The sequence below is a fragment of the Mycobacterium sp. DHQP2018-32-09 genome, from assembly GCF_058148405.1.
Genome location: NZ_JBYVYK010000002.1, coordinates 56,865 through 113,104 on the forward strand (window position 1 = coordinate 56,865; position 56,240 = coordinate 113,104).

General features: G+C 70.2%; 58 protein-coding genes (2 of these 58 cut by a window edge). 15 read left to right on the plus strand and 43 right to left on the minus strand.

Going from position 1 to position 56,240, the window contains the following annotated elements; genetic code table 11:
• On the minus strand, positions 1-219 hold the beginning of the coding sequence (gene recO / locus AC30CM_RS01770) for a DNA repair protein RecO (RefSeq protein WP_490115102.1). 645 nt of this gene lie to the left of the window's left edge; only the first 219 of its 864 coding nucleotides appear in the window; the start codon lies at positions 217-219; its stop codon lies beyond the left edge, outside the window.
• 78 nt (positions 220-297) lie between these two features.
• Between recO and AC30CM_RS01775 the strand changes: the two genes are divergently transcribed.
• The gene (locus tag AC30CM_RS01775; RefSeq protein WP_490115103.1) at positions 298-1,746 is read left to right on the plus strand and encodes an amidase; all 1,449 of its coding nucleotides are present in this window, start codon (positions 298-300) and stop codon (positions 1,744-1,746) included.
• Positions 1,747-1,753: 7 nt separating this feature from the next.
• Here AC30CM_RS01775 and era read toward each other — a convergent pair whose 3' ends face one another.
• The 8 genes from era to hrcA all read right to left on the minus strand — a co-directional run bounded on the left by era (position 1,754) and on the right by hrcA (position 8,921).
• Positions 1,754-2,668 (minus strand): GTPase Era, encoded by a 915-nt coding sequence (gene era, locus AC30CM_RS01780; protein ID WP_490115104.1) that lies wholly within the window; start codon positions 2,666-2,668, stop codon positions 1,754-1,756.
• Positions 2,665-2,982: a cytidine deaminase gene (locus AC30CM_RS01785; protein WP_490115105.1), complete on the minus strand. Its 318-nt coding sequence runs from the start codon at positions 2,980-2,982 to the stop codon at positions 2,665-2,667. The genes era and AC30CM_RS01785 overlap by 4 nt, the downstream gene beginning before the upstream one ends.
• Positions 2,979-4,268 (minus strand): hemolysin family protein, encoded by a 1,290-nt coding sequence (locus AC30CM_RS01790; protein ID WP_490115106.1) that lies wholly within the window; start codon positions 4,266-4,268, stop codon positions 2,979-2,981. Before AC30CM_RS01790 ends, AC30CM_RS01785 begins: the two co-directional genes overlap by 4 nt.
• Positions 4,265-4,801 (minus strand): rRNA maturation RNase YbeY, encoded by a 537-nt coding sequence (ybeY, locus tag AC30CM_RS01795; protein WP_490115107.1) that lies wholly within the window; start codon positions 4,799-4,801, stop codon positions 4,265-4,267. The genes AC30CM_RS01790 and ybeY overlap by 4 nt, the downstream gene beginning before the upstream one ends.
• Entirely contained in the window at positions 4,798-5,835 is a 1,038-nt protein-coding gene (locus tag AC30CM_RS01800) for a PhoH family protein (protein WP_490115108.1), read from the minus strand. Before AC30CM_RS01800 ends, ybeY begins: the two co-directional genes overlap by 4 nt.
• A gap of 68 nt (positions 5,836-5,903) precedes the next feature.
• Positions 5,904-6,686, minus strand: coding sequence for a 16S rRNA (uracil(1498)-N(3))-methyltransferase (locus AC30CM_RS01805; protein ID WP_490115109.1), 783 nt, complete (start codon positions 6,684-6,686; stop codon positions 5,904-5,906).
• A 9-nt stretch (positions 6,687-6,695) separates the two neighbouring features.
• A complete protein-coding gene (gene dnaJ, locus AC30CM_RS01810) occupies positions 6,696-7,841 on the minus strand; it encodes a molecular chaperone DnaJ (RefSeq protein WP_490115110.1) in 1,146 nt (381 codons plus the stop codon).
• A gap of 48 nt (positions 7,842-7,889) precedes the next feature.
• The gene (gene hrcA / locus AC30CM_RS01815; RefSeq protein ID WP_490115111.1) at positions 7,890-8,921 is read right to left on the minus strand and encodes a heat-inducible transcriptional repressor HrcA; all 1,032 of its coding nucleotides are present in this window, start codon (positions 8,919-8,921) and stop codon (positions 7,890-7,892) included.
• Between the two features lie 154 nt (positions 8,922-9,075).
• On the opposite strand from hrcA, the gene AC30CM_RS01820 reads away from it, so the two are divergent.
• Positions 9,076-9,405 (plus strand): type II toxin-antitoxin system VapB family antitoxin, encoded by a 330-nt coding sequence (locus AC30CM_RS01820; RefSeq protein ID WP_490115112.1) that lies wholly within the window; start codon positions 9,076-9,078, stop codon positions 9,403-9,405.
• Between the two features lie 9 nt (positions 9,406-9,414).
• On the opposite strand, the gene AC30CM_RS01825 is transcribed toward AC30CM_RS01820, so the two are convergent.
• Positions 9,415-9,975, minus strand: a complete 561-nt coding sequence (locus tag AC30CM_RS01825; protein ID WP_490115113.1) for a DUF998 domain-containing protein — start codon at positions 9,973-9,975, stop codon at positions 9,415-9,417.
• Between the two features lie 20 nt (positions 9,976-9,995).
• Positions 9,996-11,138: a radical SAM family heme chaperone HemW gene (gene hemW, locus AC30CM_RS01830; RefSeq protein ID WP_490115114.1), complete on the minus strand. Its 1,143-nt coding sequence runs from the start codon at positions 11,136-11,138 to the stop codon at positions 9,996-9,998.
• Positions 11,139-11,444: 306 nt separating this feature from the next.
• Here hemW and AC30CM_RS01835 point away from each other — a divergent pair, with 306 nt between their 5' ends.
• From AC30CM_RS01835 to AC30CM_RS01845, 3 genes are read left to right on the plus strand one after another with little or no spacing between them, the layout of a single operon-like run.
• Positions 11,445-13,136, plus strand: coding sequence for a nitrite/sulfite reductase (locus AC30CM_RS01835; protein WP_490115115.1), 1,692 nt, complete (start codon positions 11,445-11,447; stop codon positions 13,134-13,136).
• 29 nt (positions 13,137-13,165) lie between these two features.
• Positions 13,166-13,900 carry a phosphoadenylyl-sulfate reductase gene (locus tag AC30CM_RS01840; protein WP_490115116.1) on the plus strand — a complete coding sequence of 245 codons (735 nt, stop codon included), beginning with the start codon at positions 13,166-13,168 and terminating at the stop codon, positions 13,898-13,900.
• Positions 13,879-14,613 carry a sirohydrochlorin chelatase gene (locus AC30CM_RS01845; protein WP_490115117.1) on the plus strand — a complete coding sequence of 245 codons (735 nt, stop codon included), beginning with the start codon at positions 13,879-13,881 and terminating at the stop codon, positions 14,611-14,613. The genes AC30CM_RS01840 and AC30CM_RS01845 overlap by 22 nt, the downstream gene beginning before the upstream one ends.
• Positions 14,614-14,664: 51 nt before the next feature.
• On the opposite strand, the gene AC30CM_RS01850 is transcribed toward AC30CM_RS01845, so the two are convergent.
• The 6 genes from AC30CM_RS01850 to AC30CM_RS01875 form a co-directional block, all read right to left on the minus strand.
• Positions 14,665-15,720, minus strand: coding sequence for a sulfate/molybdate ABC transporter ATP-binding protein (locus AC30CM_RS01850; protein WP_490115118.1), 1,056 nt, complete (start codon positions 15,718-15,720; stop codon positions 14,665-14,667).
• A gap of 24 nt (positions 15,721-15,744) precedes the next feature.
• Positions 15,745-16,557, minus strand: coding sequence for a sulfate ABC transporter permease subunit CysW (gene cysW, locus AC30CM_RS01855; protein WP_490115119.1), 813 nt, complete (start codon positions 16,555-16,557; stop codon positions 15,745-15,747).
• Complete coding sequence (gene cysT / locus AC30CM_RS01860) at positions 16,554-17,393, minus strand: sulfate ABC transporter permease subunit CysT (RefSeq protein ID WP_490115120.1); 840 nt, start codon at positions 17,391-17,393, stop codon at positions 16,554-16,556. The genes cysW and cysT overlap by 4 nt, the downstream gene beginning before the upstream one ends.
• Entirely contained in the window at positions 17,390-18,424 is a 1,035-nt protein-coding gene (locus AC30CM_RS01865; RefSeq protein ID WP_490115121.1) for a sulfate ABC transporter substrate-binding protein, read from the minus strand. Before AC30CM_RS01865 ends, cysT begins: the two co-directional genes overlap by 4 nt.
• A 124-nt stretch (positions 18,425-18,548) precedes the next feature.
• The gene (locus AC30CM_RS01870; protein ID WP_490115122.1) at positions 18,549-18,641 is read right to left on the minus strand and encodes an Ms4533A family Cys-rich leader peptide; all 93 of its coding nucleotides are present in this window, start codon (positions 18,639-18,641) and stop codon (positions 18,549-18,551) included.
• A gap of 117 nt (positions 18,642-18,758) precedes the next feature.
• Complete coding sequence (locus AC30CM_RS01875) at positions 18,759-18,953, minus strand: hypothetical protein (protein WP_490115123.1); 195 nt, start codon at positions 18,951-18,953, stop codon at positions 18,759-18,761.
• A gap of 24 nt (positions 18,954-18,977) precedes the next feature.
• Here AC30CM_RS01875 and AC30CM_RS01880 point away from each other — a divergent pair, with 24 nt between their 5' ends.
• The 3 genes from AC30CM_RS01880 (at position 18,978) to AC30CM_RS01890 (ending at position 23,988) form a co-directional block, all read left to right on the plus strand.
• Complete coding sequence (locus AC30CM_RS01880) at positions 18,978-20,216, plus strand: FAD-dependent oxidoreductase (protein ID WP_490115124.1); 1,239 nt, start codon at positions 18,978-18,980, stop codon at positions 20,214-20,216.
• Positions 20,217-20,269: 53 nt separating this feature from the next.
• A complete protein-coding gene (locus tag AC30CM_RS01885; protein ID WP_490115125.1) occupies positions 20,270-22,291 on the plus strand; it encodes a glycoside hydrolase family 15 protein in 2,022 nt (673 codons plus the stop codon).
• A 158-nt stretch (positions 22,292-22,449) separates the two neighbouring features.
• On the plus strand, positions 22,450-23,988 hold the full coding sequence (locus AC30CM_RS01890; protein ID WP_490115126.1) for an HNH endonuclease signature motif containing protein: 1,539 nt from the start codon (positions 22,450-22,452) through the stop codon (positions 23,986-23,988).
• A gap of 125 nt (positions 23,989-24,113) precedes the next feature.
• Here AC30CM_RS01890 and AC30CM_RS01895 read toward each other — a convergent pair whose 3' ends face one another.
• Together AC30CM_RS01895 and lepA are read right to left on the minus strand one after the other, a co-directional pair.
• Positions 24,114-24,800, minus strand: a complete 687-nt coding sequence (locus AC30CM_RS01895; protein ID WP_490115127.1) for a sensor domain-containing protein — start codon at positions 24,798-24,800, stop codon at positions 24,114-24,116.
• Positions 24,797-26,665 (minus strand): translation elongation factor 4, encoded by a 1,869-nt coding sequence (lepA, locus tag AC30CM_RS01900; protein WP_490115128.1) that lies wholly within the window; start codon positions 26,663-26,665, stop codon positions 24,797-24,799. The genes AC30CM_RS01895 and lepA overlap by 4 nt, the downstream gene beginning before the upstream one ends.
• Positions 26,666-26,751: 86 nt before the next feature.
• Here lepA and AC30CM_RS01905 point away from each other — a divergent pair, with 86 nt between their 5' ends.
• Entirely contained in the window at positions 26,752-27,387 is a 636-nt protein-coding gene (locus tag AC30CM_RS01905) for a type II toxin-antitoxin system PemK/MazF family toxin (RefSeq protein ID WP_490115129.1), read from the plus strand.
• 91 nt (positions 27,388-27,478) lie between these two features.
• Here the strand turns inward: AC30CM_RS01905 and AC30CM_RS01910 are convergent, their stop codons facing one another.
• Positions 27,479-28,093, minus strand: a complete 615-nt coding sequence (locus AC30CM_RS01910; protein WP_490115130.1) for a GNAT family N-acetyltransferase — start codon at positions 28,091-28,093, stop codon at positions 27,479-27,481.
• A 22-nt stretch (positions 28,094-28,115) separates the two neighbouring features.
• On the minus strand, positions 28,116-28,544 hold the full coding sequence (locus tag AC30CM_RS01915; protein WP_490115131.1) for a CBS domain-containing protein: 429 nt from the start codon (positions 28,542-28,544) through the stop codon (positions 28,116-28,118).
• A gap of 123 nt (positions 28,545-28,667) precedes the next feature.
• Here AC30CM_RS01915 and AC30CM_RS01920 point away from each other — a divergent pair, with 123 nt between their 5' ends.
• Entirely contained in the window at positions 28,668-29,540 is an 873-nt protein-coding gene (locus AC30CM_RS01920; protein WP_490115132.1) for a ribonuclease Z, read from the plus strand.
• Here the strand turns inward: AC30CM_RS01920 and AC30CM_RS01925 are convergent.
• Genes AC30CM_RS01925 through AC30CM_RS01935 form a run of 3 tightly spaced genes read right to left on the minus strand, consistent with a single transcriptional unit; the run spans position 29,524 to position 32,894 of the window.
• A complete protein-coding gene (locus tag AC30CM_RS01925; RefSeq protein WP_490115133.1) occupies positions 29,524-30,363 on the minus strand; it encodes a transglutaminase family protein in 840 nt (279 codons plus the stop codon). The two genes, AC30CM_RS01920 and AC30CM_RS01925, sit on opposite strands and share 17 nt — an antisense overlap.
• Entirely contained in the window at positions 30,363-31,340 is a 978-nt protein-coding gene (locus AC30CM_RS01930) for an alpha-E domain-containing protein (RefSeq protein ID WP_490115134.1), read from the minus strand. Before AC30CM_RS01930 ends, AC30CM_RS01925 begins: the two co-directional genes overlap by 1 nt.
• Before the next feature lie 12 nt (positions 31,341-31,352).
• Positions 31,353-32,894 carry a circularly permuted type 2 ATP-grasp protein gene (locus tag AC30CM_RS01935; RefSeq protein ID WP_490115239.1) on the minus strand — a complete coding sequence of 514 codons (1,542 nt, stop codon included), beginning with the start codon at positions 32,892-32,894 and terminating at the stop codon, positions 31,353-31,355.
• A 308-nt stretch (positions 32,895-33,202) separates the two neighbouring features.
• Between AC30CM_RS01935 and rpsT the strand changes: the two genes are divergently transcribed.
• The gene (gene rpsT, locus AC30CM_RS01940; protein WP_490115135.1) at positions 33,203-33,463 is read left to right on the plus strand and encodes a 30S ribosomal protein S20; all 261 of its coding nucleotides are present in this window, start codon (positions 33,203-33,205) and stop codon (positions 33,461-33,463) included.
• 87 nt (positions 33,464-33,550) lie between these two features.
• Here the strand turns inward: rpsT and holA are convergent, their stop codons facing one another.
• From holA to AC30CM_RS01955, 3 genes are read right to left on the minus strand one after another with little or no spacing between them, the layout of a single operon-like run.
• Positions 33,551-34,504 (minus strand): DNA polymerase III subunit delta, encoded by a 954-nt coding sequence (gene holA, locus AC30CM_RS01945; RefSeq protein WP_490115136.1) that lies wholly within the window; start codon positions 34,502-34,504, stop codon positions 33,551-33,553.
• Between the two features lie 12 nt (positions 34,505-34,516).
• Positions 34,517-36,049, minus strand: a complete 1,533-nt coding sequence (locus AC30CM_RS01950) for a ComEC/Rec2 family competence protein (RefSeq protein ID WP_490115137.1) — start codon at positions 36,047-36,049, stop codon at positions 34,517-34,519.
• Positions 36,046-36,903 (minus strand): ComEA family DNA-binding protein, encoded by an 858-nt coding sequence (locus tag AC30CM_RS01955; protein ID WP_490115138.1) that lies wholly within the window; start codon positions 36,901-36,903, stop codon positions 36,046-36,048. The genes AC30CM_RS01950 and AC30CM_RS01955 overlap by 4 nt, the downstream gene beginning before the upstream one ends.
• A gap of 163 nt (positions 36,904-37,066) precedes the next feature.
• Here AC30CM_RS01955 and AC30CM_RS01960 point away from each other — a divergent pair, with 163 nt between their 5' ends.
• Entirely contained in the window at positions 37,067-38,131 is a 1,065-nt protein-coding gene (locus tag AC30CM_RS01960) for an NAD(P)H-dependent amine dehydrogenase family protein (RefSeq protein WP_490115139.1), read from the plus strand.
• Positions 38,132-38,134: 3 nt separating this feature from the next.
• On the opposite strand, the gene AC30CM_RS01965 is transcribed toward AC30CM_RS01960, so the two are convergent.
• The 8 genes from AC30CM_RS01965 to AC30CM_RS02000 are packed head-to-tail and all read right to left on the minus strand — an operon-like array spanning position 38,135 to position 45,064.
• Positions 38,135-38,974 (minus strand): DegV family protein, encoded by an 840-nt coding sequence (locus AC30CM_RS01965; RefSeq protein WP_490115140.1) that lies wholly within the window; start codon positions 38,972-38,974, stop codon positions 38,135-38,137.
• 3 nt (positions 38,975-38,977) lie between these two features.
• Positions 38,978-39,748, minus strand: a complete 771-nt coding sequence (gene octT / locus AC30CM_RS01970) for a diglucosylglycerate octanoyltransferase (protein ID WP_490115141.1) — start codon at positions 39,746-39,748, stop codon at positions 38,978-38,980.
• Entirely contained in the window at positions 39,738-40,406 is a 669-nt protein-coding gene (gene gpgP / locus AC30CM_RS01975) for a glucosyl-3-phosphoglycerate phosphatase (RefSeq protein ID WP_490115142.1), read from the minus strand. Before gpgP ends, octT begins: the two co-directional genes overlap by 11 nt.
• Positions 40,403-40,804 carry a ribosome silencing factor gene (rsfS, locus tag AC30CM_RS01980; RefSeq protein WP_490115143.1) on the minus strand — a complete coding sequence of 134 codons (402 nt, stop codon included), beginning with the start codon at positions 40,802-40,804 and terminating at the stop codon, positions 40,403-40,405. The genes gpgP and rsfS overlap by 4 nt, the downstream gene beginning before the upstream one ends.
• Before the next feature lie 2 nt (positions 40,805-40,806).
• Positions 40,807-41,424, minus strand: a complete 618-nt coding sequence (gene nadD, locus AC30CM_RS01985; protein ID WP_490115144.1) for a nicotinate-nucleotide adenylyltransferase — start codon at positions 41,422-41,424, stop codon at positions 40,807-40,809.
• Positions 41,425-41,478: 54 nt separating this feature from the next.
• Entirely contained in the window at positions 41,479-42,918 is a 1,440-nt protein-coding gene (locus tag AC30CM_RS01990) for a vWA domain-containing protein (protein ID WP_490115145.1), read from the minus strand.
• An 8-nt stretch (positions 42,919-42,926) separates the two neighbouring features.
• The gene (locus AC30CM_RS01995; protein ID WP_490115146.1) at positions 42,927-43,814 is read right to left on the minus strand and encodes an AAA family ATPase; all 888 of its coding nucleotides are present in this window, start codon (positions 43,812-43,814) and stop codon (positions 42,927-42,929) included.
• 8 nt (positions 43,815-43,822) lie between these two features.
• Positions 43,823-45,064 (minus strand): glutamate-5-semialdehyde dehydrogenase, encoded by a 1,242-nt coding sequence (locus tag AC30CM_RS02000; protein ID WP_490115147.1) that lies wholly within the window; start codon positions 45,062-45,064, stop codon positions 43,823-43,825.
• A 56-nt stretch (positions 45,065-45,120) separates the two neighbouring features.
• Between AC30CM_RS02000 and AC30CM_RS02005 the strand changes: the two genes are divergently transcribed.
• Positions 45,121-45,990: a PfkB family carbohydrate kinase gene (locus AC30CM_RS02005; RefSeq protein ID WP_490115148.1), complete on the plus strand. Its 870-nt coding sequence runs from the start codon at positions 45,121-45,123 to the stop codon at positions 45,988-45,990.
• Positions 45,991-45,997: 7 nt separating this feature from the next.
• Here the strand turns inward: AC30CM_RS02005 and AC30CM_RS02010 are convergent, their stop codons facing one another.
• Together AC30CM_RS02010 and AC30CM_RS02015 are read right to left on the minus strand one after the other, a co-directional pair.
• Complete coding sequence (locus AC30CM_RS02010; protein WP_490115149.1) at positions 45,998-46,801, minus strand: GntR family transcriptional regulator; 804 nt, start codon at positions 46,799-46,801, stop codon at positions 45,998-46,000.
• Positions 46,802-46,865: 64 nt separating this feature from the next.
• The gene (locus AC30CM_RS02015; protein ID WP_490115150.1) at positions 46,866-48,908 is read right to left on the minus strand and encodes an NAD(+) synthase; all 2,043 of its coding nucleotides are present in this window, start codon (positions 48,906-48,908) and stop codon (positions 46,866-46,868) included.
• Between the two features lie 57 nt (positions 48,909-48,965).
• Here AC30CM_RS02015 and AC30CM_RS02020 point away from each other — a divergent pair, with 57 nt between their 5' ends.
• Positions 48,966-49,796, plus strand: coding sequence for an NAD-dependent protein deacetylase (locus tag AC30CM_RS02020; protein WP_490115151.1), 831 nt, complete (start codon positions 48,966-48,968; stop codon positions 49,794-49,796).
• A 6-nt stretch (positions 49,797-49,802) separates the two neighbouring features.
• On the opposite strand, the gene AC30CM_RS02025 is transcribed toward AC30CM_RS02020, so the two are convergent.
• On the minus strand, positions 49,803-51,065 hold the full coding sequence (locus tag AC30CM_RS02025) for a cytochrome P450 (RefSeq protein WP_490115152.1): 1,263 nt from the start codon (positions 51,063-51,065) through the stop codon (positions 49,803-49,805).
• Between the two features lie 67 nt (positions 51,066-51,132).
• Here AC30CM_RS02025 and AC30CM_RS02030 point away from each other — a divergent pair, with 67 nt between their 5' ends.
• Entirely contained in the window at positions 51,133-51,756 is a 624-nt protein-coding gene (locus AC30CM_RS02030) for a TetR/AcrR family transcriptional regulator (protein WP_490115153.1), read from the plus strand.
• A gap of 35 nt (positions 51,757-51,791) precedes the next feature.
• Here AC30CM_RS02030 and proB read toward each other — a convergent pair whose 3' ends face one another.
• The 5 genes from proB to rne all read right to left on the minus strand — a co-directional run.
• A complete protein-coding gene (gene proB, locus AC30CM_RS02035) occupies positions 51,792-52,892 on the minus strand; it encodes a glutamate 5-kinase (RefSeq protein ID WP_490115154.1) in 1,101 nt (366 codons plus the stop codon).
• Positions 52,889-54,352, minus strand: coding sequence for a GTPase ObgE (gene obgE, locus AC30CM_RS02040; RefSeq protein ID WP_490115155.1), 1,464 nt, complete (start codon positions 54,350-54,352; stop codon positions 52,889-52,891). Before obgE ends, proB begins: the two co-directional genes overlap by 4 nt.
• An 89-nt stretch (positions 54,353-54,441) precedes the next feature.
• A complete protein-coding gene (gene rpmA / locus AC30CM_RS02045; protein WP_490115156.1) occupies positions 54,442-54,708 on the minus strand; it encodes a 50S ribosomal protein L27 in 267 nt (88 codons plus the stop codon).
• A gap of 17 nt (positions 54,709-54,725) precedes the next feature.
• Complete coding sequence (gene rplU, locus AC30CM_RS02050) at positions 54,726-55,037, minus strand: 50S ribosomal protein L21 (RefSeq protein ID WP_490115157.1); 312 nt, start codon at positions 55,035-55,037, stop codon at positions 54,726-54,728.
• A 201-nt stretch (positions 55,038-55,238) separates the two neighbouring features.
• Positions 55,239-56,240, minus strand: the final stretch of a protein-coding gene (gene rne, locus AC30CM_RS02055) for a ribonuclease E (protein ID WP_490115158.1). Its footprint extends 1,947 nt past the window's final position; only the last 1,002 of its 2,949 coding nucleotides appear in the window; the start codon falls outside the window, past its right edge; its stop codon occupies positions 55,239-55,241.

The window sequence follows — 56,240 nt, forward strand, 5'->3', positions numbered from 1 at the left end:
CACCTGGGTGACGATGTCGAGGTTGCGCCCGGAGTGCAACTGCACGTCGACGTGGGCGAACGGTTCCAGGCGGGCGCCGAACTTGCTGCGGGTGCGGCGCACGCCCTTGGCGACGGCGCGCACCAGACCGTGGTCGCGCGTCAGCAGCGTCACGATGCGATCGGCCTCACCGAGCTTGTGCTGACGCAGCACCACAGCTCGATCCCGATACAACCGCATCGCTCCAGTGTCCCACCACGGTCCGACGCCGTCGGTGAGGCCGGGCCGTGACGTCGGACCGATAGTCTTTCGACCAACATGGCTCAGACCTCACCTGCTTGCGACACGGCCGCACCCCGCTTCCCCACCCTCACCCAGGAACTGTTCCAGCTGGCGAGTGGGCAGACCACGTCCGAGGTGCTGGTCCGACGATCCCTGGACGCCATCGCCGCCAGTCAGCCCACCCTCAACGCGTTCCGCGTGGTGCTGGCCGAACGAGCCATCCGCGATGCGCGGGCCGCCGACCGAATGCGGGCCGAGGGCGGCTACCTGCCGCTGCTGGGCATCCCCGTAGCGGTCAAGGACGACGTCGACGTGGCGGGCGTCCCGACCCGCTTCGGCACGGTCGGCGAGCAGCCCCCGGCTGCCGCCGACAGCGAGGTGGTGCGACGGCTGCGGGCGGCGGGCGCGATCATCGTCGGCAAGACCAACACGTGCGAACTCGGGCAGTGGCCCTTCACCAGCGGACCCGGTTTCGGGCACACCGCCAACCCGTGGTCGGCTCGGCACTCCGCCGGCGGGTCGTCGGGCGGCAGCGCCGCCGCGGTTGCCGCCGGCCTGGTCGCCGCCGCGATCGGCTCCGACGGCGCGGGCAGCGTGCGCATCCCGGCGGCGTGGAACCACCTGGTGGGCATCAAACCGCAGCGTGGCCGCATCTCGACATGGCCCCTGCCCGAGGCGTTCAACGGCATCACCGTCAACGGTGTGCTGGCGCGCACGGTCACCGATGCCGCCGTCGTCCTGGACGCCGCGTCGGGAAACGTCGACGGTGACCTGCACCGGCCGCCGCCCATCCGGGCCTCCGAACACGTCTCGCAGGCCCCCGGGCCCCTCACCGTCGCGTTGTCCACGACGTTCCCGTTCACGTTCTTCAAGGCGACGCTGCACCCCGAGATCCGCGCCGCGTTGCACGTCGTCGCGGGACAACTGGAGGACCTGGGCCACACCGTGCGGGCCGCCGACCCCGACTACGGGATGGGCATGTCGTGGGACTTCCTGACACGGTCCACGTCGGGGCTGCTGGACTGGGCCGACCGGCTGGGGCCACTGGTGGAGTGGGATGCACGCACCCGGGCCAACATGCGGACCGGCAGGGTGCTCTCGGAGCAGGCCCTACGCAAGGCGCGGGCGCGCGAGGCCGCCGCCCGCCGCCGCGTCGGCTGGATCTTCAACATCGCCGACGTGGTGCTGGCCCCCACCACGGCACTGCCGCCGCCCGGGCTGCACGACTACGACGAGCGTGGCAGCCTGGCCACCGACCGCGCGATGATCCGCGCATGCCCGGTGACCTGGCCGTGGAACGTGCTGGGGTGGCCGTCGATCAACGTGCCCGCGGGGTTCACCTCCGACGGGCTGCCGATCGGCGTGCAGCTCATGGGGCCGGAGAACAGCGAACCGCTGCTGATCTCGCTGGCCGCGGCGCTCGAGGCCGTCGGCGGCTGGGCGTCCCGGCAGCCGGTGCCGTGGTGGCTCGACGACGCGTCGTAGCCCGCGGCTAGAAGCCCAGTTTGCCCAGCTGCTTCGGGTCGCGCTGCCAGTTCTTGGCGATCTTGACCCGCAGGTCCAGGTACACCTTGGTGCCCAGCAGCTTCTCGATCTGGGTGCGCGCGGCCGTACCGACCTCGCGCAGTCGCGCCCCGCCCTTGCCGATCACGATGCCCTTCTGGCTGTCGCGCTCGACGTAGAGGATGGCGTGGACGTCGATGAGTTCACCCTGCTCGGGCGTCCTGTCCTCGCGCTGGTTCACCTCGTCGATGACCACCGCCAGCGAGTGCGGCAGCTCGTCGCGGACACCCTCGAGCGCGGCCTCACGGATCAGCTCGGCCATCAGCACCTCTTCGGGCTCGTCGGTGAGTTCGCCGTCGGGATAGAACGCCGGGCCCTCCGGGAGGTGCGACACCAGCACGTCGATCAACACGTCGACCTGCTCGCCGGTGGTGGCCGACACCGGGACGATGTCGGCGGCCTTCTCCCCGAACGCCTCCTGCACGGCGACCAGCTGCGCGGCGACCTTGTCGCGGGGCACCTTGTCGGTCTTGGTGACGACGACCACCAGGGTGGTCCTCGGCGCCACGGCCTTGATCTGCTCGTAGATCCAGCGGTCGCCGGGCCCGATGCCCTCGTCGGCCGGGATGCACAGGCAGATCAGGTCGACCTCGGAATAGGTGTCCTTGACCAACTCGTTGAGCCGCTGCCCCAGCAGGGTGCGCGGCCGGTGCAGCCCCGGGGTGTCGACCAGGACGATCTGAAAGTTCTCGCGGTGCACGATGCCGCGGATGGTGTGCCGCGTGGTCTGCGGCCGGTTCGACGTGATGGCCACCTTCTGCCCCACCAGCGCATTGGTCAGGGTGGACTTGCCGGTGTTGGGCCGGCCCACGAAACAGACGAAACCGGAACGGAACTCGCTCACGTCGGCGTCCCGGAACGGTCGGTGACGATCACCGCGGCGTCGGCGGACATCTCCCGCACGGCGGCGACACCGGCATCCTCGCCCGAGCCACCCACGAGCACTGCGGCCTCCAGCCCCGTCGCCCCGCTGGACACCGCGGCGGCCACCGCCGACTGCAACGCGGTCAACGTCAGCGTCGTCAGGTCGACGGGGGCACCCGCGTAGGTGCGGCCGTCGCGATCGCGTACCGCGGCGCCGCTGCCCGCCTCGGCGCGCGCCATGGCGCCGCGAGCCAGCACCACCAACTTGGCGTCTTCGGGATCCAGATCGGTCACGGCGTCTCCTCCTCGGGTTCTTCGGCGCTCACCAGCACGGTGCCGACGCGCACGCGGCCCCGCTGATCGGGTCCGCCCTCGGCGCGCAACCGCAATCCGTCCCACGTGACCTCGGCACCGGGCAGCGGCACGCGCCCCAGTTCGAACGCCAGCAGGCCGCCGACGGTGTCGACGTCCAGGTCGTCGTCGATCTCGAGGCCGTCGAACAGTTCCGTGAGGTCTTCCAGGGGCAGGCGCGCGGATACCCGGAACTGCTTGTCACCCAGCGCTTCCCATGGAAGCACCTCGTCGGTGTCGTACTCGTCGGCGATCTCGCCGACGATCTCCTCGAGCACGTCCTCGATGGTCACCAGGCCGGCGATGGCACCGTACTCGTCCACCAGCAGTGCCATGTGATTGCGGTCGCGCTGCATCTCGCGCAACAGTTCGTCGAGCGGCTTGGAATCCGGGACGAACACCGCGGGCCGCATCACGTCGCAGACCGCCGTGTCCCGGCCACCGATGGTCGACGAGTACGTGCGCGCCACCAGGTCCTTGAGATACACGACGCCCACCACGTCGTCGACGTTCTCGCCGACGACCGGGATGCGGGAGTGCCCGCTGCGCACGGCCAGCGACGTCGCCTGCCCCGCGGTCTTGTCCGATTCGATCCACACCATCTCGGTGCGGGGCACCATGACCTCGCGGGCCGGGGTGTCCCCCAATTCGAACACCGACTGGATCATGCGGCGCTCGTCGTCGGCCACCACGCCGCTCTGCTGGGCGAGGTCGACCACTTCGCGCAGTTCGATCTCCGAGGCGAAGGGGCCGTTGCGGAATCCGCGGCCGGGGGTCAGCGCATTGCCCAGCAGCACCAGCAGCCGGCTGATCGGGGTGAGCAGCACCGAGATCGCTTGCAGCGGAAGCGCTGCCACCAGCGAGATGCTGTAGGCGTTCTGCCTGCCGACGGTACGGGGCCCCACCCCCACGGCGACGAAGCTCACCACCACCATGATCACGGCGGCCGCCACCAGACCCCAGCCCAGACCCAGGTCGTCGATGAGCCAGGCGGCCATGAGCACGGTGGCCACGGTCTCGCAGCTGATCCGCAACAGCACCACCAGGTTGATGTAGCGCGGCCGGTCGTGCATCAGCTGGGCCAGTCGGACCGCGCCGGGACGCTCGTCGCGCACCAGTTCCTCGACGCGCGCCATCGACACCGTGCTGATCGCCGCGTCCACTGCTGCGAACAGGCCGCCGCCGAGGATCAGCGCGATGGCCCCGATCAGGGGTGCGAGTCCGGTCACGGGCGGTCGTAGAACTGCGATTCGTCCAGCAGCTTGCGGTCGCGCTCGACCTGCCGGTCGCGGTGATATCCGTCCACCTGGTCGGCGACCCACTCCTCGAGCAGTTCCCGCTGCAGGGCGAACATCTCCTTCTCCTCGTCGGGCTCCGCATGGTCGTAACCCAGCAGGTGCAGCACTCCGTGCACCGTGAGCAGGGCCAGCTCCTGACCGAGCGAATGTCCAGCGGCCTCGGCCTGTTTCGCGGCGAACTCCGGGCACAGCACGATGTCACCGAGCATCGACGGCCCCGGCTCCGGCGCGTCGGGCCGCCCGCCCGGCTCCAGTTCGTCCATCGGGAAGCTCATCACGTCGGTGGGACCGGGCAGGTCCATCCACCGCATGTGCAGATCGGCCATGGCCGCGGTGTCGAGCAGCACCATGGACAGCTCGGCGGCGGGGTTGACGTCCATGCGCTCGATGACGAACCGCGCGACGCTGACGAGTTCGGTCTCCGACACCTCGATGCCGGACTCGTTGGACACCTCGATGCTCATCGACGCGGCCTGCCCGTGTTCGCGCGCCGCTGGGCGCGGTTGCCGACCTGATCCCCCGACGCCTCGGACCGGGCGTAGGCGTCGACGATCTCGGAGACCAGCCGATGCCGCACCACGTCGGCGCTGGTGAGTTCGGCGACGTGGATGTCGTCGATTCCGGTCAGGATGTCCACCGCCGCACGCAAACCCGATCGCGCCCCACCGGGCAGGTCGATCTGGGTGGCGTCGCCGGTGACCACGATCTGAGACCCGAAGCCCAGGCGCGTCAGGAACATCTTCATCTGCTCGGCCGTGGTGTTCTGCGCCTCGTCGAGGATGATGAACGCGTCGTTCAACGTGCGGCCACGCATGTACGCCAGGGGCGCCACCTCGATCACGCCCGTGCTCATCAACTTGGGGATGAGTTCGGGGTCCATCATGTCGTGCAGGGCGTCGTACAGCGGGCGCAGATACGGGTCGATCTTCTCGCTGAGCGTGCCCGGCAGGAAGCCAAGGCGCTCACCGGCTTCCACGGCCGGACGGGTCAGGATGATGCGCGACACCTGCTTGGCGTGCAGCGCACTGACCGCCTTCGCCATCGCCAGGTAGGTCTTACCGGTACCTGCGGGCCCGATGCCGAACACGATGGTGTGCTCGTCGATGGCGTCGACGTAGCGCTTCTGGTTCAGCGTCTTGGGCCGGATGGTCTTGCCGCGCCGCGACAGGATGTCCAGCGTCAACACGTCCGCGGGCGACTCGGTGCCGCTGCCCATCAGCATCGCCACGGTGTGGCGCACCGACTCCGGCGAGACGGGTTGGCCGCTGGAGGCGACGGCCATCAGCTCGGTGATCGCACGCTCGGCCAGCGCCACGTCGGCGGGCTCACCAGACAGCGTGAGCGCGTTGCCGCGCGCATGGATGTCGGCGGTGAGCAGGTCTTCGAGGGCGCGCAGATTCTCGTCGGCAGACCCGAGCAGGCCCACGACGAGGTCGGGCGGCACGTTGATGGTGCTTCGTACGGACGACGAGGCAGCGTTCGTCTCGCGGGGCGTCACGTGGGCTTCAGTGCCTGCTTCCTGTGTTCGTTCACTCGGACGGGTCGAGTTTACCGCTGGTCACCGACTCATCCCAACGGATGACCGGTGGTCGGTGCATCCCACCGCGCCGTCAGCACGCCCAGCGCACCCAGCGCCACGGCCGCCGCGGTCGACGTACGCAGCACCGACGGGCCCAGCCGCACCGCCTCCGCACCCACCCCGGTGAGCTGGGAGATCTCGTCGTCGCCGATGCCGCCCTCGGGGCCCACCAGCAACCAGATCGCCGTCCCGGCCGCCAGCCGCGGCGCCAGCGCACTCAGCGATGCGGTGGCCGACTCGTGCAGCGCGAGCACCGTCGCCCCGCCGGCCACCTCGAGCGCGACGGTGGCCACCAGCTCGGCGGTACCGACGACGCCGGCCACCTCGGGCACGTGCGGACGACGCGACTGACGCGCGGCCGATCGGGCGACGGCCTGCCACCGGCGCAGTCCCTTGTCGACCTTCGCGGCACCGTCCCAGCGGGCGACGCAGCGCCGCGCCTGCCAGGCCAGGAACCGGTCGGCGCCGGCCTCCGTGGCGACCTCGACGGCGAGTTCGGCCCGATCCGACTTGGGCAGTGCCTGCACCACCGTCACCGCGGGAGTGGCCGGGGCGACGACCGTGCGGTCCTCGACGGTGGCCGCCAGCCGGCCCTTGCCGACCTCGGTGACCACGCAGTGCGCGAGCGCACCGGCGCCGTCGGAGACGTCGAGCCGCTCACCGACCCGGATGCGCCGCACGTTGGCGGCGTGGAAGCCCTCGTCACCGTCGACGACGACGGTCTGCCCGACCTCGCCGACCGCGTCGACGTAGAACAGCGCGTTGGTCACCGTCGCGGGTCAGCGTCCGGAGAACGTCTCACGCAGTCGACTGAACAGCCCGCCGCCTGCGCCGGCCGCCGACTGCGTCGACTTCACCTCGGCGACGTCGCGCGAGCGGTGCTCCTTGAGCTTGCGCAGCAGCTCGGTGTCCTGGTGATCCAACCGCGCGGGCACCACCACCTCCACGTGGGCGTGCAGGTCGCCGCGCACACCCGACCGCAGGTGCGGCATGCCGTGTCCCCGCAACGTGATTCGACTACCGGGCTGGGTGCCCGGGGCGATCTCGAGGTCGGTGGGGCCGTCGAGGATCGCGTCGACGGACACCGTGGCGCCCAGGGCGGCGTCGACCATCGGAACCGACACCGTGCAGTGCAGGTCGTCGCCGTCGCGGACGAACACGTCGTGCGGCTGCTCGTGCACCTCGACGTACAGGTCGCCCGCGGGGCCGCCGCCGGGACCCACCTCGCCCTGCGCGGCCAGCCGCACCCGCATGCCCTCGCCGACGCCCGCCGGGATCTTGACGCTCACCTCACGCCGAGCGCGCACCCGGCCGTCACCGCCGCAGCGGTGACACGGGTCGGGGATGACCTCGCCGACGCCCTGACACACGGGGCAGGGGCGCGAGGTCATCACCTGACCGAGCAGCGAGCGCTGCACGGTCTGCACCTCGCCCTGGCCGTGGCAGGTGTCACACGTGACGGGCTTCGTGTCGGCGTGCGTGCCCTTGCCGTGACAGACGTCGCACAGGATCGCGGTGTCGACGGTCACCTGCTTGGTGACACCCGTCGCGCACTCGGTGAGGTCCATGCGCATGCGCAGCAGCGAGTCCGAACCCGGTCGCACGCGCCCGATGGGCCCCCGCCCGCCGCCGCCACCACCGCCGAAGAAGGCCTCGAACACGTCGCCGAGCCCGCCGAAGCCGCTGAACCCGTTGGCGCCCATGCCGCCGCCGGTCTCCATCGGATCGGCGCCCATGTCGACCATCCGGCGCTTGTCGGGATCGGTGAGCACCTCGTAGGCGAGCTTCACCTCGGCGAACTGCTCACCGGCGTCGGGGTTGACGTCCGGGTGCAGCTGACGCGCCAGCTTGCGGTAGGCGGCCTTGATCTCGGAATCACTCGCGCCCTTGCTCACGCCGAGCAGACCGTAGTAGTCGCGTGCCACGCCACACCCCTTCGAAGAGTTCAAGCCATTCAAGCCGTTGTCCGGGCACTACCGGGTACCCAGGACCTCACCTATGTACAGAGCAACCGCCGCAACGTTGGCGATGGTTCCCGGATAGTCCATGCGAGTGGGACCGACCACACCCATGCCGCCGTAGATCTTGCCCAGCGATCCGTACGTGGTGGTCACCACGGACGTCCCTGCCATCTGCTCGGCCTCGGTCTCGTGCCCGATCCGCACGGTGACCTTACCGGCCTCCTGCTGCGCGGCCAGCAGCCGCAGCACCACCACCTGCTCCTCGAGCGCTTCGAGCACCGACCGCAGCCCGTTGCCGAAGTCGGCGGTGTTGTGGGTGAGGTTGGCGGTGCCGCCCAGCAGCAGCCGCTCCTCACTGTGCTCGACGAGCGTCTCCACCAGCACGGTGGCGGCGCGGCCCACGGCGTCGCCCAGCCCACCGTGGCCGTCGAGCTGGGCGGCCAGGTCGGCCACCGCGACGGACGCGGTGGCCAGCGGCTTGCCCTCCAACGCCTGGGCGAGCCGCTCGCGCAGCTGCCCGAGCGCGACGTCGTCGATGGCATCACCCAGTTCGACGATGCGCTGATCGACGCGGCCGCTGTCGGTGATGACGACCAGCAGCAGGCGCGCCGGCGTGAGCGCCACCACCTCGAGGTGGCGGACGCTCGACGTCGACAGCGTCGGGTACTGGATGATGGCCACCTGCCGGGTCAGCTGAGCCAGCAGCTTCACCGCGCGCCGCAGCACGTCGTCGAGGTCCACCCCGGACTCCAGGAACGACAGGATGGCGCGGCGCTCGGCCGACGACATCGGCTTGACGTCGTCGAGCCGGTCCACGAACTCGCGGTACCCCTTCTCGGTGGGCACGCGTCCGGAGCTGGTGTGCGGCTGCGCGATGTAGCCCTCGGCCTCCAGTACCGCCATGTCGTTGCGCACCGTCGCGCTCGAGACGCCGAGATTGTGGCGTTCGACGAGCGCCTTGGAGCCGATGGGCTCCTTGGTGGTCACGAAGTCGGCCACGATGGCACGCAGCACCTCGAATCGCCGATCGTCGGCACTACCCATGCGTTCACCTACCTTGGACGAGTCGAACCGGGTACGGCTCCCTCCCGGGGAAGCCAAACCCCCATTTTACGGTGACCTGCGACGTCGGCACGCGCCACCAGGCCCGGTGCGATTAACCTCGAGCCATGCCGACGGACTCAACGGCGGGTCGCCCGTGATCTTCAAGGGGGTCCGCGACGGCAAGCCATACCCCGATCACGGGTTGTCACACCGGCAGTGGGCCCAGATCCCGCCTCGCCAGATCCGTCTCGACGAACTGGTCACCACGACGACGGTGCTCGCGCTGGACCGCCTGCTCTCGGAGGACTCGACGTTCTACGGCGACCTGTTCCCGCACGCCGTGCGGTGGCAGAACGTGGTCTACCTGGAGGACGGACTGCACCGCGCGGTGCGCGCGGCGCTGCGCAACCGGACCGTGCTGCACGCCCGCGTCTACGACATGGCGGTCCCGCTCGACCAGCAGACCGGCCCCACGCAGCTGTAGCGCGCGGCCTCATCGAGATCGCAGCACCAGCACCGCGGTCAGGGTCTGCCACGCGTAGATCGCGTACACGCTGCCGCGTTCCCACACCCCGACGGGCTCGACCAGCAGCACCACCGGGATCAGGCACAGCAATCCCAACCCGCCGAGCACCGTCGCCGTCGTCGCGTACCCGGGCCACGCCACGGGCGGCCGCAGGGCACGGGCTCCGGCCAGCGCCGCGGCGTTGCCTCCGACCAGTGCCAGCGCAGCACCCACCCCGTGCCAGACCGTACCCGCGCCGCTGTGCATGGTCGCGATCAGTACGTTGCCGATCACGATGGCCACCAAGCAGATTCGGAACGGCAGCGGCGGTGCGCCGCGCGTCAAGAGCCAGCCGCCCACCGGCAACAGGACGCCCTGCACGACGAACGCGGCGTTGATGACCCAGGCGAGCGGGGACGCCCCCGGCTCGCCGAGGGCACTGACGTACATGGTGGCGTAGTCGTAGCCGGCGAACGCCGACGCGCTGACGGCCTCGGCGACGAAGTAGCACACCGTGGACGCGAGCCACAGCCACGCTCCGATCCGCACGCCGGGACACTACCCGGGCGTCAGCCGAGCAGGTCGCGCACCACCGCGTCGGCCAACAGCCTGCCGCGGTCGGTGAGCACCAGCGACCCGCCGACGGTCACCAGCAGACCGCGGTCGCACAGCGCATCGGCGCGGCGCCGCTCGGCGGCGTCGAGGTCGGCGGCGAGCAGCCCGCTGCGCAAGCGCACCCGAAGCATCACGTCCTCGACGTGGCGTTCGGCGGGCGTCGGCTCCTCACCGCCCGCCACCGGCAGCTCACCGCGACCGAGCGCGTCGGCGTAGGCGTTGGGATGCTTGACGTTCCACCACCGGCGCCCGTCGACGTAACCGTGGGCCCCCGGACCCGCACCCCACCATTGCCCACCGTCCCAGTAGCCCAGATTGTGCCGACACTCCCCTCCCGGCCTGCTCCAGTTCGAGACCTCGTACCACGTCAGCCCGGCTGCCGACAGCCGCGCGTCCAGCAGTTCGTAGCGTGCCGCCAGCACGTCGTCGTCGGGCGCGGCCACCTCGCCGCGGCGCACGCGGCGCGCCAGCGCCGTGCCGTCCTCGACGATCAGCGAGTAGGCCGACACGTGGTCGACGTCCGCATCCAGGGCGGCGTCCACCGACGCCATCAGGTCGGCGTCGGTCTCCCCCGGCGTGCCGTAGATGAGGTCCAGGTTGACGTGGTCGAAGCCCTCGGCCCGCGCCTCCTTGGCCGCGGCCACCGCCCGCCCCGGCGAGTGCACGCGGTCGAGCACCTTGAGCACGTGCGGCGCCGTCGACTGCATGCCGAGCGAGATCCGGGTGTAACCGGCGTCGCGCAACGCCGCGAAGAAGCGCGGCGACGTCGACTCCGGGTTGGACTCGGTGGTGACCTCGGCGTCCGGCGCCAAGGCGAACGCGGCGCGCACGGCGTCGAGCACGGCGGCCAGGCCGGCGGCGCCCAGCATCGACGGCGTGCCCCCGCCCACGAACACCGTGTCCACCGTTCGCGGGCCGACCCGGTCTGCCGCCAGCCTCAGCTCGATGCGCAGCGCCGCGAGCCACGCATCCGGGTTGGCACCCCCGAGTTCGCTCGGCGTGTAGGTGTTGAAGTCGCAGTAGCCACAGCGCGACGCACAGAACGGCACGTGCACGTAGACACCGAAGAGATCGGCCGGACCGGTACGACTCACCACCCGCCCAGTGTGCCGGACGGGGTTTCGCGCAGCACGAGGCGAACTCTGGCCCGGTTGGGGCCGACGGCCCTTGCCATGGCACAATGGCCGACGTGACTGCCGTTTCCGGTTCGACCACCCGCGTATCGCTGGTGGCCCGTCGGCACGTCGACTTCAAGCGCGTTTGCACGTGTTGCTGTCCCGCTTGACCTGCGCTTGACTTCGGACCCTGCCCATACCCAGCTGGCCACCGGATCTGCGCTCACCGGTCCAGCCCCCGGTGCCCGCGTGCCCTCCGAGAATCCAGCTCCTCCGCGAAGGAGCCCCATGACCACCGCAGAACCCCAGCCCGCCGCCACGGCGAAGCCGGCCAAACGACCCCGCGGCGAAGGCCAGTGGGCGCTCGGCTACCGGGAACCGCTCAACGCCAACGAGCAGTCCAAGAAGGACGACAACCCGCTCAACGTCCGTGAGCGCATCGAGACCATCTACGCCAAGGGCGGCTTCGAGAGCATCGACAAGGGCGATCTGCGCGGCCGGTTCCGCTGGTGGGGCCTCTACACCCAGCGCAAGCCCGGTTACGACGGCACGTGGACCGGTGACGAGAACACCGACATGCTCGAAGACGGTTACTTCATGCTGCGGGTCCGCAGCGACGGCGGTGCGCTGACCGCGGCGGCGTTGCGCACGCTCGGCGAGATCTCGACCGAGTACGCCCGCGACACCGCCGACATCTCCGATCGCCAGAACGTGCAGTACCACTGGATTCGCGTCGAGGACATGCCGGAGATCTGGCGCCGGCTCGACGAGGTCGGACTGCAGACCACCGAGGCGTGCGGCGACTGCCCGCGCGTGGTGCTCGGCTCGCCGCTGGCCGGCGAATCGCTCGACGAGGTCATCGACGGCACGCCGGCGGTCGACGAGATCGTCAAGCGCTACATCGGCAAGAAGGAATACTCCAACCTGCCGCGCAAGTTCAAGACCGCGATCTCCGGGCTGCAGGACGTGGTGCACGAGGTCAACGACGTCGCGTTCATCGGCGTCGTGCACCCCGAGCACGGCCCCGGCTTCGACCTGTGGGTCGGCGGCGGCCTGTCCACCAACCCGATGCTGGGCCAGCGCGTCGGCGCCTGGGTGCCGCTCGACGAGGTCCCCGACGTGTGGGAAGGCGTGGTCAGCGTGTTCCGCGACTACGGCTACCGCAGGCTGCGCGCCAAGGCGCGGCTGAAGTTCCTGATCAAGGACTGGGGGGTGCAGAAGTTCCGGGAGGTCCTCGAGACCGAGTACCTGAAGCGACCCCTGATCGACGGCCCCGCCCCCGCCCCGGTGTCGCGGCCCATCGACCACGTGGGCGTGCAGCGGCTCAAGAACGGGCTCAACGCCGTGGGCGTCGCGCCCATCGCGGGCCGCGTGTCGGGCACCATCCTGTCCAAGGTCGCCGACCTCGCCGAGGCCGCGGGCAGCGACCGCATCCGGTTCACGCCGTACCAGAAGCTGATCATCCTGGACGTCCCCGACGAGAAGCTCGACGAGTTGCGTGCGGGCCTCGACGCGCTGGGCCTGCCGTCCACGCCGTCGCACTGGCGCCGCAACCTCATGGCCTGCACCGGCATCGAGTTCTGCAAGCTGAGCTTCGCCGAGACGCGCAGCCGCTCGCAGGTGCTGGTGCCCGAGTTGGAGAAGCGGCTCGACGACATCAACGCTCAGCTCGACGTGCCGGTCACCATCAACATCAACGGCTGCCCCAACTCGTGCGCCCGCATCCAGGTTGCCGACATCGGGTTCAAGGGCCAGATGGTGGACGACGGGAACGGTCCGGAGGAGGGCTTCCAGGTGCACCTGGGCGGCAGCCTGGGCCTGGACAGCGGGTTCGGGCGCAAGTTGCGCCAGCACAAGGTGCTGTCCAGCGAACTCGGCGACTACATCGAGCGCGTCGTGCGCAACTTCGTGAAACAACGCGAGGACGGCGAGCGTTTCGCCCAGTGGGCCGTGCGGGCAGACGAAGCGGATCTGCGATAGGCAGCGGCGAGTTCTCAGAAGAGGTAGGCATGACTGACTTGCGAACCGAAGACGACCTGATCGCACTCGCCGAGCGCGGCGCCGACGAACTCGCCGACGCCTCCGCCGAGGAACTGCTGCGGTGGACCGAGGAGCACTTCGGCGGGGGCCCCGACGGATCGGGCACCGACCGGTCAGGCTACGTCGTCGCGTCCAACATGCAGGACGGCGTCCTGGTGCACATGGCGGCCCAGGTCCACCCCGGCGTCGACGTGCTGTTCCTCGACACCGGGTATCACTTCGCCGAGACCATCGGCACCCGCGATGCGGTCGAGGCGGTCTACGGCGTGAACGTCGTCAACGTGCGACCCGAGCGCAGCGTCGCCGAGCAGGACGCGCTGCTGGGCAAGGACCTGTTCGCCAGCGACGCCGCCGCGTGCTGCCGCATGCGCAAGGTCGAGCCGCTCGGCAAGGCGCTGGCCGGGTACTCCGCGTGGGTGACCGGCATCCGCCGGGTGGAGGCGCCGACGCGCGCCAACGCCCCACTCATCAGCTTCGACAAGGCCTTCGGCCTGGTGAAGATCAACCCCATCGCGGCGTGGTCGGACGAGGACATGCAGTCCTACATCGACGAGCACGACGTGCTGGTCAACCCGCTGGTCGACGAGGGCTACCCGTCGATCGGTTGCGCGCCCTGCACGGCCAAGCCGCTGCCGGGCGCCGATCCGCGCAGTGGCCGCTGGGCCGGACAAGCCAAGACCGAATGCGGGCTGCACGCGTCGTGACCGGGGCCGGCCCGACGCTGGTGCTGACCGCGCACGGCAGCGCCGATCCGCGGTCGGCCGGGGTGACGCACGCCGTGGCCGGTCGGATCCGGCGGCTGCGGCCGTCGCTGGACGTGCGGGCCGCGTTCCTGGAGCAGACGGCCCCGTCGCTGGCCGACGTGTTGACCGACGCCGAGGACGCGGTGGTGACGCCGTTCCTGCTGGCCTCGGCCTACCACGCCCGGGTGGACATCCCCGCGGTGATCGCCGAGTCCGGACGGTCGATCCGACGCGCCGACACCCTGGGCGAGGATCCGGCCCTGGTGACGGTGCTGCGCCAACGTCTGATCGACGTCGGCGTGTCCGCCGACGACGACGGCCTCGGCGTCGTGGTGGTGGCCGTCGGCTCGTCGAAACCGGACGCCAATGCGCGTACCGCCTCGGTGGCGAAGCTGCTGGCACGTGGAACCCGTTGGGCCGCAACGCAGACGGCGTTCGCGACGGGGCCCTACGCGAACCTCGCCGAGTCGGTGGCCACCGTTCGCGCGGCTGGAGTTCGACGGGTGGTGATCGCACCGTGGTTCCTGGCACCCGGCCGGATCACCGACCGCGTCGCCGCGTTCGCCGCGCAGCACGACATCCTGGTGTCCGCGCCGCTGGGCTCCCACAATCTGGTGGCCGCCACGGTGCTGGACCGCTACGACGCAGTGACGTCGGCCCGCGCCGCCGCCTGAACTCCCGCTCTCGCGCGGCCGCGTCGTCCGCCGAGACGCAGGCCCCGGAGTTCACGACGCGCCGATGCCCTCGACGGCGTCGTTGCGAGGCGTGGCGTCCTGCGCGCTCCCCGCGATCGGCGGCACCCGGGTGGCGCGCACGTACACCGTGTCGCCGGCCTTCAGCCCGAGCGCCTCGGCGTCACCGCGGGTGATCTGCGCCGTGAACGCCCCGCCGGTGGTGGCGCTGGTCAGCTCCACCCTGACCTCGAATCCCAGGACGACGACACGGTCGACCACGGCCTTGGTGACCCCGGTCGACTCCGCCGTGCCGTCACCGGTGGCGATCGCCAGCTCGGGATTGCGGCCGACCCGAATGTCGTGGGGCCGCACCAGGATTCCGTTGAGCGCGGAGACGGTTCCGAGGAACGACATGACGAAGCCGTTGGCGGGTTCGTCGTAGACCTGGGTCGGGGTGCCGACCTGCTCGATGCGCCCCTTGTTGAGCACCGCGATCCGATCGGCCACGTCGAGCGCCTCGGCCTGGTCGTGCGTCACCAGCACGGTGGTGACGTGTACCTCGTCGTGCAGGCGCCGCAGCCAGGTCCGCAGGTCCTCGCGGACCTTCGCGTCGAGCGCGCCGAACGGTTCGTCGAGCAGCAGCACCTGCGGATCGACCGCGAGGGCGCGGGCCAGGGCCATGCGTTGCCGCTGCCCACCGGAGAGCTGGTTCGGGTAGCGGCGCTGGAAGCCCGCGAGGCCGACGATCTCCAGCAGTTCGTCGACCTTGGCCTTGACCTCGGCCTTGGGGCGCTTGCGGATCTTGAGCCCGAAGGCCACGTTGTCCCGCACCGTGAGGTGTTTGAACGCCGCGTAGTGCTGGAACACGAACCCGATCTCGCGGCGCTGCGGCGGCACGTGCGTGACGTCCTCGCCCTTGATCGTGATGGTGCCGCTGTCGGGCTCGTCGAGGCCGGCGATGGCACGCAGCAGGGTCGACTTGCCCGAGCCGCTGGGCCCCAGCAGGGCCGTCAACGACCCTTCCGGCACGTCGAAGTCGATGTCGTCGAGAGCGACGAAGTCGCCGTAGCGCTTGTTGGCGCCACGCACGGTGATGGCATTCGTCATCGGCGGAAGTCCTGTCGTCGTGGCCTATTTTGCCTGGCGCGCGCGCCGGGCGTCGAGGATCACCTGGGCGATGAGCACGAACACCGCGACCCCCATGAGCAGCGTCGAGATGGCGTACGCGCCGTACTGATCGCCTCGGTTGTAGCGGTCGGCGACCAGCAGCGTCAGCGTTTGAGAGGTGCCGGGAAGATTGGACGACACCATGATGACGGCGCCGAACTCACCGAGCGTACGGGCGATGGTGAGCACCACGCCGTAGGTGAGACCCCACCGGATGGACGGCAGCGTGATCTTCCAGAAGGTCTGCCACCACGACGCGCCCAGCGTCGAGGCCGCCTCCTCCTGATCGGTGCCCAGTTCGTGCAGCACCGGTTCGACCTCCCGGATCACGAACGGCACGGTGACGAAGATGCTCGCGAGCACGATGCCGGGCAGACCGAAGATGATCTTGAAACCGAGGCCTTGCTCCACGAAGCCCAGCAGCCCCGCCGATCCCCACAGCAGGATCAGCGCGACGCCGACCACGACCGGCGACACGGCGAACGGCAGGTCGATGACGGCCTGCAGCGCACTCTTGCCGCGAAACCTGTTGCGCGCCAGCACCAGTGCCGTCGGGATGCCGAAGACGACGTTGAGCGGCACCACGATGGCCACCACCAGCAGCGACAGGTTCAGCGCGGAGATGGCCGCGGGTGTGGAGATCGACGCCGCGAACGCGCCGATCCCGGGCGAGAACGCACGCCACAGGATGAGCCCTACCGGCACGATCACCAGCACGGTGACGTAGGCCAACGCGGTGTAGCGCAGCAGGTTGCGCACCAGCGGACGAGGGTTCACGAGGACAGCTCCTCGCGCCTGGCGGCCCGCGAGCCCACGGCCCGCAGGATGAACAGCACGACGAACGAGATGAGCAGCAGCACGATCGAGATGGCCGCCGCACCCGTGCGGTCGTCGTTCTCGATGAGGGTGCGGATCCACTGCGACGAGACCTCGGTCTCACCCGGCACCGCCCCGCCGATCAGCACCACGGAACCGAACTCGCCGATGGCGCGCGAGAACGCCAGCCCTGCACCGGACAGCAGTGACGGCAGCAGCGCCGGCAGGATCACGTGCGTGAAGATCGTCACGTTGTTGGCGCCCAGCGACGCGGCGGCCTCCTCCACCTCGCGGTCCAACTCGAGCAGCACGGGCTGCACCGAGCGCACCACGAACGGCAACGTGACGAACAGCAGCGCGATGCCGACACCCCACTTGGTGTGCTGCAACTCCAGCCCGACGGGGCTGTTGGGGCCGTAGAGGGCCAGCATGACGAGGCTCGCCACGATGGTCGGCAACGCGAACGGCAGGTCGATGACGGCGTCCACCAACCGCTTGCCCGGGAACTCGTCGCGCGTGAGCACCCACGCCACCAGCAACCCGAAGACGAGGTTGACGATCGTGACACCGATGGAGATCGTCAGCGTCACGCGAAACGAGGCGATGGCGGCGTTGGACGTCACCGCCTGCAAGAACGCGTCCCAGCCACCGCCTGCCGACTGCCACAGGATGGCGGCCAGCGGGAGGAGGACGATGACCGAGAGCCAGATCGCGGCGGCACCGACGCGCAGCCCGGTGGTCCCGGACCGCCCCCTGCGCGGAGAGGTCTTGGGTGCGGACAGGACCTCTGCGGTCATCCAGTGGCCTGCTTGTAGATCTTGGTGATCGAGCCGTTGTCCTTGTCGAACAGCGCCGGGTCCACCTGGCCCCACCCGCCGAGATCGGCGATGGTCCACAGCTTCGCGGGCGCCGGGAAGTCCTTGGCGAACTGCTCGGCGACGGCGGGGTCGACCGGCCGGAACCCGGCCTCGGCCCACAGCTTCTGCCCCTGCTCGGTGTAGAGGAAGTTCTTCAGCGCGTTGGCCTGCTGCTGGTGGGCGCTGCTGGTGACGACCGCGACGGGGTTCTCGATCTTGAAGGTCTGCGGCGGGTTGACGTGCTCGACGTCCTTGCCCTGCCGCTCGGTGTTGATGGCCTCGTTCTCGTAGCTGATCAGCACGTCCCCGGTGCCCTGCAGGAACAGGTCGGTGGCCTCGCGCCCGGAGCCGGGGCGGGTCTTGATGTGTTCACCGACGAGCTTGGACACGAAGTCCAGACCGGCCTGCGGATCCTTGCCGCCGTTGCTCTTGGCGGCATACGGCGCCAGCAAGTTCCACTTCGCCGACCCCGAACTCAGCGGGCTGGGGCTGACCACCTCGACGCCCGGCGCCAGCAGGTCGTCCCAGTCCTTGATGCCCTTGGGGTTGCCCTTGCGCACCACCAGTGACACCACCGAGCCGAACGGGATTCCCTTGGTGGCGTCGGCATTCCAGTCCTTGGCGACCTTGTCGGCCTTCACCAGGCGGGTGACGTCGGGCTCGACGGAGAAGTTCACGATGTCGGCGGGCTTGCCGTCGACGACGGCGCGGGACTGGTCACCGGAGGCGCCGTACGACGTGGTCACCGCGACGCCCTTGCCCTCCTCGGTGGCGGCGAAGGCCGGAATGATCTTGCTCCAGCCCGGCTCGGGTACGGCGTAGGCGACGAGGGTCAGCGTGGTGTCGGCGGCGGGCTGGCTCCCCCCACCGGCGACGTCGCTGGCACCGCCACCGCAGGCGGTCAGCATCGTTGCGGTCAGTGCGAGGGCGCCGACGGCGCGCCAGGGCTTGGTGAGGTGACGGTCGAGCATGGGGGCCTTTCCTTGACGGGGTTCGGGAGGGTGTGAGCCCGTGACGGCAAGGCGAAGGGATGTTGGTGGTCAGCCCGACGAGACGCTGCGGACCACGACCGACGCCACACCGCGAACGGTTGGGTCAGCGACAACAGGAGACGTCGGCGACGGCGCAGGCGCCCACGGCGATGAGGGCCAGGACGTGGCCCTGCGCGCGGTGCGATGCGGCGTGCATGGGTCGAACGATAACAGAGGTCATCGCTGCTGGATCAGCGGGTGAAGAACCACATCACGACGACGAGGACCAGCAGCAGCACCAGGATGAGGGTGACGCGCGAACGAGGCATGCCGGTCACACCTCGTCCGACTCGGTGTGGCGGGCGCGGTGCAGCAGGCGGATGCCGTTGCCCAGGGCGCCGTCGAGCACCATGGCCACGCCGTAGGCCAGCAGCAGCACCACCGGCATCACGATCACGGCCTGGATCACGAAGCCCAGCCCGGACAGCCACAGTTCGACGCCGTCCCACCAATTCAGAATGCCGCTCACCGTCTCCACCCTACGATCTCCTTCGTGGCCCACCCCGATGCATCGCCCCTCGACCGCACGGCCTGCCTGGTTGCCGGGGGCGGCCCAGCCGGGATGATGCTGGCGCTGCTACTCGCGCGCGCCGGCGTGGACGTGACGGTCATGGAGAAGCACGCCGACTTCCTGCGGGACTTCCGCGGTGACACCGTGCACGCCAGCACGCTGCGACTGCTCGACGAGCTGGGCTTGGGGGCAGCGTTCGCCAACCTGCCGCACCGGCTGATCGACTCGGTGAACGCCGACGTCAACGGGGCTCCACTGCGGGCCGACCTCTCCCACCTGCCGGGTCCGCACAAGCACATCGCGCTGGTTCCGCAGTGGGACTTCCTGGAGCTGCTGGCCGACGCCGCGGCAGCCGAACCGACGTTCCGGCTGCTCCGCAGCACCGAGGTGCTGGCCCCGCTGCGGGCCGGTGACCGCGTGACCGGCGTGCGCTACCGGGCCGCCGACGGCGCCGAGCACGAGATGCGGGCCGACCTGGTGGTGGCGTGCGACGGCCGGTCGTCGACGCTGCGGACGGCTGCCGGGATGTTTCCGCGCAGCTTCGGCTCGCCCATGGACGTGTGGTGGTTTCGGCTGCCTCGCCGTCAGGACGACCCGCACGGCCTCAACGGCGTGTTCCGCAACGGGCACGGTTGCGCGCTGATCGACCGGGGCGACTACTTCCAGGTGGCCTACATGATCCGCAAGGGCAGCGATGCGGCCATGCGGGCGCAGGGCATCGAGGCGTTGCGCCGCCAGATCGCCGACCTGGTGCCGTGGCTGGCCGACCGCGTCGGCGAGCTGGCGTCGTTCGACGACGTGAAGCTGCTCGACGTACAGCTCAACCGGTTGCGCCGCTGGTACTGCGACGGTCTGCTGTTCATCGGCGACGCGGCGCACGCCATGTCCCCGATCGGCGGGGTGGGGATCAACCTGGCCGTCGCCGACGCGGTGGCGGCGGCCCGACTGCTGGCAGAACCGTTGCGCCGGGGCGCGGTGACGCCGCGCGACCTGGCCAGGGTGCAGGTGCGCCGCTGGGCGCCCGCCGCGCTCATCCAGCGGATCCAGCGACTCGTCGCCGACCGGGCGATCGCACGTGTCATCACACCGGGTGCGCTGCCGCCCGGCCCCCCGCGCGCTGCGGCCATCGCGAAGCGCTTTCCTCTGCTCGGAACCATCGCGGGGTATGGCGTCGCCATCGGCCCGCTACCCGAGCACGCACCGAGTTTCGCGAAGCGGTAACGGTCGCCGCGTCGGGTGGACGCGGGCCCGCTCGTCGGTCGATGATGTCGCACATGGTCTTGCAGCCCAACGAGCCCGCGGTCGCGTCGACGGCGAACGGTCACGCCGACCACGAGCCGGAGCCGCCGTTCGCCGTCACGTCGGTGGAGCCCTACGTACCGACGGGTGCGCGGCGAAACCCGTTCCCGCCGATCGCCGACTACGCGTTCCTCTCCGACTGCGAGAACACGTGCCTGGTGTCGTCCGCCGGGTCGGTGGAATGGATGTGCGTTCCGCGCCCGGACTCCCCCAGCGTGTTCGGATCCATCCTCGACCGCGGGGCCGGCCACTTCCGGTTGGGCCCGTACGGCGTCACCGTGCCAGCGGCCCGCCGTTATCTGCCCGGCAGCCTCATCCTCGAGACCACGTGGCAGACCCACACGGGCTGGATCATCGTCCGCGACGCGCTCGTCATGGGCCCGTGGCACGACCTGGAGACGCGCTCTCGCACGCATCGGCGTACGCCGATGGACTGGGACGCCGAGCACATCCTGTTGCGCACCGTCCGCTGCGTCAGCGGCACGGTCGAACTCGTCATGTCGTGTGAGCCGTCGTTCGACTACCACCGCAGCAGCGCCACGTGGGAGTACTCGGCCGCGGCGTACGGCGAGGCGATCGCGCGGGCGGGCAAGAACCCGGACTCGCACCCGACGTTGCGCCTGACCACCAACCTGCGTTTGGGTTTGGAGGGCCACGAGGCGCGGGCGCGCACGCGGCTCACCGAGGGCGACAAGGTGTTCGTGGCACTGTCGTGGTCCAAGCATCCGGCGCCGCAGACGTTCGACGAGGCCGCCGACAAGATGTGGAAGACCAGCGAGTCGTGGCGCCAGTGGATCAACATCGGCGACTTCCCCGACCACCCGTGGCGGTCGTATCTGCAGCGCAGCGCATTGACGCTGAAGGGGCTGACGTATTCGCCCACCGGCGCCCTGCTGGCGGCGAGCACCACGTCGCTACCGGAAACGCCTCAGGGCGAACGGAACTGGGACTACCGCTACTCGTGGATCCGGGATTCCACGTTCGCGCTGTGGGGTCTGTACACGCTGGGACTCGACCGCGAGGCCGACGACTTCTTCGCGTTCATCGCCGACGTCTCGGGTGCCAACAACGGGGAACGGCATCCGCTGCAGGTGATGTACGCGGTCGGCGGGGAACGCAGTCTCGTCGAGGAGGAACTGCACCACCTGTCGGGCTATGACAACTCGCGACCGGTGCGCATCGGCAACGGTGCGTACAACCAGATGCAGCATGACATCTGGGGCACGATGCTGGATTCGGTGTACCTGCACGCGAAGTCGCGCGAGCAGATCCCGGAGATGCTGTGGCCGGTGCTGAAGAATCAGGTCGAGGAGGCCATCAAGCATTGGCGCGAGCCCGACCGCGGCATCTGGGAGGTGCGCGGCGAACCGCAGCACTTCACGTCGAGCAAGATCATGTGCTGGGTGGCGCTGGACCGCGGCGCCAAACTCGCGGAATTGCAAGGCGAGAAGAGCTACTCGCAGCAGTGGAGCACCATCGCCGAGGAGATCAAGGCCGACGTGCTGGCCAACGGCGTCGACGCGCGAGGAGTGCTGACGCAGCGCTACGGCGACGACGCGTTGGACGCGTCGCTGCTGTTGGCGGTGCTGGTGCGGTTCCTGCCGTCGGACGATCCGGTCGTGCGGAACACGGTGCTGGCGATCGCCGACGAGCTCACCGAGGACGGCCTGGTGCTGCGGTATCGCACCGAGGAGACCGACGACGGCCTTTCGGGCGAGGAGGGCTCGTTCACCATCTGCTCGTTCTGGCTGGTGTCGGCGCTCGTCGAGATCGGCGAGGTGAGCCGCGCCCGGCACCTGTGCGAGAGGTTGCTGTCGTTCGCCAGCCCGCTGCACCTGTACGCCGAGGAGATCGAACCGCGCACGGGTCGGCACCTCGGCAACTTCCCGCAGGCGTTCACCCACCTGGCACTCATCAACGCCGTGGTGCACGTCATCCGCGCCGAGGACGAGGCAGACAGCACCGGAGGGTTCCAGCCCGCGAACGCGCCCATGTAGGCCTGCCGCCGCGTACTCGATCGCGCGACGTTCCGCGTTGCGCGCGAATCGCCCCGTTCGGCGAAACCCGTTCGGCACCAGTCGGTCCGAACTCACCCGCCCCATCAGTCACACTGCACGGGGGCCGTGGGTGACGGCCCGAAGATGTCAGAGGTCGCATGTATGTTCGACTCATGCGGGCGCAGATGTTGGACGAGGCGCTGGCGACCCTGCGCGCCGGCGTGGACGCGCTCACCGCCTGTGACCTCTCGGCGTTGGAGCCCAGCGAGCGACTGCGCGTGCTCGCCGAACTGGAGACCCACCGCTGCCGAATCCCCGCGGTGGAGCACCGCCTCGTCAACTCCCTGGACGCCGACACCCCGCCATCGCAGTTGGGTGCCAAGAGTCTCGCCGATGCGTTGCAGACCCGGCTGAACCTGCACCCCAGGGAAGCCAAGCGCCGCGTCGCCATCGCCGCCGACCTCGGGCCCCGGCAATCCCTGACCGGACAGGCGATGCCACCGAAACTGCCCGCCACCGCTCTTGCGGTGTCCCACGGGGTGATCAACGCCGACCACGTGGCCGCGATCCGCGACGCCGTCGCCAAGATCCCCACCCACGTCGACCCCGTGCAGCGGTCGGAGTTGGAGGTCGCCTGGGCGCGGGCCGCCACCACCAGGGCACCGCACCAGCTGGCCGCCGATCTCAAGCGCGCGCTGTATCTGCTCGATCAGGACGGGCCGGAACCCACCGCGGACGACGGTATTCGCCGTCGCGGCATGACCGTAAGCAAGCAGGGCCCCGACGGCACCATCGCCGTGAACGTCGTGATGACCGCCGCCGCCTGGGCCGCCCTGGAGGTGCTGTTGGCGAAGTTCGCTGCTCCCGGTATGTGCAACCCCGCCGACGAGAATCCCTGCGTGTCTGGCACACCGTCAGAGGCGCAGATCGATGGTGATGACCGCACGCTGGCTCAACGCCGTCACGACGCGTTGGCGTTCCTCCACCGCACGGCATTGGACAAGGGTGAACTGGGTCGGCTCAACGGGATTCCGACGGCGATCCTGATCCGCACCACCCTCGCCGACCTGGAGTCGCGCGCCGGCGTCGGCGTCACCGGGGGTGGCACCGTGCTCACGCGGCGCGAGATCCTGCAGCTGGCCGCCCAGTCCACCACGACCGGGTTCCTGACGCTGTTCGACGATGCGACCGGCAAGGTCCTCGACCTGTTCCAAACCCGCCGCACCGCCACCGTCGTGCAACGGCTGGCGTTGATCACCCGCGACGGCGGCTGCACCAAACCCGGCTGCACGGTTCCCGCCTACGGCTGCCAGGTCCACCACGCCGCCAAGGACTTCGCCGACGGCGGCAACACCAACGTCAACGACAACGGGCTGGCGTGCGGCGGCGACAACCGGCTGGTCGGCAAGAAGGGTGGCTGGACCACCCGGTTGAACGCCCGCCACGAGGTCGAATGGCATCCACCGCCACTGCTGGACCGCGGGCAAGCCCGAATCAACACCTACCACCACCCCGAACGACTCCACCCGCCACGCGGTGGCGGGGAAAGCGGCTGCGCGGCAATGGATTCACCACCCGACGGGATGAGGGGCACCAGCGAGGCAGCCGCCGACCCACCCGGCGACGCGAGCACCGGACCAACCATCGACGACCCCTGGGCGCCCGAACAGCACCCACCGCGGGCGGCACCGCCCTGAGTACCGTCGTCAACGGGCGCCGACGGGCCCCGGCCGACTACCGCTCCCCGTGGCACACCAAGATCCGCCGCCTGCGCCGGCACCACCCACGGGCACCGTGGTTCCGTTCGTGCCGGTCGGACCCGTCAGGCGGTCGCGGCGTTGGCCAACATGCGCTCGGCCAGCCGAACGGCCTCGTCGCCCTCGTCATAAGAACAGGTCCACGTCTCCACCACGAGGTTGGCCGCCTGCGCCAGCGCGTGCCCGCACTGCCACTCCTCGAAGCCCTGCTCGACCGTGCGCTGTGCGAGCACGCCCCCCACCGACTCCAGGTCACCGACCTCCCACACGTAGGTGACGTCGACGTCGTCGACCGACACCGAGTAACCCGCGCAGTCACGCCATGTCCGCTGCGACGACTCGTGGAAGGCCTTCGCCTGCGCCTCGGACCCGAACAGCACCGCCGTCTGCTCCACCCAGTGTTCGTCGAGCTGGTCGCCCGACACCTGGTCGCGCACCGCAGTCCAGCCGCTCCCGGCGTACACGGACTTCTCGGCACCCATCACGGTGCCCAGACACCCCGGGTCCGATACGACGTCGGCGTTGTCCGACATCTCGTCGAGCTGGCCGATGACGTCCAACTCCGGAGCACCGACCAACGCGGCCAGGTCCGGCAGATCCACCAGCACGTGGTCCAGTTGGGCGGCGCGCAGCGTCGACACCGCATGCGGCGCGGACCCCGAGGCCCGTACGGCGGTGCCGGACACGGTGTGACTGCACCCCGCCGAGACCAGGCAGGCTGCTGCCACGGTGACGGCGAGCCGCCCGGTCACTTCTTCGGCTTGTCCGAGGCCGCGTCGGTGGACAGTGCTGCGACGAAGGCTTCCTGCGGCACGTCCACCCGACCGATGGTCTTCATGCGCTTCTTGCCCTCCTTCTGCTTCTCCAGCAGCTTGCGCTTGCGGGTGATGTCACCGCCGTAGCACTTGGACAGCACGTCCTTGCGGATGGCCCGGATGTTCTCGCGCGCAATGATTCTCGACCCGATGGCCGCCTGCACCGGCACCTCGAACTGCTGGCGCGGGATGAGTTCCTTGAGCTTCGAGGTCATCTTGTTGCCGTAGGCCGACGCACCGTCCTTGTGCACGATGGCGCTGAACGCGTCGACGGCCTCACCCTGCAGCAGGATGTCCACCTTCACCAGGTCGGCCTGCTGCTCGCCGGCCTCCTCGTAGTCGAGGCTCGCATACCCGCGGGTGCGTGACTTCAGCGAGTCGAAGAAGTCGAAGATGATCTCGCCCAGCGGCATCGTGTAACGCAGCTCGACGCGCTCCGGCGACAGATAGTCCATGCCTCCCAGCTCGCCGCGGCGCGCCTGACACAGCTCCATGATCGTGCCGATGAACTCGCTGGGGGCGATCACCGTGGTCTTCACGACCGGTTCGTACACCTCGCGAACCTTGCCCTCGGGCCAATCCGACGGATTGGTGACCACCAGCTCCGTGCCGTCGTCCTTGACCACGCGGTACACCACGTTGGGCGCGGTCGAGATCAGGTCGAGATTGAACTCGCGCTCCAACCGCTCACGCGTGATCTCCATGTGCAGCAGCCCCAGGAAGCCGCAGCGGAACCCGAACCCCAGTGCCACCGAGGTCTCCGGCTCGTACGTCAGCGCCGCATCGTTGAGCTGCAGCTTGTCCAGCGCCTCCCGCAGCACCGGGTAGTCCGAACCGTCGACCGGATAAAGCCCCGAATACACCATCGGGCGGGGTTCGCGATAGCCGGTGAGCGCCTCGGTGGCCCCCTTGCGGGCCGTGGTGACCGTGTCACCGACCTTCGACTGGCGGACGTCCTTCACACCGGTGATGAGGTAACCCACCTCGCCGACACCCAGCCCGTCGGACGGCTTCGGCTCGGGCGAGACGATGCCGACCTCGAGCAGCTCGTGGGTGGCGCCGGTGGACATCATCGCGATGCGCTCCCGCGGCGTGATCTTGCCGTCGACGACGCGGACGTAGGTGACCACGCCACGGTAGATGTCGTAGACCGAGTCGAAGATCATGGCCCGCGCGGGGGCATCGGGGTCGCCCGTCGGCGCAGGGACCTGCCTGACCACCTCGTCCAGCAACTCGGCGACGCCCACGCCGGTCTTGCCGGACACGCGCAGCACGTCGGACGGCTCGCAGCCGATGATGTGGGCGATCTCCCCGGCGTAGCGGTCCGGATCGGCGGCCGGCAGGTCGATCTTGTTCAACACCGGGATGATCGTGAGATCCCGGTCGAGCGCCAGGTACAGGTTGGCCAACGTCTGCGCCTCGATGCCCTGGGCGGCGTCGACCAGCAGCACGGCGCCCTCACACGCCTCCAGCGCCCGCGACACCTCGTAGGTGAAGTCGACGTGCCCGGGGGTGTCGATGAGGTGCAGCACGAAGTCCTCACCGTTCACCTGCCACGGCAGCCGCACGTTCTGGGCCTTGATCGTGATGCCGCGTTCCCGCTCGATGTCCATGCGGTCGAGGTACTGCGCACGCATGGAGCGGTCGTCGACCACGCCGGTCAGCTGCAGCATGCGATCGGCCAACGTCGACTTGCCGTGATCGATGTGGGCGATGATGCAGAAGTTCCTGATCTGCGCCGGCGCAGTGAACGTCTTGTCGGCGAAGCTGCTGATGGGAATCTCCTGGTGGGACGAGGGCACGGCAAAGCTGAGGACCGCACCCGAGCCGTTCCAGCGTAGCCAGCGACGGGCCGACCGACACAATCACGCTCACCTATGCTCGTCACATGGCGTCGCAGTGGAAGACGTTCCAGCGGTTTGTCCGGGGCACTCTCGAGGGCACGGAGAAGCTGGTGTTCACCGAGGCACCGAAGCTGATCCGCCAACTGCCCGGCACGGAGGGCCTGCAGCGCGGCATCCAGCAGGGCGTACAACAGGGAATCAGGCTGGGCATCGAGGTGGGTTTGGCCGCGCTGGCCAATGCCACCGCGCCGCCCCCGCGGGCGATCACCGCGGGCCGGCCCATCACCGACACCAGCGTGCCGACGTCGGCGCGTGCCCGACGCATCGAGTACTCCCCCGACCTGGACGGTCAGGCCGATCCCGGCGAGATCGTCTGGACCTGGGTGGTCTACGAGGACGACCCCACCCGGGGCAAGGACCGGCCCGTGCTGGTCGTGGGGCGTGACGCGTCCACGCTGCTCGGTCTCATGCTGTCCAGCCAGGACCGGCACGGTTCCGACCGCGAGTGGGTGGGCATCGGCACCGGAACGTGGGACTACGAGGGCCGCGCGAGCTGGGTGCGGCTGGACCGCGTGCTGCACGTCCCCGAGGAGGGCATCCGCCGCGAGGGCGCCGTGCTGGATCGGGAGCGGTTCGAGCGGGTCGCGATGCGGCTGCGCGCCGAGTACTCCTGGTCCTGACGCCACCCCTGCCTCACCGTGGCTGCCGCCACCCCTGCCTCACCGTGGCTGCCGCCACATCTGCCTCACCGTGGCTGCCGCCACATCTGCCTCACCGTGGCTGCCGCCACATCGGCACCAACGACGGGCCCCCGTCCGGCAATCGGATCTCCCCCGTGACCTCGAACCCGAAACGCTGGTAGTAGGGCACGTTGTCGGGGTTGCTCGACTCCAGGTACGCCGGCGCGTACTCGGCGTCGCACCGATCCAGGCGCGACCGCATCAACGCGTTGCCGTAGCCCGCACCGCGGACGCTGGGATCGCTGCCGATGATCGCGAGGTACCAGTGTGGCTCCTCGGGGTGCACCGCGGCCATGCGTTCCTCGATGGCCATGCCCCGCGACGCCGCGCCGCCGAACGTGAACATCAATTCCGGTAGGGCGCGCAACTGTTCGAGGCGCGTCTGGCGCCACTGCCCCGGCGGGTCCCACAGCGACGCGGCGCGCACGTCGCCTCCGTCCAGCGCCACCTCCATGCCGCCACGGGACAGATGGTGGTAACGCGACAGCACCGAGAACACCTTGGGCAGCTTGCGCCGCCGCACCTGCGGGTCCGGCAGCATCCAGCACATCACCGGGTCGTCGAAGAAGGCCCGGGCCAGCGTGGCCGACAGGCGGCCGACGTCGGAGCGCTGAGCGGGTCGGACGTCGGCGGATGGGCTCGTCATCCCCCCACCATGACACGCCTGGTCAACCCTGGGTGATGTACTTCTCCAGGTGCTCCTGCTGCGTCTCGAGTTCCTCCATCCGGGTCTTGACGACGTCGCCGATGCTGACGATCCCGGCGAGCCTGCCGCCGTCGAGCACCGGCACGTGCCGCACCCGGTGAGTGGTCATCAACCCGCTGAGGCTGTCCACCGAGTCGGTGGGCGTGCACGTGATCACGTGCGTGGACATGATGTCCGCGACCGCGCAATCCAAGAGTGCGGCGCCGTGCCGGTGCAGGTGCTGCACGACGTCGCGCTCGGAGACGATGCCCACCGGCTCGCCGTCGTCCACCACCACCATGGCCCCCACGTTGCGGGTGACGAGTCCGGCGAGCAGCGTCCCGACCGTCGCGTCCGGCGCCACGGTGAGCACGCCGGCACCCTTGTTCCTCAACACGTCCGCAATCCGCACCGAACGCCTCCGTTCGTGACCTACGTCACATCAGGATAGGTGGTCGGTCCGCGGCGCGGAATCCCCGACGACACTCACGCCAACCGCCTCCACGGGCCCGGCGGCGACGGTATAACCGTGATCATGATCGAGATCACGCTGCTGGGCACCGGCAGCCCGGTGCCCGACCCGGATCGCGCCGGGCCCGCGACGCTGGTGCGTGCGGGCGGGCAGACGTTCCTCGTCGACTGCGGCCGGGGCGTTCAGCAGCGATTGGCCGCCGCGGGCAGCGCCGCCGGTGCACTGAGCGCGCTGCTGCTGACACACCTGCACAGCGACCACATCGCCGACCTGGGCGACCTGCTGATCACGCGCTGGATCACGACGTTCGACCCGGACCCGGCGCCGTTCGTCGTCATCGGACCGCCGGGAACCGCCGAGGTGGTCGACGCGACCCTCGCGGCGTTCGGGCACGACATCGGCTACCGCTTGGCCCACCACCCCGACCTGCCGGGCCCGCCGCGGGTCGACGTGCGCGAGGTCGTCGACGGTGTGGTGTGGGAGCGCGACGACGTGACGGTGCGGGTGGCACCCACCGATCACCGTCCGGTCGCGCCCACCATCGGCTTCCGCGTCGAGCACTCCGGCGCCTCGGTGGTACTGGCCGGCGACACGGTGCCGTGTGTGTCGCTCGACGAACTGGCCGCGGGCGCCGGGGCGTTGGTGCACACCGTGATCCGCAAGGACCTGATCTCGGCGTTGCCGCTGCAACGCATGCGGGACGTCTGCGACTACCACTCCTCGGTGGAGGAGGCCGGCGCGACCGCCACCCGCGCCGGCGTCGGCATCTTGGTGCTCACGCACTACGTACCGGGCATGGCGCGTGGCACCGAGGACGAGTGGCGCGCGTTGGCCGCGAGCACCTTCGGCCGCCAGATCGAGTTGGGCGACGATCTGCACCGCGTGGAGGTCCACCCCGGGGTGTGCGGGGCCGCCCCGGTCACGCCAGGCGCGTGATCTCCACGACGACGTCGAGGTCGGTGGAGCCCTCGCCGGAGTAGACGCCCTTCAGCGGGCTGACGTCGGCGTAGTCCCGGCCGACGCCGACGCTGACGTACTGCTCGTTGATGGCCTTGTCGTTGGTCGGGTCGTAGTTCCACCAGCCGCCCGTCCACGCCTGCACCCATGCGTGACTCTGCCCCTCGACGGCGTCGCCGATGGTCGCCTTGCGGTTGGGATGCAGGTATCCGGACACGTAGCGGGCGGGAATTCCCATGCTGCGCAACAGGACCAACGTCAGATGCGCGAAGTCCTGGCACACGCCCTTGCCCTCCCGCAGGGCGTCGAGACCGGACGAGTGCACACCGGTGGTCCCCGGCACGTAGGCGAGTTCGCCGCGTACCCAGTTCGCCGCGGCCACCACGGCCTCGCGCGGTTCGTACTCCTTGGCGAGCTTCTGCCCCACCCGTGCGATCCGCTTGCTGTCCGGCGTGTAGCGGGTGGCGGTCAACAACTCGTCGTAGTGGTCGATGACGGCCTCCGAACGCAGGTCCTCCCACGTGACGACCTCGTCGGGTTCCTCGTCGACGTCGGTTTCCACCACCGACGACGACGTCACCTCGAGTTCGGTGTGTGGGGCATGCAGGTCGAACGAGGTCACCGCCGTCCCCCAGTAGTCGACGTAACGGTAGGACCTGGTGGCGGGCACCGTCTCCACCCGGTTGAGGATGACGTTCTGCCGCGAATCGGAGCGAGGGGTCAGCCGCGCCTCGTTGAACGACGCCGTCACCGCGGACTTGTACGCATATCCCGTGGAGTGCACCACGCGCAGCCGCCACATCAGATCTCACCTTCCTCGATCACCAGTGACCCGGCACGCCCGGCGTCGGTCCACGCCACCCACGGTGCTGCGTGGAAGTACTCCAGCGCCAACGCTTCTCCCACGTCGGCGCACGTCTTCTGCAAGCCCGCCAACCGCGTCTCCAGCGACTCCAGCAGGGCACCCTGGCGCAGGAACTCCAACTCGCTGCGCGCCCGGCCCAACAACCGCTGCGCCTCGGCGGTGGCACCGACGCGGTTGTGGGCGCGGTGGTGCAGCTCGTCGAGACTGTGCTCGGCCAGGCGCAGCGAGTAGAACACCGAGCGTGGGAACAAGCGGTCCAACAGCATGAACTCCACCACACGCGCGGCGTCGAGCACGCCGCGATAGGTGCGCAGGTAGGTGTCGTGCGCGCCCGCGGCGCGCAGCACCGTGACCCACGCGGGCGACGACGCGCTGTCACCGCCGCGGGCCAGCAGCAGTCGCACGGTCATGTCGATGCGTTCGATCGCCCGGCCCAGCACCATGAAGCGGTAGCCGTCGTCGCGGGACAGCGTGGAGTCGGCCAGGCCGGCGAACATGGCGGCACGTCCCTCGACGTAACCGAGGAACTCCGCGGGCCCCAGCCGCTTGGCCGCGCGTTCCCGCTCGGGCAGCGCGTTGTAGGTGGTGTTGAGACACTCCCACATCTCCGTGGACGTCACTTCCCGTGCGCCACGGGCATTCTCGCGGGCCGCCGAGAGGGCGTCCACGATGGAGCAGCCACCTTCCCCGCCCCGACTGAACGCCACCAACTCGGTGAGCGACCACACGTCGAGCGCAGTGTCGGGCGGCGTGATGCCCAGCACCCGCAGCAGCCGGCGCGACGTCAAGTCGGGATCGACGCTCGAGTCCTCGAGCAGCTGGTGCACCGTGACGTCGAGGATGCGGGCCATGTCGTCGGCGCGTTCGACGTAGCGGCCGATCCAGTAGAGGGATTCAGCGTTGCGTGCCAACATCGTTCGTCCCCCTCACGCCTGCTGCTGCTGTTGCTGCTGCGTCTGGCTCGGGTTGGGCCCCTGCTGTTGCTGCTGGGTGGCCTGCCCGTCCAGCGCCCGTTCGCCGTTGGTGGTCTGCGGCAGTGAACGCACCACCTCGGCTGCCGCGAGTTCGCGATCGGCCGCCGACGTGCGCGTGGCCAGCACCCAGGTGTCCTTCGAACCACCGCCCTGACTGGAGTTCACCACCAGCGAGCCCTCGGGCAGCGCCACGCGGGTCAGACCGCCGGGCAGCACCCACACGTCGTCGCCGTCGTTGACCGCGAACGGACGCAGGTCGACGTGGCGCGGCGCCAACTCGTCGTCGATCTGCGTCGGCACCGTCGACAGCTGCACCACGGGCTGGGCGATCCAGCCGCGCGGCTCGCTGCGGATCTTCTTGGAGATCGCGGCGAGTTCCTTGGCCGACGCGTCGGGGCCGAACACGATGCCGTACCCACCGGAACCCTCGACCGGCTTGATCACCAGTTCGTCGACGCGGTCGAGCACTTCCTCGCGTTCGTCATCGAGCCAGCACCGGAAGGTGTCGACGTTGGCCACCAGCGGCTTCTCCCCCAGGTAGTACTCGATGATGGTGGGGACGTAGGTGTAGACGAGCTTGTCGTCGCCGACGCCGTTGCCGACGGCACTGGAGATCACCACGTTGCCCGCCCGCGCGGCGTTCAGCACGCCGGCCACGCCCAGCATCGAATCGGGCTTGAACTGCATGGGATCCAGGAACTCGTCGTCGATGCGGCGGTAGATGACGTCGACCTGCCGTTCGCCCTCGGTCGTGCGCATGTAGACGGTGTTGTCGCGGCAGAAGAGGTCGCGCCCCTCCACCAGTTCGACGCCCATCTGCCGCGCCAGCAGGGAGTGCTCGAAGTAGGCGGAGTTGTAGACGCCCGGCGTGAGCACCACGACGGTGGGGTCGGCCTCGTTGGGGGCGGCCGCATTCCGCAACGCCCGCAGGAGGTGCGACGAGTAGTCGCCGACCGCGCGCACCCGGTGCGTGGCGAACAGGTTGGGAAACACCCGCGCCATCGTGCGGCGGTTCTCCATCACATAGGAGACACCGGAGGGCGAACGCAGGTTGTCCTCCAGCACACGGAAGGTGCCCTGCGCGTCGCGCACCAGGTCGATGCCCGCGACGTGGATGCGCACCCCGTTGGGCGGCACGATGCCCGCGGCCTCGCGGTGGAAGTGTTCGCACGACGTGATGAGTCGCCGGGGGATGACGCCGTCGCGCAGGATCTCCTGCTCGCCGTAGACGTCGTCGAGGTACATCTCGAGGGCCTTGACCCGCTGCTTGATGCCGCGCTCGAGCCGTGACCACTCCGCCGCCGAGATGACCCGGGGAACCAGGTCGAGCGGGAACGGCCGCTCCTGGCCGGACAGGGAGAACGTGATGCCCTGGTCGACGAACGCCCGGCCGAGCGCCTCGGAACGAGCCGCCAACTCGGAGGCATCCGACGGCGCGAGTTCGTCGAAGATTCCCTTGTAGGGCGCGCGGACGTTGCCCTCGGCGTCGAACATCTCGTCGAACGCCTCGGAGTACCTGCCGACGTCGTCGTAGCCGCCGAAGATGCCTTGGTGACGCTGTTTCGACCGCGGCTTGCCGCGCGCCGCCCGTCCGGTATCCGCAGGTAGGGTTCGAGGGCTCACAGGGGACATGCTGCCCCAACTGTCTCGTTTCGGCAGGCCAGCGACACTCACTTTGGGCATTTACCCGCGGCGCTGGTAGTCTGAACCCTCGCTGCCCCTCGCCGACGCGCAGGGCGCCACTTACGTTTCACCACCAGAGCAGACCGACACCCAAGCTGAGATTCAGAAGGAACTAACGCGTGGCCAACATCAAGTCGCAGGAAAAGCGCATCCGTACCAACGAGCGTGCCCGTCTGCGCAACCAGTCGGTGAAGTCGGCGCTTCGCACGGCTGTCCGCGGGTTCCGCGAGGCCGTCGAGGCGGGCGAGAAGGACAAGGCCACCGAGCTGCTGGCCACGACCAGCCGCAAGCTCGACAAGGCCGCCAGCAAGGGCGTCATCCACAAGAACCAGGCCGCCAACAAGAAGTCGGCCCTCGCGCTCGCGCTGAACAAGCTCTGAGCTAGCCAGACCTTTCGGAACGCCGGACGACCTTCGGGTCGCCCGGCGTTTCGGTGTTCTCGGGTGTCGGTGTTCTCGGGGCGGCGCCTAGCGCGCTCCCGCCAGCTGTGCCACCCGGCGCACCGCGGCCTCCAACGCGTAGTCGGCATCTGCGGCCGCCCCCTTGACGTCGGCGTTGAGCGTTGCGACCACCCGCATGGCCTCGGCCACCGAATCGCGCGACCATCGACGCGCCTGGCGCTGCACCTTCTGCACCCGCCACGGTGGCATGCCGACCTCGCCGGCCAGTTGATTGTGGCTGCCGCTCAGCGGGCCGATGCGCGCGATGGCATGCACGGCCTCGGCCAACGCGTCGGCCAACACGACGTGCGGCTCGCCGGCCATCATCGCCCACCGCAGCGACTCGGAGGCGCCCTCGAGGTCACCGGTGACGGCCAACTCGGCGATCTCGTAACCCTTCACCTCGGCCTTGCCCGAGTGGTAGCGCCGCACCGCGGCGACGCTGATGTCGCCCCCGGTGTCGGCCACCAACTGCGAGCACGCCGCGGCCAATTCCCGCAGATCGGAGCCGACGCCGTCGAGCAGCGCCGTCAGCGCGTCGTCACCGATCTTGACCTTGAGCGTGCGGAACTCGCGGCGCACGAAGTCCGCGCGTTCGGCCGGTTTGGTGACCTTGGCGCACGGATGGACCTCGGCGCCGAGCTTCTTGAGCTGATCGGCCAGCGCCTTGGCGCGCCCACCCCCGGAGTGCACGACGACGAGCGTGGTACCCGGTGGCAGGTCGGCGGCGGCGGTGCCGATGAGGGTGACGGCCTCCTTGCCCGCCTCGGCGGCCGACTCCAGCACCAGTACCCGTTCGTCGGCGAACAGCGAAGGGCTGAGCAACTCGGCCAGCTCGTTGGTGCTGACCTCACCCGCTCGCATCCGATCCACCGGCACGTCGTCGGAGCCGGCGGCCGTGCGCGTCGCCTGCAGCACCGCGGTCACGGCGCGCTCGACGAGCAGGTCTTCGTCGCCCAGCACGAGGTGGAGTTGGCTCACCCGACGATGGTGTCACGCGGTGCCGACGTGTGCGGACGCCGCCCACGCGGCCGCCCCGACCGCCGTCCACACCACCAGCACACGACCCCACCGCCAGCGCCACGCCGCGACGGCGGCCAGGCTCGTCGCGGCCACGCAGACCGCACCGGCCAACCCCGACGGCACCGGGAGCACCGCGCCGGGGATCGCCGCCGCACGACCCGCCACCCACAGCAGCCACCACAGTTCGGGTCCGGTGAACCGGACGAGCAGCGCCGCTCCGCCCGGCCATGCCGTGGCGACGGCCGCGGCCGCGGTGCCGAGCACCGTGATGGGAGCGACCACCACGGTGGCGGCCAGGTTCGCCGCGATCGCCACGAAGCTCACGGTGCCCGAGATGCCGGCGACCAGCGGCGCGGTGACCAGCTGGGCGGCCGTGGACACGCTGACGGCGGCCGCCAGCGGCTTCGGCCATCCCCGGTCCCGTAACCGCGACGTCCACACCGGGGCGATGACCACCAGCGCCGCCGTGGCCACCACCGACAGGGCGAACCCGACGTCGACGGCGAGGTGCGGCCATCCGGTCAGCACGGTCACGACGGTGGCCGCGAGCGCGGGAATCGCCTGACGGCGGCGGTGCGCCAGGACGGCGAGCAGCGTCACCGCACCCATCACCGCCGCCCGCAGCACGCTGGCGGTGGGTTGCACGACGATCACGAACGCGACGAGCACGACCGCGGCCAAGGCGACGGCGCACCGCGGTCCGACGAGCACCGCCGACAGCAGCACGGTCCCGCAGACGATCGTGACGTTCGCACCCGACACCGCCGTCAGATGCGTCAGGCCGGCGCGCCGGAACTCATCGAGCGTCGTCCGGTCGACGGCGGAGGTATCGCCGAGGACCAGCGCCGGCAGCATCGCGGCCTGGTCGGCGGGCAGTGCGGCCCGCGCGGTCTCGGCGAACGTCCGGCGCACCGCGGCCGCGGCGCGATGCACCAGGCCGGCCTCGCCGAGCCGCGCGCGACCCGTGGCCGAGAGCACCGCCACGGTCAGATCGCGTCGCAGGGGCGCACCGACACGGGCCCGGAAGTCCGCGGGTCGGCCCACGGTGAGGTCGCCGACGCCGCCGACGGACGCGAACACGATCACCCGCCCGCCGACGGGGACCCCGTCGAGCGAGCGCAGCTCGCCGGCGAACATCACCCGACCGCCGGCGATCGACCGCGGGGTCTCGGTGGCGGTGACCGACACCGCCACGGTGTCCCCGAGGCGTGCATTGATCCGGTGGTGCTCGACGGCGTCCGCACGCAGGCATACCGCCACCGCGAACGTCGCTCCCGCGGCGGCCACCATCGCCGCGGCCGGCCAGGGCGACGCGCCGGTCCCGCCCAGCACGCGGGCGCTCACCGCCGTCGCGAACGTCGCGGCGACGACCACCGCGGCGGCGGGCAGCGGGCCACCCAGGATCCCCGCCACCGTCACGGCCCAGACTGCCAGCGCCGCCGGGACCAGCCGCAGGTCGGCAACCGCGGGGACGGGCTGGTCGGTGCCACCACCGCCGATCACACGACGACCAGCCCGCGCAGCTTCTCCAGGCGGGCCGGACCGATGCCGTCGACGTCGCCGAGTTGTTCGACGTCGGTGAACCGTCCGTTGGCCTCGCGCCAGGCGACGATGGCCGCGGCCGTGACGGGTCCGACGCCCGGCAGCTCGTCGAGCCGTTCGACGGTGGCGGTGTTGAGGTTCACCGGGCCGTCTCCCCCGCTGCCCACGTCACCGCCGGCCGCACCCCCGCCACCGGTCGCAGGTGCACCCGCACCGGCCGCGGCGGGGGCAGCCACCGAACTGCCCATCGCGGGTGGCGCTCCCGGGGGCGAGGCGATCCCGACGACGATCTGCTCGCCGTCGGTCACCCGACGTGCGACGTTGAGCCCCAACAGGTCCGCGCCATCCAGCACGCCACCGGCAGCGCTCAGGGCGTCGTCGACGCGGGATCCGGGCGGCAGCGTCACCAGCCCGGGGTGCTGCACCAACCCGGCGACGCTGACCACGACGGCCTGGTCGGCGGCGGCTGCCGTGCCCGACGCCGCGGGAACTCCCGGAGCGGCGGGCGCGGCCGAGGCCATCTGCACCTGGGGCAGGTTGACCGCGGTGACCGGCGGCGGATCGTCGCGGGCCAGCGTGACGACCGTGATGGCGACGGCGATCGCACCGACGACCGCCAACGCCAGCGCTCCCGCCCGTCCCGGATCGGCACGGACCGCAGCGAGCCACGGGGCTCGACCCGTGGGCAGGGCATCGGGCAGCCACTTGGCCAACGACGTCTCGGACTCCTCCGCGTCGTCCGAGGCGTCGGGATCGACGGGACCCCCAGGCTCGGCGGCGAGTCTGCCTCGCGCGGTGGCGCGTTCGATTCGCATGCCGCGAACCTAGGCGCGCGCGGCGACGGGCCTTGGCCTGCGTGCCGGACATCCGAGCCGGGCTGTGGACGAAGTGGCGTCTGGGGATGAACGCCGAACGCACCCGGTGGTGAACACGATCCGCATAGTGTCCGGTGCACGCCGACACGACGAGGAGCCGCACATGAACACACCGACTCAGCAGCCCTTGCGGGTGATCCAGTGGACCACCGGCAACATCGGGACGCGGTCGCTGCACGCCATCATCGGACGCGACGACATGGAGTTGGTCGGGGTGTACGCCCACGGTGCGGACAAGGTGGGCGTGGACGCCGCCGAGCTTGCCGGGTGGCCCGAACCCACCGGCATCACGGCCACGGCCGACGTCGACGCCCTGTTGGCGCTGCGCCCCGACGCCTGCTGCTACAACCCCCTCTGGGCCGACGTCGACCATCTGGTGGCGTTGCTCGAGGCCGGCGTCAACGTGTGCTCGAGCGCCGGGTGGATCACGGGCGGCAAGCACCGTCCCGAGGATCTGGAACGCATCCGGAATGCTTGTACGGCAGGTGATTCCACCATCTTCGGTAGTGGCGCGCACCCCGGCATGACCAATCTGGTGGGGATGGTGCTGTCCGGCTCGTGCGAGCGCGTCGACGAGATCCGCATCACCGAGTCGGTCGACTGCTCCACCTACGAATCGGCGGGCACGCAGGCCGCGATGGGGTTCGGCCGTGACCCCGACACCCCCGGACTGGCCGAATCGGTGCGGCGCGAGAGCGAGGTGTTCGCGGAGTCGGCGGCGATGATGGCCGACGCCATCGGCGCCCCGCTCGACCGGATGACGTTCGACGTCGAGTTCACCGCCGCCACCGGGGACACCGATCTGGGGTTCATGCAGATCCCCGCGGGCTCCGTGGGCGGCGTGTACGGATACCACCGCGGCTGGGTCGGGGATCGCAACGTGGTGAGCGTGGGTTTCAACTGGATCATGGGCAGCCACGTCACGCCGCCCAAGCCCCTCGAGCACGGGCACGTCATCCAGGTGTTCGGCATGCCGAACATGCGCACGGTGGTGCACTGTCTGCCGCCACGGGATTGGCGGGAACCGGGGTTCATGGGCCTCGGCATGATCTACACCGCGATGCCGGTGACCAACGCGGTGCCCGCCGTGGTGGCCGCTGCCCCCGGCATCGTGACCCTGGCCGACCTGCCCCCGGTGACCGGACGCTTCGCGGCGCGGTCCGTCTAGCTGCTAGCGCGTCTCGACCATCACGACGACGCCGACGGCGCCCTCGCCGACGTGCACGGCGAGTACCGGGCCCATGTCGGTGACGGTCAGCGACTCGAGCTGCGGCAGCCGCGCGGTCAGCGTGGCACCGAGGACGTCGGCGTCGTCGTGATTGTCGACGTGGTGCACCACGATCGATGCCCGTCGGTCTCCCACGACCTCCACGACGGCGTCGACGAGGGCCGCGTGCGCCTTGGACACGGTGCGGATGCGCTGCGAGGGAACCAATCTGCCGTCCACGTCCAGGCGCAGCAGCGGTTTGAGGGACAGCGCCGTCCCCAGGAACGACGCCGCGGTGCCGATGCGGCCGCTGCGGCGCAGATTGTCCAGTCGGTGCACCACGATGAAGGCGTGTGCGCGCGACACCGCTTCCCTGGCAACCGCTTCGACGGTGTCGAGGTCCGCACCCGACGCGGCGGCGCGTGCTGCCGCCAGCGCCACGAACCCGACGCCCGCCGCCGCCGAGCGCGAGTTCACCACGCGCACGGAGCGGCCGACCTCGCCGGCCGCCGTCCTCGCGGCGGAGACGGTGCTCGACAGCGCCGCCGACAGGTGCACGGCGACCACGCCGTCGCCGCCGCTGTCGGAGGACGCCTGCCGGTAGGCCGCGACGAGGTCCGCCGGGGCCGCACCCGCGGTGGTGACACCCGCGCGGACGTGCACGTCGGGCGGGATGACGTCGACGCCGTCGCGGAGGTCCGCGCCGTCGACCATCACGTGCAGCGGTACCTGACGAATTCCCCAGCGCTGCAGCTGATCTGGCGTCAAACGACCGGACGAGTCGGTGACCACGACGACGGCCACGGTTCAGCGACCGCTCGGGACGGTCACGCCCGCCGCGGCGAGCGCCGCCAGCATCAGATCGGCGACGTTGCGGTGTGCCTCGAAGTTCCAGTGGATGCCGTCGGGGTTGCCGCGACCGCTCGTCACCTCGTCGGCCACGGCGGCCTTGAGGTCGACGATGGGGACGTCGCGCTGGGCACCCCACGCGCGGATCGCCGTTTCGGTCGCGTCTCGCCAGCGGTGGGAGCGACCGTAGGTGTCGGCGACGTGTACCGACGGCACGCACGCCACGAAGGGGATGCCTGGCCGGTTGAAGTCGATGGCGGCACGGGTCTGCTCGAGGTAGTCGACCGACAGGTGCGCCGGCAGGGCGGGTCGGGCGACGGGCGACAGCCGTGGCTGCACCCATCCGTAGCCGTCGCGCACCCAGCGGCGCAGCAGTGGCGGACGCACGTAGCGGATCAGTTCGCGCAGCGCGGTGGGTAGTGGTGAGGGCAGCGAGTCCATGCCGCTCGTCGCGACGACCACCGCGCCGGCGCGCGGCAGCGCCGCCCAGGCTCGGGGATCCTGGATGGCCGCCCACCACACGTCGCGACAGGTCCAGCCGATCCGGCCCACCACCTCGACGTCCCAATCCAGCTGCCGGACCACCAGATTGGGCCAGATGCGGGGATCGTCGGCGGGCAGGCCGCCGGTGGGGCCGTAGTAGGACAGCGAGTCGCAGAACACCAGCAGCGTGCGCCGCTCGGCGGTGAGGTCCCCGACGGGGTGCTGGTCGCCGCCCTCAGAGGACATCGTTGGCGACCTGCGCCGAGGCGTTCCACACGTCGAGCCGCCAGCGGATGTCGGCGAAGGCGGCGTCGGGCTCGGAATGTCCGGACAGCTGCACCCAGCTGGCGTTGCCCATGCCGCCGAGCACCGGCCAACTGTCGACGGGCAGCCCGAGCACGGCGGCGGTGAGCGCGGCGATCAACCCGCCGTGAGCCACCAGCACCACGGGCCGGTCCGGGCTGTCCACACCCCAGTCCGATTGTCCCGCAACGATTTCCTGGACCAGGGGCAGACTGCGCTCGGCCACGTCGACCCGGCTCTCGCCACCATGGGGAGCCCATCGTGCGTCGTCGCGCCAGGCCACCCGGGCGCCGGGGGCGACGTCGTCCACCTCGAGGTGCGTCAACCCCTGCCAGTCACCCAGGTGGGTTTCGCGCAACCGCGTGTCCGCGGTCACCGGCAGCCCGGCGCGCTGCCCGAGGGCCGTCGCCGTGTCGAACGCCCGACGCAGGTCGGAGGACACGATGAGCAGCGGTTGCCGCTTGGCCAGCACCTCGGCGGCCGCGACGGCCTGTTCGCGGCCCAGGTCGGTCAGGTCGGTGTCCAGCTGACCCTGCATCCGGCTGCCCGCGTTCCAGTCGGTCTGCCCGTGCCGCAGCAGCACCAGCCGGCGCACCCTCATTCGGGCCGACCCGCCTCGTCGTCCTGATCCTCGGCCGGGACGTCGAGGTCGACCGGTACGTGCGGGCAGTCCTTCCAGAGCCGGTCGAGGGCATAGAAGTTGCGCTCCTCGGTGTGCTGGACGTGCACGACGATGTCGACGTAGTCCAACAGCACCCAACGGCCCTCTCGGGTGCCCTCGCGGCGGGCGGGCTTGTGCCCCGCGAGGCGCATCTTCTCCTCCACCTCGTCGACGATCGCGTTCACCTGGCGGTCGTTGGACGCCGAGGCGATCACGAAGCAGTCGGTGATGACGAGTTGCCCGGAGACGTCGATGACGACGATGTCCTCGGCGAGCTTGGCTGCGGCCGCCCGGGCGGCCACCGTCGCCATCTCGATGGCCTCGGCGGAGGCGGTCATGGCTATCCCTTTCCTGCGCGGTACAGCCCGCGCTTGGACACGTATTGCACGACGCCGTCGGGCACCAGGTACCAGATCGGCCGGTCGGCCTTGGCGCGCGCACGGCACTCGCTCGACGATATGGCCAAGGCGGGTACCTCCACCAATTGGAGGGCGTCGGGGGGCAACTCCTTCATGGCGGCGACGATGTGTTCGCCGTCCAGCTCGTAACCCGGCCTGCTGACGCCGACGAACCGGGCCATCGAGAACATGTCCTCCCAGTTCTGCCAGCTCAAGATCGAGGCCAGGGCGTCGGCGCCGGTGATGAAGTACAGCTCGGTGTCGGGGTTCATCGACGCCAGGTCGCGCAGCGTGTCCTTGGTGTAGGTGGGGCCGCCGCGGTCGATGTCGACGCGGCTCACCGAGAACCGCGGATTGGCGGCCGTCGCGATCACCGTCATCAGGTACCGGTCCTCGGCGGGCGTGACGCTGCGATCGCGCTTCTGCCACGGCTGCCCGGTGGGTACGAAGATCACCTCGTCGAGTCGGAACAGGTCCGCCACCTCGCTGGCGGCGACGAGGTGCCCGTGGTGGATGGGGTCGAACGTGCCGCCCATCACGCCGAGCCTGCGTCGAGTCACGGATAGGCAGCTTACGGCAGCATCCGACGCGCCCTCGGGGCCCGCGACCGGGTACTACACCGGAAGCAGTCCGTCGATCACCGCGGCGAGTTGCTTGGCCGACCGGCACTCGTGCATGGCGATGACGTCGGCGTAGCGCGGCACGGCGGAATCGCCACTGCCCCACAGGTGCTTGGGTTCCGGGTTGAGCCAGTGCGCGTGCCGGGCCGCGTCGACCATGCGGGACAGCAGCTCGACCTGCGGATTGCGGTAGTTGTTCCTGCCGTCGCCCAGCACCAGCAGCGACGACCGCGGCGACAGCGCTCCCGGCCAGCCGTCGAGGAACGAGGAGAACGCGTGGCCGTAGTCGGAGTGGCCGTCGCGGGTGTACACCGCGGCCTCGCGGGTGATGCGCTGCACCGCCACCGCGAGATCGGATTCCGGCCCGAACAGCTCGGTGACCTCGTCGGTGGTGTCGATGAACGCGAACACGCGCACGCGCGAGAACTGGTTGCGCAGGGCGCTGACGAGCATCAGCGTGAAGTGGCTGAAGCCCGCCACCGACCCGGAGACGTCGCACAGCACCACCAGTTCCGGACGCGCGGGATGCGGCTTCTTCAGGACCACGTCGATCGGCACCCCGCCGGTGGACATCGACCTGCGCAGCGTCTTGCGCAGGTCGATCTCACCGGCGCGCGCCCGGCGCCGCCGCGCCGCGAGCCGCGTCGCCAGCGTGCGGGCCAGCGGCGCGACGACGCGCCGCATCTGCCGTAGCTGCTCGCCCGAGGCCCGCAAGAACTCGACGTTCTCCGCCAGCTGCGGGATGCCGTAGGTCTGCACGTGCTGCCTGCCGAGCTGCTCGGCCGTGCGGCGCTTGGTCTCGGCCTCGACCATCCGGCGCAGCTGGGCGACCCGGCGAGCTGCCATGGCCTTGGCGATCTCCTCCTGCGTGGGCGTCGGCTCGTCGCCGTACCCTGCCAGCAGCCCCGCCAGCAGCCGCCCCTCCAGCTGATCGAGGGCCATGGCCTTGAGCGCCTGATACGACGAGTACGACGGACCGCGGCTGGAGCTGTACCTGCCGAAGGACTCGACGATCTGGGCGATCATCGCCGCCAACCGGTCGTCGGTCTCCCCCAGCTCGGGATGCTGGGTCAGCAGATCGGCCAGCGCGCCCCGCATGCCCTCGGCATCCACTGGCGGCGAATTCTCGGCGTTCTCGGGCTCGGTGTCGGCGACCGCGGCCCGGGCGCCGAGCGCGGCGGGCCACCACAGGTCGAACATCGCGTCGTAGGTGCCGCGATGGTCGGCCCGCCGCAGCACCGCACATGCCAGACCCTCGCGCAGCACGTCGCGGTCACCGAGGCCCAAGGTCGCCAGCACCCGGCCGGCGTCGACGGTCTCGGAGGGGCCGACGGCGATGCCCACGCCGCGCAGCGCCTCGACGAACTCCACCAGGTGTCCCGGAATGCCGTGGGGGGCAAGCGGTTGCGGGGGACGCGTGCGACGCGGGACCATGCCGGGCCTCAGTTCAGCCGGAGTTCGCTCGAGGCACGTTGCTGGTCGGACTGATGTTTGAGCACCACTCCGAGCGTGGCGGCGATCATCGCGTCGTCGATGGTGTCCATGCCGAGGGCCAGGACGGTGCGGCCCCAGTCGATGGTCTCGGCCACCGACGGCAGCTTCTTGAGCTGCATGCCGCGCAGCACGCCGATGATGCGCACCAGTTCGTCGGCCACGCGCTCGGGCAGTTCGGGCACCCGGGAGAGCAGGATCTTGCGCTCGAGGTCGGGATCGGGAAAGTCGATGTGCAGGAACAGGCATCGCCGCTTGAGCGCCTCGGACAACTCGCGGGTGGCGTTCGAGGTCAGCACGACGAACGGCGGCCGTTCAGCGACGATCGTGCCGAGTTCTGGCACCGTGACGGCGAAGTCCGACAGCACCTCCAGCAGCAGACCCTCGATCTCGATGTCGGCCTTGTCGGTTTCGTCGATGAGCAGCACCGTCGGATCGGTGCGCTTGATGGCCGTCAGCAGCGGCCGCGTCAGCAGGAACTCCTCGCTGAACACGTCCATCTTCGTCTGATCCCAGTCCCCTTGCCCCGAAGCCGTATTGGTCTGGATGCGCAGGATCTGCTTGGCGTGGTTCCACTCGTAGAGCGCGCGCGCCTCGTCGACGCCCTCGTAGCACTGCAACCGCACCAGGCCGGAGCCCGTCGCCTGCGCGACGGCGCGGGCCAACTCCGTCTTGCCGACGCCGGCGGGTCCCTCGACCAGCAGCGGCTTGCCCAGCCGGTCGGCGAGGAAGACCGCGGTGGCGGTGGCCGTGTCGGCCAGATAGCCGGTCTCGGCGAGCTTGCGCCCGACGTCGTCGATGTCGGCGAACAACGGGGCGGGTCGGGCGGGAAGGGTCACGTCAACTCCTACGCGGGGCGAGTCTGGCCGTCGCCCCAGACGATCCACTTGGTCGAGGTCAGTTCGGGCAGGCCCATGGGCCCGCGGGCGTGCAGCTTCTGGGTCGAGATGCCGATCTCCGCGCCGAAGCCGAACTGCTCGCCGTCGGTGAACGACGTGGCGGCGTTGACCATCACCGCCGCGGAGTCCACCTCGCCGGTGAAGCGTTCGGCGGCCGCGAGGTCGGTGGTGACGATGGCCTCGGTGTGCCCGGTGCCGTATTCGTTCACGTGGGCGATGGCGCCGTCGACGCCGTCCACGACGGCGACGGCGATGTCCATCGACAGGAATTCGGCCCGCAACTCGTCGTCGCTCGGGTCGGCGTGCACGGTGACGCCCGCGCCCTCGAGCGCGCCCAGGAGCCGCGGCAATGCGACGTCGGCGATCGCGGCATCGACGAGCAGCGTCTCCGCGGCGTTGCAGACGCTGGGCCGCCGGGTCTTGGAGTTCAGCAGGATGCGCTCGGCGACGTCCAGATCGGCCGCCGCGTGCACGTAGACGTGGCAGTTCCCGACACCGGTCTCGATGGTGGGTACCAGCGCGTCCCGCACGACGGCGTCGATGAGGCCGGCGCCACCGCGCGGGATCACCACGTCCACCAGGCCACGGGCCTGGATGAGATGCGTGACGCTGGCACGGTCCTCGCTGGGCAGCAGCTGTACCGCGTCGGCGGGAAGGCCCTCGGCGACCAGCGCCGCGCGCAGGGCCGTGACGAGCGCCTCGTTGGAGCGCCGCGCCGACGAACTCCCCCGCAGCAGCGCGGCATTGCCCGACTTGAGCGTGAGCCCGAACGCGTCGACGGTGACGTTCGGCCTGCCCTCGTACACCATGCCCACCACGCCCAGCGGGACGCGCTGCTGGCGGATGCGCAGACCGTTGGGCAGCGTCCGTCCGCGCAGCACCTCGCCCACCGGGTCCGGCAGACCGGCCACCTGGCGCAGGCCTGCGGCGATGCCGTCGATGCGCTGCGGGTTCAGTGCCAGGCGGTCCAGCATGGCGGTCGGCGTCCCCGCCGCGCGGGCAGCGTCCAGGTCGGCCGCGTTGGCGGCGAGGACGTCGTGCACGGCGGCCAGCACGGCGTCGGCCGCCGCATGGAGCGCGCGGTCCTTGACGGCCGTGTCGAGCGTGCTCAGCGAGCGCGCCGCGACCCGGGCGCGCCGCGCCGCGTCGTGCACCTGCTGACGCAGGTCGGTGGGAGTCTGCACCGTCATCTGGCCAGGGTATCGAGGGAGTCCGGATCTGGCCGCTTCGGGGTTACGGTGGGCCGATGATGGCATCCGGGGCCCGCGTGTGCGTCGTGGGCAGCGTCAACCTCGATCAGTCGATGCGGGTGGCGGCACTGCCCCGACCGGGTGAGACCGTGCTCGCGTCGGACGTCGCCAGGGCCCCCGGCGGCAAGGGCGGCAACCAGGCCGTCGCCGCGGCGCGTGCCGGCGCCGTCGTCGACGTGGTGGCCGCCGTCGGTGACGACGACGCCGCCGCCGTCCTGCGTGCGCATCTGTCGGACAACGGTGTCGGGGTCGACGCGCTGGTGACGATCGCAGGCCCGAGCGGTACCGCGGTCATCGTCGTGGACGACGGCGCCGAGAACACGATCGTGGTCGCGCCCGGGGCGAACGCACACCTGCATCTGGCGTCGAGGGCCGTGCGGGACGTGATCGCGGCGGCCGACGTCGTGCTGCTGCAGCTGGAGATCCCGCTCGACACCGTGCTGGCCGCGGCGCGGCTGGGGCGCGAACACGGCGCCCTGGTGATCGTGAACGCCTCCCCGGTGGCCGCCGCCGCGGACCTCGAGCGCCTGGCCGCAGTCGCCGACGTCGTCGTGGTCAACCGTGAGGAGGCCGAGCACTGGCGTTGGAACACAGCGCATCTGGTGATCACGCGCGGTGCCGACGGCGTCGAGTACCGGGCCGCAGGTGATCGGCAGATGGTGTCGGCACCCGCCGTCGAGGCCGTCGACACCACCGGCGCCGGTGACGTGTTCGCCGGCGTGCTGGCCGCCGAATGGCACCGCGGGGCCGCCGTCGCGTTGCGGCGCGCCTGCGCGGCGGGTGCGTTGGCCACGTTGGTGCCCGGAGCCGGCGACTGCGCCCCGACCGCCGAGGCCGTCGACGACGTGCTCGGCGGCGCCGGGTAGCACCCGGTCACGGCACCGGTCGTTGCACGTCGTGCGCGATCGCCAGCCCCGTCCCCGCTTCGAACTCCGCCGCGGTCTGACTGAGCATCACCCGGCTTCTGCTGGGCGACAGCGCAATCGACAGGAAGTGGTGGGGTGCACCGCCCGCATTGATCACCGAGTTCACCCGGATGACCGCCGATCCGATCGCCATTGCGAGCAACGCGGCCACCCGCGGTCCGGCGACCTCGGCGGTCAACTCGTGGTCGATGCCCTCGACCACGACACCGGCACCGTGGAGCAACTCGTAGAGCGGAGCACCGGCCAGCGCGGGCGCACTCAGCGCGCGCTCCAACGATGCCGGCAACCACGCCTCGCTGATCATGAACGCTTCTCCGGTGCCACGCGAGCGCCGCACTCGCAGCACGTAGAGCGCCCGCTCCAGGCCGCCCAGGCGCGCGGCGATCACCGCGGGAACCGGTCGCACGTCGACCTCGAGCACGTCGACCGACGTCTCGAACTGAATCTGCCGCAGGCCGTCCAGGTAGGACCCGCGGGGATCGTGATGCCGCTCGGCCGGTTTGGTGACGAACGATCCCACCCCGTGCCGCCGCTCCACCAGCCCGGCCTCGGCGAGGTCGGCGAGCGCTCGACGGACGGTGATGCGCGAGACCCCGAACTGCTCGCACAGCGCCTGCTCGGTGGGCAGTGCCGCGCCGACGGCTAGGGCACCGCGGGCGATCTCGTCGTGCAGCACGAGGTAGAGCTGACGATGAAGCGGTACCCCGGCCCCCGTGTTGACCAGCGTTGCGCCGTCATTGGCTTCTGGCATTTGGTCGATACTCGCACGATCTGCGCGGACGCGGAGCCGATCATGACCAACCCGTCGACCGGCGTCACGACGACGGCACGTCGCGCTCGATCTCGTCGAGCCACGTGCGGGCCGACACGTCCGAGGGAGCGCGCCAGTCGCCACGCGGTGACAGCGCGCCACCGGCAGACACCTTCGGCCCGTTGGGCAGCGCGGACCGTTTGAACTGGCTGAACGAGTAGAACCGCTGCACGAACACCGTCAACCAGTGACGGATCTCGCCGAGCGAGTACGTGGGGCGCTCGTCCACCGGGACCCCGGGTGGCCACTGCCCCTGCTCGCAGTCCCGCCACGCGTGCCACGCCAGGAACGCGACCTTGGCGGGCCGGAACCCGTAGCGCAGCACCTGGAACAACGAGAAGTCCTGCAGCGCATACGGACCCACCTTGGCCTCGCTGCTCTGGATCTCCTCGTCCTCCCCGGTGGGCACCAACTCCGGCGTGATCTCGGTGTCGAGCACGGACTGCAGGATCTCGTTGGTCTCGGCGTCGAACTGCTCCGACGAGATGACCCATCGGATCAGGTGCTGGATGAGCGTCTTGGGAACGCCGCCGTTGACGTTGTAATGCGACATCTGGTCGCCGACGCCGTAGGTCGACCAGCCGAGGGCCAGTTCGGACAGGTCACCGGTGCCCAGGACGATCCCGCCCTGCTGATTGGCGAGGCGGAAGAGGTAGTCGGTGCGAAGGCCTGCCTGGACGTTCTCGAACGTGACGTCGTAGACCTCCTCGCCGCGCGAGAACGGATGTCCCATCTCGCTGAGCATCAGCGACGCCGTGTCCCGGATGTCGATCTCGGCGAACGTGACCCCGAGGGCGCGACTCAACGCGACGGCGTTGCCCTTGGTGCGGTCACCGGTCGCGAAACCCGGCAGGGTGTAGGCCAAGATGTCACTGCGCGGCCTGCCCTCGCGGTCCATGGCGCGGGCGGCGACGATCAGCGCGTGCGTCGAGTCCAGCCCGCCCGAGACCCCGATGACCACCTTGGGATACCGCAGCGCGCGCAGCCGCTGCTCCAGTCCGGATACCTGGATGTTGTAGGCCTCGTAGCAATCCTGTTGCAGCCGAGCCGGATCCGCGGGCACGAACGGGTATCGCTCCACCGTGCGTCGCAACCCGATGTCGCCCGAGGGCGGATCCACGGTGAACTCGACGCGCCGATGGTCGTCCACCCGGGCGCCGTGGTGGCGCCGGTTGTCGTCGAACGTGCCCATGCGGATCCGTTCGGCGCGCAGCAGTTCGGTGTCGACGTCGGCGACCGAGCGCCGCTCACCCTTCGGGAACCGCTCGGATTCGGCCAGCAGCGTCCCGTTCTCGTAGATCATGGTCTGGCCGTCCCAGGCCAGGTCCGTCGTCGACTCCCCCTCGCCCGCCGCGGCGTAGACGTAGGCGGCCAGGCACCGCGACGATGCCGACCTGGCGAGCAGTTTGCGATCGTCGGCCCGGCCGATCGTGATGGGGCTGCCGGACAGGTTCGTCAGCACGGTCGCCCCCGCGAGCGCAGCCTCCGCGCTGGGCGGAACCGGAACCCACATGTCCTCGCAGATCTCGACGTGTAGCACGAAGCTCGGGAGGTCGGTCGCGGCGAACAGCAGGTCGGCTCCGAACGGGACGTCGGCGCCGCCGAGGCGGATGGTGGCGCGCACGTCGTCACCGGGCGCGATCTGCCGGCGCTCGTAGAACTCCCGGTAGGTGGGCAGGTAGGACTTGGGCACCACGCCGAGGACGCGGCCGCGGTGCACGACCACCGCCGTGTTGTAGATGCGGTGCCGGTGACGCAGGGGCGCGCCCACCACCAGGACCGGCAGCAACTCGGCCGACGCGGCGACGACGTCGGCCAGCGCGCGCTCGACGGCGTCGAGCAGCGCCTCCTGCATCACGAGGTCGTCGATCGAGTATCCCGACAGCGTCAGCTCCGGGAAGACGGCCAGTGCCACGCCGTCGTCGTGGCACTCCCGGGCCAGCGAGAGCACCGACTCCGCGTTGGCCGCTGGGTCGGCGAGCGCGGTGTGGTGCGTACACGCGGCAACGCGGACGAAGCCGTGCCGATACGCGCTGTAGAAGCTCATGGGTGTCATTGTTGCCGGTGGTGGGCGGTTCAATCGCACGCGCCTACCCTGAATGGGGTGGACGCACCCGAACTGATCCGACTCCTGACGCAGCGGCGGGTCGCCGTCCTCACCGGTGCAGGCATGTCGACCGACTCCGGCATTCCCGACTACCGGGGGCCGGACTCACCGCCCAGCAACCCGATGACCATCCGGCAGTTCACCTCGGACGCCGAGTTCCGCCGGCGGTACTGGGCCCGCAACCACGTGGGCTGGCGACACATGGCCGACACGCTGCCCAATGCCGGACACCGCGCGCTGGCGGCGTTGGAGCGGGCGGGGGTGGTCACCGGAATCATCACGCAGAACGTGGACCTGCTGCACACCAAGGCCGGCAGCGTTCGCGTGGTGAACCTCCACGGCACCTATGCCCAGGTGGTCTGCCTGGACTGCGGGCTCGTCATGTCCCGGACGGCGCTGGCCGAGCAGCTCGAGGCGCTCAACCCGGGCTTCATCGAGCGAGCCGAACGCCTCGGCGGCATCGCGGTGGCGCCGGACGCCGACGCGACGCTCGAGGACACGTCGACGTTCCGGTACGCCGACTGCCCGCGGTGCGGCGGCATGCTCAAACCCGACATCGTGTACTTCGGCGAGAGCGTGCCGAAAGCCCGTGTCGACGCGGCTTTTTCAATGGTCGACGATGCCGACGCACTGTTGGTCGCGGGCTCGTCGCTGACGGTGTTCTCGGGCTTGCGGTTCGTGCGGCGCGCGGCGGCGACGGGCAAGCCCGTCGCGATCATCAACCGTGGCGCCACGCGCGGTGACGACCTGGCGACGGTGAAGATCGACGGCGGCTGTTCGGAGCTACTGGCGCTGGTCGCCGACGAATTGGCCCTCTCGGCGCGCTGAGCCGCCCTAGAACGTCACGGGCATGGCGCGGATGGCGTGCACGAAGTTGCCCTGCAGGTACTCCGGGGTGCCCGCGGTGATCGTGGGCGTCTGCCGGAGCAGCTCGCCGAAGATCGCGCGCAGCTGGGCGCGCGCGACGTGCGCCCCGAGGCAGAAGTGGCGTCCCCCACCGCCGAAGCCCACGTGGGGATTGGGCTTGCGGCCCAGGTCGAGCCGCTCGGGCGCGTCGAAGACCTCGGAGTCGAAGTTGCCGGACGGGTAGAACATCACGACCTTCTCCCCCTCGGCGATGGCCTGCCCACCCAGCTCGCAGTCGCGTGCGGCGGTGCGCCGGAACGTCATCACCGGCGACGCCCAGCGGACGAGTTCCTCGACCGCACTGCCGATGCGCTCGTCGAAGTCTGCGGTCAGCCAGGCGCGCTGCTCGTCGAAGTCGGTGAGGGCCTTCAGTCCGTGGCTGGTGGTCTGGCGCGTGGTGTCGTTGCCCGCGACGGCCAGCAGCACGAAGAACGCCGCCACCTCGGGGTCGGTCAGGCGGTCGCCGTCGACCTCGGCGTGCACCAGCGCGCTGATCAGGTCGTCGCCCGGGTTGGCGCGCCGATCGGCCGCCAGCTGCCCGGCCACCTGATGCAGGTACATCTGTTGGGTGACCAGCACCTCGAGCGGGTTGCGGCCCGCCAGGTAGACCGGGTCGCCCCACGACACCAGCGCATCGGCGGCGTGCGCGACCTGCTCGCGTTCGGATTCCGGTATGCCGACCATGTCGGCCAGCGTGCGAATCGGCAGTTCCTTGGCGCAGAGGTCGACGAAGTCGGCGCCGTCGCCTGCCGCCTTCAACTCGGCGACGATGTCGCGGGCGTTGGCCTTGATCGAGTCCTCGATCCGGCGGACCTGACGGGGTGTGAACGCCGCGTGCACCACCTTGCGAATCATGGTGTGGCGCGGGGCATCCATCGCCAGGAAGGACTGTGAGGCCTCCAGCAGTTCCTCCGGAACGTTGTCGAACAGCACGCCCTTGCCGGACAGGAACGTCTCGCTGTCGCGGCTGACGGCCACGATGTCGGCGTGCCGCGTGACGGCCCAGAAGCCGGGGTCGGCGGGGTCGTGCATCAGGGCGTCCTCGACCGGCCGGTGCCAGCTGACGGGCCGTTCGGCGCGCAGCGTCGCGAACGACCGCTCGCGCTCGGTGGCGGTGGTGGACCAGAACGCTCGAGACGAGAGGTCGACGGGGTCATAGGCGCGATCGGTTGTGAGCGGCGTCACGGTCATAACGCCAGACGATATGCCTAGACACTGTGTCTAGTCAAGCCGCCCGGGGGGTCGATATGCTGGGCCGATGCCGTCCGTGACGCGCAGGTCGCAGTCCTCCCGGCAAGAGCGCCGGGAGCGCATCGAACGCCAACTGCTCGACGCCACCGAGCGCCTGATGAGCGGCGGCGCCAGCTTCACCGAACTCAGCGTCGACCGCCTGGCCACGGAGGCCGGGATCTCGCGTGCCAGCTTCTACGTGTACTTCGAGGACAAGGGCGACCTGCTGCGCCGCCTCGCCAGCCAGGTGTTCGCCGATCTCGCCGACGGCGCCCAACGCTGGTGGCAGGTCGCCGACCGCCGACGACCCGAGGACGCCCACGCCGCGATGGCCGCCGTCGTCGCCGCCTACCGGCACCATCAGCCGCTCCTGGTGGCGCTGTCGGAGATGTCCGGCTACGACCCCCTGGTCTCCGCCACCTACAGCGACCTCATCGGGCAGATCGCCGGCCGGCTGGGCCAGGTCATCGAGTCCGGCAAACACGACGGCGTGATCCCCGCCGGCGTCGCCACGGAGTCGACGGCGCTCGCCCTCACGTGGATGGTGGAGCAGACGTGCCAGAAGACGCTGCCCGGCCGGCCGGACACCTACGACGCCGAACTCGCCGCGACGCTCACCCGCATCGTCTGGGCCGCGCTCTACTACGAGTGATTCGTGCTCGAGCGCGAATGCGCGTGCACGAATCGCTACGTGGCGACGAGGTCGTCGGCGTGCACCGCGGGCCGCCGCATCTCGGCGGGCAGGTCCGACGTGGACCGACCGATCATGGTCTGCAATTCCGCGGCCTCGTAGGCCACGACGCCGCGCGCCACGGTGACCTCCTGCGCGTTGCGCAACTCGACGACGTCGCCGCCGTGGAACCGGCCCGACACCGCGGTGATGCCCGCGGGCAGCAGCGACCGCCGCTTGTCGAGCACCGCCCGCACCGCGCCGTCGTCGAGCACCAGCACGCCTGCGGCCTCCGCCGCGTAGCGCACCCAGAACCGGCGTGCCGACATGCGTTCGGCGCGCGGAGCGAACACCGTCCCCACCGACGCGTCCGACAGCGCGGTCGCGGCGTCGGCGGCCGCCGCCAGCAGCACGGGCACGCCGGCGTCGGCGGCCAGCAGGGCCGACGACAGCTTGGACGCCATGCCGCCGGTCCCCAGCCGACTACCGCCCCCGGCGACCACACCGTCCAGATCATCCGGAGCGGCCACCTCGGGGACGAAGCGCGCGTTGCCCTTTCGCGGGTCCGAGTCGTAGAGACCGTCGATGTCCGACAGCAGGATCAACGCGTCGGCGCCCACCAGCTGAGCCACCAACGCCGAGAGCCGGTCGTTGTCACCGAACCGGATCTCGTTGGTGGCCACGGTGTCGTTCTCGTTGACGATGGCGACCGCGTGCAGGGCACGCAGCCGGTCCAGCGTGCGCTGCGCATTGTTGTGTTGCACGCGCATCGAGATGTCGTGCGCGGTGAGCAGCACCTGCCCCACCGTGCGCTCATAACGCCCGAACGCAGTACTCCACGCGTTGACCAGCGCCACCTGCCCCACGCTGGCGGCCGCCTGCTTGGTCGCCAGGTCCGTGGGTCGCTTGGTCAGCCGCAGCGGCTCGATACCCGCTGCGATGGCGCCCGACGACACGATGACCACGTCGGAGCCGGCGCGCATCCGCGCCTCGATGGCATCCACCAACGTGGCCAACCGGCTCTCGTCGAACATTCCCGCGGGGGTCGTCAGAGCGGTGGTGCCGATCTTGACGACGACGCTGCGCGCATTGCGAATAGCACTGCGATGCAGGCTCATTCGTCGGAGTCTCCATCGTCGGAACCGTCCGACCGACGACGCTGCGCTCGGGCCGCCTTGCGGTCGGTGGCCGACACGCGATCGGTCTGCTCGAGCCGCACGTCGGTGCCACGACCGGACATCTGCATGTCCACGCCCGCCGGGGTCTGCGGTTCCCAGTCGAAGGTCATGTCGCCGATCGTCACCGCGCAGCCCGATCGGGCGCCCAACTGCAGCAGCTGGTCCTCGACGCCGAGACGGGCCAACCGGTCACCCAGATAGCCGACGGCCTCGTCGTTGTCGAAGTTGGTCTGCGCCACCCAACGCTCGGGCCGGATGCCGCGCACCACGAAGCCACCCTCGCCGTCGGGAGTCACGGTGAAGCCGCTCTCGTCCACCGGGATCGGGCGGATCACCGGACGACGCGGCGCGACCGCCGGTTGCGCGGCGCGGTAGGCGTTGACCATGTCGGCGAGCGCAAACGTCAACGGACGCAGCCCGTCCCGACTCACCGTCGACACCTCGAACACGGGCCACCCGTACCGGCGGGCCACCTCGTCGCGGACGAACTCCGCCATCTCGCGCGCATCCGGCACGTCGATCTTGTTGAGCACCACGGCGCGGGGACGTTCCGCGAGATCGCCGAGCGTCGAATCGCCCTGGAGCGTGGGCGTGTAGGCGGCCAGTTCCGCCTCCAGCGCCTCGATGTCGGAGATGGGATCGCGGCCGGGCTCCATGGTGGCGCAGTCGACGACGTGCACCAGCACCGCGCAACGCTCCAGGTGCCGCAGGAACTCCAGGCCGAGGCCCTTGCCCTCGGACGCGCCGGGAATGAGCCCGGGCACGTCGGCGACGGTGAAGGTGTGGTCGCCGGCGGACACCACGCCGAGGTTGGGGGCCAGCGTCGTGAACGGGTAGTCGGCGATCTTGGGCTTGGCCGCCGAGATCACCGACACCAGGGAGGACTTGCCGGCCGACGGGAAGCCGATCAGGCCGACGTCGGCGACGGTCTTGAGTTCGAGGGTGAGGTCACGGGCCTCGCCCTTCTCCCCCAGCAGCGCGAAGCCAGGCGCCTTGCGGGCGCGCGACGCCAACGCCGCATTGCCCAGGCCGCCCCGGCCACCCGCGGCCGCCGCGAACCGGGTGCCCGCACCGACGAGGTCGGCCAGCATGCGACCTTGCTCGTCGAGGACGATGGTGCCGTCGGGGACACGCACCTCGAGATCGGCACCGGCCGCCCCGTCGCGGTTGCTGCCGGCGCCCTGCTTACCCGACGGTGCGACGACGTGCGGATGGAAGTGGAAGTCGAGCAGGGTGTGCACCTGCGGGTCGACGACGAGCACCACGCTGCCGCCGCGACCGCCGTTGCCGCCGTCGGGACCGCCGAGCGGCTTGAACTTCTCGCGATGCACCGACGCGCAGCCGTTGCCGCCGTTTCCGGCCCGCGCATGGATCACCACGCGGTCGACGAATCGAGGCATATCCGGTGTCCCTTCCCAAACAGTGAAGCTGCTACGAGAGATCCCGAGGGACTCGCAGCAGCTTCACGTTCGCGGAAGTCCTCGGGTGATCAGGCTTCCGGTCGGGCCACGCGCACGATGTTCACGGTCTTGCGACCGCGCTTGACACCGAACTCGACGGCTCCGGGAGCGGTCGCGAACAGGGTGTCGTCGCCACCGCGGCCGACGTTCACGCCCGGGTGGAAGTGAGTGCCGCGCTGCCGGACCAGGATCTCGCCGGCCTTGACGACCTGACCGCCGAACCGCTTGACGCCGAGTCGCTGTGCAGCTGAGTCACGACCGTTGCGCGAGCTGGAAGCGCCCTTCTTGTGTGCCATTTCGTCGCCTCCTGTGCTTACTTGATTCCGGTGACCTTGACGACCGTCAGCTTCTGACGGTGGCCCTGCCGCTTGTGGTAGCCGGTCTTGTTCTTGAACTTGTGGATGCGGATCTTCGGACCCTTGGTGTGCTCGAGCACCTCGCCGGTGACCGCGACCTTCTCCAGGTCCTTCGCATCGGTGGTGACCTTCGCACCGTCGACGACGAGCGCAACGGGCAGCGAGACCGAGTCGCCGGCTTCGAGTTCCAGCTTCTCGATCTTGACGATGTCTCCCACGGCGACCTTGTACTGCTTGCCACCGGTCTTGACGATTGCGTAAGTCGCCATCGTTCTCGTTTCTTCCTCTACGTCGCTATCCGGGCGCGCGCCACCCGAAGGCTGCGAGCGCGGGTCTGGGGTGCCGGCCCTGGTGTGAACCTGTCACCAGCACGGTCATCGGCCCGAATTCCGCACCGGGGCCGACAGACAACTGCTCAAGGTTACGTGACCAGCGGGTAAGGGGTCAAACCGCCGGTCGCGTGCGCCGAGTCAGGCGTCCTGCGCCGGCGGACCGGCCGGTCGAGCGGCCGCCCTGCGACGCCGCGGCCGCGTGCTGACCGCTGCATATCGTCGCTCGTCGGTGTCGTCGTCGGTGTCGTCGTCGGTGTCGTCGTCGTCCGAGTCGTCGTCGTCCGAGTCGTCATCGTCGTCGGAATCGTCGTCGTCATCCGAGTCGTCCGAGTCGTCGTCGTCATCCGAGTCGTCATCGTCGTCGTCATCCGAGTCGTCATCGTCGTCCGAGTCGTCGTCGATGACGTCGAGGTCGTCCTCGTCCTCGTCGGTGTCGTCCTCGTCGGTGTCGTCCTCGAAGTCACCGTCGTCCAGATCGTCCGCGTCGACCGCCACCGCTGTCGCGGTGGTCTCGTCGTCCTCGGTCACGGTCTCGTCGTCGGACGGCTCGACCGAGTCGTCCCCGTCCTCGTCCTCGTGGCGACCGTTGGCTGCGGCCATCGCCTTGAACATCGGGTGCTCGCCGGGGCCGTGCGACGGCACCTTGGCCACCGCAACCTCTTCGGTGCGAGCGGCCGCGCCGTTCTTCTTGCCCCGCTTGCCCCGACGGCCGCCGCCGCCCCCGCCGTTGTTGTTGTTGTCGGACTTCGCGCGCCCGGCCATCGCCGACGCGGTGTCCACCGGGTCGCCGTGAAGGACGATGCCGCGGCCGGCGCAGTGTGAACACGTCGTCGAGAACGCCTCGATGAGCCCGGTACCCAGACGCTTTCGCGTCAGCTGCACCAGCCCCAGCGACGTCACCTCGGACACCTGGTGACGGGTGCGGTCGCGGGCCAGCGCCTCGGTGAGGCGACGCAGCACCAGGTCGCGATTCGACTCGAGCACCATGTCGATGAAGTCGATGACCACGATGCCGCCGATGTCACGCAACCGCAGTTGCCGCACGATCTCCTCGGCGGCCTCGATGTTGTTGCGCGTCACCGTCTGCTCGAGGTTGCCCCCCGAACCGGTGAACTTTCCGGTGTTGACGTCCACGACCGT

Coding starts and splice junctions, on each gene's coding strand:
- AC30CM_RS01990 (WP_490115145.1), bottom strand. CDS start 42,918: ATGGTCCCGCGTCGCACGCGTCCCCCGCAACCGCTTGCCCCCCACGGC.
- obgE (WP_490115155.1), bottom strand. CDS start 54,352: ATGCCTCGATTCGTCGACCGCGTGGTGATCCATGCGCGGGCCGGAAAC.
- rplU (WP_490115157.1), bottom strand. CDS start 55,037: ATGGCGACTTACGCAATCGTCAAGACCGGTGGCAAGCAGTACAAGGTC.
- AC30CM_RS02010 (WP_490115149.1), bottom strand. CDS start 46,801: ATGCCAGAAGCCAATGACGGCGCAACGCTGGTCAACACGGGGGCCGGG.
- rsfS (WP_490115143.1), bottom strand. CDS start 40,804: ATGACCGCCTCCGCCGAGGCCATCGAGATGGCGACGGTGGCCGCCCGG.
- AC30CM_RS01890 (WP_490115126.1), top strand. CDS start 22,450: ATGTATGTTCGACTCATGCGGGCGCAGATGTTGGACGAGGCGCTGGCG.
- AC30CM_RS02000 (WP_490115147.1), bottom strand. CDS start 45,064: ATGACGGTGCAGACTCCCACCGACCTGCGTCAGCAGGTGCACGACGCG.
- AC30CM_RS02005 (WP_490115148.1), top strand. CDS start 45,121: ATGATGGCATCCGGGGCCCGCGTGTGCGTCGTGGGCAGCGTCAACCTC.
- AC30CM_RS02015 (WP_490115150.1), bottom strand. CDS start 48,908: ATGAGCTTCTACAGCGCGTATCGGCACGGCTTCGTCCGCGTTGCCGCG.
- AC30CM_RS01845 (WP_490115117.1), top strand. CDS start 13,879: ATGCGGGCTGCACGCGTCGTGACCGGGGCCGGCCCGACGCTGGTGCTG.
- AC30CM_RS01870 (WP_490115122.1), bottom strand. CDS start 18,641: ATGCACGCCGCATCGCACCGCGCGCAGGGCCACGTCCTGGCCCTCATC.
- AC30CM_RS01840 (WP_490115116.1), top strand. CDS start 13,166: ATGACTGACTTGCGAACCGAAGACGACCTGATCGCACTCGCCGAGCGC.
- AC30CM_RS01885 (WP_490115125.1), top strand. CDS start 20,270: ATGGTCTTGCAGCCCAACGAGCCCGCGGTCGCGTCGACGGCGAACGGT.
- AC30CM_RS01865 (WP_490115121.1), bottom strand. CDS start 18,424: ATGCTCGACCGTCACCTCACCAAGCCCTGGCGCGCCGTCGGCGCCCTC.
- AC30CM_RS01775 (WP_490115103.1), top strand. CDS start 298: ATGGCTCAGACCTCACCTGCTTGCGACACGGCCGCACCCCGCTTCCCC.
- AC30CM_RS02030 (WP_490115153.1), top strand. CDS start 51,133: ATGCCGTCCGTGACGCGCAGGTCGCAGTCCTCCCGGCAAGAGCGCCGG.
- gpgP (WP_490115142.1), bottom strand. CDS start 40,406: ATGAGGGTGCGCCGGCTGGTGCTGCTGCGGCACGGGCAGACCGACTGG.
- AC30CM_RS01925 (WP_490115133.1), bottom strand. CDS start 30,363: ATGTGGCGGCTGCGCGTGGTGCACTCCACGGGATATGCGTACAAGTCC.
- AC30CM_RS01960 (WP_490115139.1), top strand. CDS start 37,067: ATGAACACACCGACTCAGCAGCCCTTGCGGGTGATCCAGTGGACCACC.
- octT (WP_490115141.1), bottom strand. CDS start 39,748: ATGTCCTCTGAGGGCGGCGACCAGCACCCCGTCGGGGACCTCACCGCC.
- AC30CM_RS01910 (WP_490115130.1), bottom strand. CDS start 28,093: ATGACGAGCCCATCCGCCGACGTCCGACCCGCTCAGCGCTCCGACGTC.
- cysT (WP_490115120.1), bottom strand. CDS start 17,393: ATGACCGCAGAGGTCCTGTCCGCACCCAAGACCTCTCCGCGCAGGGGG.
- ybeY (WP_490115107.1), bottom strand. CDS start 4,801: ATGAGCATCGAGGTGTCCAACGAGTCCGGCATCGAGGTGTCGGAGACC.
- AC30CM_RS01935 (WP_490115239.1), bottom strand. CDS start 32,894: ATGTTCGACGCCGAGGGCAACGTCCGCGCGCCCTACAAGGGAATCTTC.
- hrcA (WP_490115111.1), bottom strand. CDS start 8,921: ATGGGTAGTGCCGACGATCGGCGATTCGAGGTGCTGCGTGCCATCGTG.
- AC30CM_RS01920 (WP_490115132.1), top strand. CDS start 28,668: ATGATCGAGATCACGCTGCTGGGCACCGGCAGCCCGGTGCCCGACCCG.
- AC30CM_RS01930 (WP_490115134.1), bottom strand. CDS start 31,340: ATGTTGGCACGCAACGCTGAATCCCTCTACTGGATCGGCCGCTACGTC.
- AC30CM_RS01850 (WP_490115118.1), bottom strand. CDS start 15,720: ATGACGAATGCCATCACCGTGCGTGGCGCCAACAAGCGCTACGGCGAC.
- AC30CM_RS01835 (WP_490115115.1), top strand. CDS start 11,445: ATGACCACCGCAGAACCCCAGCCCGCCGCCACGGCGAAGCCGGCCAAA.
- AC30CM_RS01955 (WP_490115138.1), bottom strand. CDS start 36,903: ATGCGAATCGAACGCGCCACCGCGCGAGGCAGACTCGCCGCCGAGCCT.
- proB (WP_490115154.1), bottom strand. CDS start 52,892: ATGAGCCTGCATCGCAGTGCTATTCGCAATGCGCGCAGCGTCGTCGTC.
- AC30CM_RS01905 (WP_490115129.1), top strand. CDS start 26,752: ATGGCGTCGCAGTGGAAGACGTTCCAGCGGTTTGTCCGGGGCACTCTC.
- AC30CM_RS02025 (WP_490115152.1), bottom strand. CDS start 51,065: ATGACCGTGACGCCGCTCACAACCGATCGCGCCTATGACCCCGTCGAC.
- rpmA (WP_490115156.1), bottom strand. CDS start 54,708: ATGGCACACAAGAAGGGCGCTTCCAGCTCGCGCAACGGTCGTGACTCA.